The organism is Pseudomonas sp. ICBG1301 (genome assembly GCF_016918385.1).
Lineage (GTDB): Bacteria > Pseudomonadota > Gammaproteobacteria > Pseudomonadales > Pseudomonadaceae > Aquipseudomonas > Aquipseudomonas palleroniana.
This window is the reverse complement of sequence record NZ_JAEKGB010000007.1, coordinates 1-57671: the sequence shown is the minus strand read 5'-3', so window position 1 is coordinate 57671 and position 57671 is coordinate 1. Positions and strand designations below refer to the sequence as shown.

The following is a 57671-nucleotide window of genomic DNA, read 5'->3' as shown; positions in this document are numbered from 1 at the left end:
CCACGGCGAGCATGATCGGCCTGGCCAACATCTTCAGCCTGCCGGTTTCGACGACCCACGTATTGTCGTCGGGTGTAGCCGGGACCATGGTGGCCAACAAGAGTGGGCTGCAAGGTGGCACGGTGAAAACGATTCTGATGGCATGGGTGTTGACCCTGCCGGCGACCGTAGCCTTGTCGGCCGGGTTGTTCTGGCTGGCGTCCAAGACGCTGGGCAGCTGATAACCCAGCGGTGAAAAAGAAGGTGCGACCTCGCTGAGGATCGCGCCTTTTTTTATGCGCGTTCGATTGGCGACATATCTCTTTACCAAGTGAATATGTACACAAACCAACACACAAAAAAAAGGGCGACCGAAGTCGCCCAAAATGCCTTGCGTGCCCATGTAATCCAGAAAGACTTACGGTTCTTTACGCTTGTTAGCGTCTTTCCAGATAAAAATCCCAAACCCTACAAAGAACAACACCATGAGGCTTACAGTCAGCACTCCGGCGAACACCACATTATCGAAAAACATGACCGGCCTCCTGCTCGTGCCCTGTTGCGATAGGGCTAAGTTAAAGGAGAAGGCGCAATGGAAAATTGACGGGGATCAATGTCCCACGCAACTGGGCGTAAAGGAGGGCAATAACTGACCTGCATCAATGGATGCCGGCAGTTTCAACGCTTTTTCGGATTATTCTTCGGTTTTTTCTTAACTTTCGGCTTTTTCCCAAGCAACGGCATTGCCTGTTCGAATGCCTGACGCACTTCATTGAGGCGCTTGTCATTCAGGTCATGGATACGTTTGGCACGTTCGGCATTCAGGTCGATCAGCTTGGGGTCTTCACTCATGGCTTGGCTTACGTCGTGGCGGGAATCGCTCAATAATGCGGCCTCCCTCGCGCCACGGCAAATCAACGAGCGACAAATGGCAGGTCATCGCCCAAAATCGGCATTTCCCCCTGTCCCGGAGACGTATTCAAGTGGCACTGCACAAGGATCTTCCGCCATTGCTGGCCCTGCGCGCGTTCGAGGCGGTGGCGCGGCACTTGAGCTTTATCAAGGCGGCCAACGAGTTGTCGGTGACCCAGAGTGCCCTGAGTCATCAGGTACAAAAACTTGAACAGCATCTGGGCAAACCTCTGTTTATCCGTTGTACCCGTGCGATCGACCTGACTACCGATGGCGAGCATTACTACAACGAAATACGCCCTGCCCTGGATGCCATCGCTGCGGCGACCCGCGTACAGCGGGTCGCCCCGCGCCACACCGTGTTACGCATCGGCCTGCTGGCTTCTTTCGCCACCCTGTGGCTGGCCCCACGGCTGGCCGACTTTCTCACCCGCTACCCGCACATTCAGGTGGAATTGCTGCCGTCGATTCAACTGGCCAACGTCGCCGCCGCCGAGGTCGACCTGGCCATCCGCTATGGCAAGGGCGACTGGCCAGATGTGCAAGCCGTGCGCCTGATGGATGAGGCGATCTCACCCGTGTGCAGCCCCGCGTTCAAGGCCAGCCAACTGCATAAAGCACCGCTGTTGATGGCCACCTCGCATCGACCGTTCGAATGGACGGATTGGTCCGCGCACAATCAATTGGACCTGGCCGATCACCCGCGTGTCGTGTTGCATGACTACAACATCGTGGTCGAAGCCGCCGTGGCCGGCCAGGGCATCGCCATGGGCCGCCACCGCTTGATCGAGCGCAGGCTCCAGGACGGTAGCCTGGTCGAAGCCTTCGACTGGCCGCCCTATCGCAGCGAAATAGGCTACTGGCTGATCACCCCCCACGGTTCCACCCACGAAGCGGTCAAGTGCTTCAGCCAATGGTTGCAGGAAGCCTGCCGCCACGCATGAGCTTTTTCGATACGTCGAGTGAGATCTACGCGTTTGTCGCCCACTGCCACGCCCGACATGCTGAAGCCTCTTGAACCAGGAGGATTCACCATGAGCGACTCGATCCGCCAACACGTGCACGCCCTTGGCCTGACGCTACCGGCGGCCAGCCAACCAGCGGCCAACTACCTCAGCTACGTTATCAGCGGTAACCAACTGTGGATCTCCGGGCAGATTCCAATGCTCGAGGGCAAACCCGCCTACCTCGGCCGCCTCGGCGAATCCCTCAGCGCCGAAGAAGGCACCCAGGCTGCGCAGTTGGCGGCCTTGGGGCTGCTGGCACAACTGAGCAGTGCCCTCGACGATGATCTGTCGCGCCTGGCACGCACCCTGCGCGTCGGGGTCTTTATCGCCAGCAGCGGCGACTTCCAGCAGCAGAGCGCGGTCGCCAATGGCGCCTCGAACCTGTTGGTCAACGCCCTCGGCGACAAGGGCCGGCACGTGCGCACCGCCGTGGGCGTATCGAGCTTGCCGGCCGGCGTCGCCGTGGAGGTGGATGCGCTTTTCGAGTTGCAACCATGAGCCCGCTCGAAGTCCAACACCTGCGAGACGAAACACCGGGCTGCCGGTCGGGCATCGTGCACTTCAATCATGCCGGTGCCTCCTTGCCGAGCCAGGCGACCCTCGACGCGATCATCGACCAGTTGCAACGCGAAGCCCGCGACGGCCCCATGGAAGCCGGCGAGCATGGCACGCTGCTGGTGGAAAAAGCCCGCCAAGCGGCCGGGCAATTGCTTAATGCACCGGCCTCTTCAATAGCCTTTGCCAGCAGCGGCTCGACCGCATGGAGCATGGCATTTCAAGCCTTGGGCGCCTGGCAGCCTGGCGATCGCATTCTGGTCGGCCGGCAGGAATGGGGGGGCAACCTCGCCAGCATGGACCTGGCCGTGCAAGCGGGTGCGCGGGTGGAGGTTATCCCCTGTGATGAAAGCGGCGCAGTCTGCCCAATCGCCCTGGAGTCGATGATCGATGCAAACGTGAAGTTGATCGACCTGACCTGGCTTCCCGCCAATGGCGGTCTTATCAACCCGGCCCAGGCGATAGGCGCTGTGGCCAGGCGCCATGGCATCCCATACTTCATCGACGCGGGCCAGGCGGTCGGCCAGCTACCAGTGGACGTACAGGCGCTGCACTGCGACGTGCTCAAATCGGCGGGCCGCAAACACCTGCGCGGGCCACGCGGCACGGCGCTGCTCTATATTCGACCCGACTTCCTTCAACGTTTGAACCCAGCTCAACGCGACGTGTTTTCAGCCCCCTGGACCGCCAAAGGCTTCGACTTGCGCAACGACGCCCGACGCTTTGAAACCAGTGAGGCGTCCTATGCCTTGTTGGCAGGGTTGGGCAATGCGCTGCAAGAGGTCAACCGACTCGGCGTGGAGCGAACCTGGGAAAGAGTCTTACAGCTCAGCAAGCGAATTCGTGAAGAGTTGCGTGAGATCCCCGGCCTTTCCCTGCACGACTCAGGCACCACCCACTCAGGTCTGATCGCCTTCAACCTCGCCGGCTGGGACGCCTTCGAGCTCAAGCAATGCCTGGGACTCAAACGCATCAATATCGGCGCCAACGGCGTGGCCTATACGCCCTTGGACATGCAGGCTCGCGGCTTGAACAGCATTGCGCGAATCTCGGTCAGCCCGCTCAACAACGATCACGACATCGAGTTGCTGATAGCGGCACTGCGGGCCTTGAGCGATTAGACCTCGACGTCCACCCACAACCCCTGGCGCGGCGCATCTTCGATCAACGGGACGACCGGCACCGTGTTGTCGGCATTGAGCACATCACCTGGAATCGCCAAGTGTTGTTTAGGATCCTCGTCGGCTTCGCGCCGACGTTTTTGTTGCTCTTGCTGGCGGCGCTGTTCTTCGCGCAGCAGAAAGCCCGATTGCTCCGCATCACCCTTTTTCAGGTCGATCGTGCTCTCGTTGGAGCCTGCTTGTACGGGCACCACCGGCGGGATATCCGGCTTCTGGCGCGCCGGGTCGAGCTGCGACGTGACCGGCACAACGCTGACGGGCAGCATGGGTGGCAACATAGGCTTTATTCTCCTGATCAACAGGCTGTCGGCGGACCGCCGGGCGACTTGAACGGCCAGTCGCCAAGCTGTGACCCAGTCGACACTCGTGAGTGCCCGCCATCTGTCGATTCAACTGTTGAAGCGCCGCTCAAACAGAGTAGTTTTTGTCAGAATCCTTTGGCTGAGGGCCGTGTTCCGTTAAGATAGTCGGCTTTTTCACGGCGGGAGTCAGGCAGCATGGCGCAGCAGTATCAACCGGGGCAACGCTGGATTAGTGACAGCGAAGCAGAGCTGGGGTTAGGCACCGTTCTGGCACAGGACGGGCGCTTGTTGACCGTGCTCTATCCGGCCACTGGCGACACTCGTCAGTATGCGCTACGGAATGCGCCCCTCACTCGCGTGAGGTTCTCGCCGGGTGACACCATCACCCATTTCGAAGGCTGGAAAATGACCGTGCAGGAAGTCGACGATGCCGACGGCCTGTTGGTCTACCACGGCCTCAATGGGCAGAACGAGCAGGTCACCCTGCCGGAAACCCAACTCTCCAACTTTATCCAGTTCCGCCTGGCCAGCGACCGTCTGTTCGCCGGGCAGATCGACCCGTTGGCCTGGTTCTCGCTGCGTTACCACACCCTGGAACACACCAGCCGTCAATTGCAGTCCTCGCTGTGGGGCCTGGGTGGCGTGCGAGCGCAACCTATTGCTCACCAACTGCATATCGCCCGTGAAGTCGCTGACCGTATCGCGCCACGGGTATTACTCGCGGATGAAGTGGGCCTGGGCAAGACCATCGAAGCCGGCCTGGTGATCCATCGCCAGCTGTTGTCGGGCCGCGCCAACCGCGTGCTGATCCTGGTGCCGGAAAACCTGCAGCACCAGTGGCTGGTAGAGATGCGCCGCCGCTTCAACCTGCAAGTGGCGTTGTTCGACGAAGAACGTTTTATCGAAAGCGATGCCGCCAACCCGTTCGAAGACACCCAGCTTGCGCTGGTCGCACTGGAATGGCTGGTGGACGACGAAAAGGCCCAGGACGCGCTGTTCGCCGCCGGCTGGGACCTGCTGGTGGTCGACGAAGCCCACCACCTGGTGTGGCATGAAGACAAGGTCAGCCCGGAGTACGCGCTGGTCGAACAGTTGGCCGAGGTTATCCCCGGCGTGCTGCTGCTCACCGCCACCCCGGAACAACTGGGCCAGGACAGCCATTTCGCACGCCTGCGCCTGCTGGACCCGAACCGCTTCCACGACTTGCAAGCCTTCCGCGCAGAAAGCGACAACTATCGCCCGGTAGCCGAAGCCGTGCAGGAGCTGCTGGACAAGGGCCGCCTTTCCCCTACCGCGCACAAGACCATCCAGGGTTTCCTCGGCAACGAAGGCGAAGCCCTGCTCACCGCCGTCAACGATGGCGACACCGAAGCCAGTGCGCGCCTGGTGCGTGAGCTGCTCGACCGCCACGGCACCGGCCGCGTGCTGTTTCGCAACACCCGCGCCGCCGTACAAGGCTTCCCCGAGCGCAAGTTGCACGCCTACCCGCTGCCGAACCCGGACGAGTACCTGGAGCTGCCGCTGGGCGAACACGCCGAGCTGTACCCGGAAGTCAGCTTCCAGTCGCAGCCGGATATCGAGGAAGACAATCGCTGGTGGCGCTTCGACCCACGGGTCGAGTGGCTGATCGACCAGCTGAAAATGCTCAAGCGCACCAAGGTCCTGGTGATCTGCGCCCACGCCGAAACCGCCATGGACCTGGAAGACGCCCTGCGCGTGCGTTCCGGTATCCCGGCCACGGTATTCCACGAGGGCATGAACATCCTCGAACGTGACCGCGCCGCCGCTTACTTCGCCGATGAAGAGTTCGGCGCCCAGGTGCTGATCTGCTCGGAAATCGGCAGTGAAGGCCGCAACTTCCAGTTCTCCCACCACCTGGTGCTGTTCGACCTGCCGTCCCACCCCGACCTGCTGGAACAGCGGATCGGCCGTCTGGACCGGATCGGCCAAAAACACGTGATCGAACTGCACGTGCCGTACCTGGAAACCAGCCCGCAAGAGCGCCTGTTCCAGTGGTACCACGAAGCGCTGAACGCGTTCCTCAACACCTGCCCGACCGGCAACGCCTTGCAGCATCAGTTCGGCCCGCGCCTGCTGCCGCTGCTGGAAAACGCCGATGACGGCGAGTGGCAAGCGCTGATCGACGAGGCCCGCGCCGAGCGCGAGCGCCTGGAAGAAGAGTTGCACACCGGTCGCGACCGCCTGCTGGAGCTCAACTCCGGTGGCGCGGGTGAAGGCGAGGCGCTGGTGGAAGCTATCCTTGAGCAAGACGACCAGTTCGCCCTGCCGATCTACATGGAAACGCTGTTCGACGCGTTCGGCATCGACAGCGAAGACCATTCGGAAAACGCGCTGATCCTCAAGCCGAGCGAAAAAATGCTCGACGCCAGCTTCCCCCTGGGCGACGACGAAGGCGTGACCATCACCTACGACCGTAACCAGGCGCTGTCGCGCGAAGATATGCAGTTCATCACCTGGGAGCACCCGATGGTGCAAGGCGGCATGGACCTGGTGCTGTCCGGTTCCATGGGCAACACCGCCGTGGCGCTGATCAAGAACAAGGCGCTCAAGCCCGGCACCGTATTGCTGGAACTGCTCTATGTCAGCGAAGTGGTTGCGCCACGTGCGCTGCAACTGGGCCGTTACCTGCCGCCGGCCGCCCTGCGCTGCCTGCTGGACGCCAATGGCAACGACCTGTCGAGCCGGGTGTCCTTCGTGACCCTCAACGACCAGTTGGAAAGCGTGCCGCGGGCCAGCGCCAACAAGTTCATCCAGGCCCAGCGCGACCAGTTGACGCCACGCATCAACGCAGGTGAAGAGAAGATCACCCCGCAACATGCCGAGCGCGTGGCCGAGGCCAAGCGTCGCCTGGCGGCGGATACCGAAGAAGAACTGGCACGCCTGACCGCGTTGCAAGCCGTCAACCCGACGGTGCGTGACAGCGAACTGGTTGCCCTGCGCAACCAACGCGAACAAGGCCTGGCCATGCTCGACAAGGCGGCACTGCGGTTGGAAGCGATCCGGGTGCTGGTCGCCGGTTGATCGCGGCTTGAAGGAAAAAACAAGGCCCGCGCAATGCGTAATGCCAGTCAGTTAAATGGTGGGACGTAGAACACATCATCTGTAGTGAGCGGGCTTGTCCCGCGCTGGGTGGCGCAGCCGCCCCAAACCCAGGCGCCTCGGTCCTCCTGAAATACCGCGGCGTCTTTGTTGGGGCGGCTACGCCACCCAGCGCGGGGCAAGCCCGCTCACTACAGTTGTCCTCACGACCGATACTGCGACTAGATCACACATCGCCCGTCAAACCGCCACGGTATTTCAGAAGAACCGAGGTGTCGCGTTTGGGGCGGCTGCGCCACCCAGCGCGGGGCAAGCCCGCTCACTACAAGGCCGTTGCCGCCGAAGCCGGCACCTCCACCGCACTCAAGCCTTCCTTCATCCGCTTGGCATCCCGCACAAAACTGCGTGACGCCTGGAACAGAAACAGCATGGTCAAGAACAGCGCCACCGGGATCAGGTACATGGCGTCATGCAGCCCTACCGCTTTATAAGCTTCGGTCATTTGCTCAGCCCCCGCCGCGTACATGGCCGAATGGGCGAAATGGTCCGACAGGCCGCCCACCACGATCGGCCCCATGCCCCCTCCCAGCAGGTACAAGCCGGCAAAGAACAACGCCATCGCCGTCGCCCGCAGACGCGGCTCGACCACATCCTGGATCGCGGTGTACACGCAGGTATAGAAGTTATAGGCGAACAGCCAGCCGACACTGAACAGGGCTATAAACACACCGATCTCGATGCGCCCGGCATGCAAGGCCCAGGCGGTGGTCACCGTGGAAATGATCAGGCTGCACGCGGCAAACAACAGACGACCATTGGCGACCCGCTGATGGATCTTGTCGGCAATCCAGCCGCCCAAGGTCAAGCCCACCAGGCCGGTCAGGCCGACGATCACCCCGGTAGCCACGGCCGCCTCCTGCAATGGCATGAGGAAGTAGCGCTGCAGCATGGGCACCAGGAACGAGTTGCAGGCATAGGTGGCGAAGTTGAAACACAGCCCGGCCAGCACCAGCCACAGGAAAGTCGGCACCGCCAGCACGCGACGGATCGGGCGGTCGACGCGCGCCTGGGAGACCTTTACGGTTTCCGCCGCGCCGCGTTCAGGTTCCTTGATATAGAACATGAATATCGCCAGGATCAGCCCCGGCACGGCGGCTATGAAGAACGGTGCGCGCCAGCTGTCAAAAGCCTTGACCATCGCGCCAATGGTGAAAAACGCCAGCACCAGGCCCAATGGCAGGCCCAGCATGAAAATGCCCATGGCCCGTGCCCGGCGGTACGCTGGAAACAGATCGCCAATCAGCGAGTTGGCCGCCGGCGCGTAGCTGGCTTCGCCAATGCCGATCCCCATGCGTACCAGCAGGAAGCTCCAGAAACTGCCAACCATGCCATTGATCGCGGTGAGCCCGCTCCAGGCAAACAGGCCCCAGCCCATCAGTTTGCTGCGTGAACCGGTATCGGCCATACGCCCCAACGGCAAGCCGGCAATCGCATAGACGATAGTGAAGGCCGTGCCGATGATACCGAGCTGGAAGTCGCTCAGATGCCACTCCATGCGGATCGGCTCGATGATGATCGCGGGAATCGTACGGTCGAAGAAGTTGAACAGGTTGGCCAGGAACAGCAGGAACAGAATGCGCCAGGCATTCGCCGCTTGGGTCGAGTTCTGCATGGGTCCGTCTCTTTTATTGTTATAAGAGCTGCGATGTCCGGTGCATCCTGCTCAGGTACCTGCAACATAGTCAGGCTGGCGGTGGTTGTCTGTAATGATTCGTAAAGCTGATAGGGCATGATTTCGCCCGTCGCAATGGGACTTTGCCTACACAAAATATAAGTGCGCCCCCCTCTTCCCAACGGCTACGGCCCGGATAGAATGGCGAGCCTTCCGAAACACCCTACTTCTACTTTTCTTATCGATGACGCCCATGTCCGAAGCCAGTCCGTGTCTGAATTGCGGTGCCTGCTGTTCATACTTTCGTGTGTCTTTCTTCTGGGGTGAGTGCGCCTCCTCCGGCGGTACGGTACCCGATGACTTGGTGGTACAGATCAACCCCACCCGCGTGGCGATGATCGGTACAGACCAGAAACCCGCACGCTGCTGCAGCCTCGAGGGCGAAGTGGGCAAGGAGACCCGCTGCACGATTTACGAGCAGCGCTCAAGCCCGTGCCGTGAGTTCGACGCATCGTGGAGCCAGGGTGAACACAATGTCGACTGCGACGCCGCACGTGCCGCATTCGGCCTGGCTCCACTGGAAGCACCTGTCGCGCGGGAATTGCCGATCAGCGCTTAGCATCAAACGCTATGGGCACCATGCGAAAAAAGTTCAAAGCAAAGTGCCATTATCCATGATGAATCCCGCGAAGCTTCTATACTCGCCTTCATAGGTCATCGCCTCAGGCTGTGACGTGACTCTATGACGGGGCATGCTATGGAATGGCTTGGGATGCACTTTTTCACCGAGCTTCCAGAAAAAGGGCATTTATTACTCAATTGCAGTCATAACCCCTTTCTGGTGCTGCTGGCTTACCTGGTCGCTTGCGCGGCCGGGTTCGGCACGCTGGATATGGCCGAGCGAGTCGGCCATGTGGAAGACCCCACCGCCCGTAAACACTGGCGCTGGCTGGGTGCCGGGTGCCTGGCGGGCGGCATCTGGTCGACTCACTTCATCAGCATGCTGGCTTTCCAGGCCCCGATCGCTATTCATTACGAATTGATCCTCACGTTCGTTTCGCTGGTGATCGCCCTGATCGCTTCGCTGTTCGCCATGCAAACCCTCAGTCATCCGCACCTGCGGTTCCATCAATACCTCCTGGCGTCGGCCTGGATGGGGCTCGGCATCGCGCTGATGCATTATGTCGGCATGTCGGCCATGCGTTCCCAAGCCGTGATGTACTTCGAATCGGGCTTGCTCATTACGTCGGTGGCGATCGCCATCGGCGCCAGCCTCGCCGCGCTGTTACTGTCCAGCTACCTGCGCACCGGCACCGGGGTATTTCATCAGTTGCTCAAATACGCCGCCAGCCTGGTGCTGGGCGCCGGCATTCTGAGCATGCACTTCACCGGCATGGCCGCCATGCAGATGGTCGTGCCCACGGGGGCCGACCTGTCGTTAGCGCTGGACCACAACCCGATTCAACTGGGCCTGTCGGTGGCGGTGATTACGCTACTGGTGATCGGCAGCAGCATCAGCGCGGCCTTGGCCGACAAGAAACTGCAGCAAAAGGAGCGCGACCTGCGCCGAGTCAACGCACTGCTCAGTGAACTGGACCAGGCCCGTGCGTCGCTGCAACAGGTCGCACATTTCGACGCGCTGACCAGCCTGCTCAACCGCCGTGGGTTCAACCAGATCTTTGCGGAGAAAGTCGCGGAAAAAACCGCGAACAAAGGCATGATGGCGATGATCTTTCTCGATATCGACCACTTCAAGCGAATCAACGACAGCCTGGGACATGACGCCGGCGATCAGTTGCTCAGAGTACTGGCCGGGCATATCAAGAGCTCCGTGCGCAGCCATGAAGATGTGGTCGCGCGCTTTGGTGGCGATGAGTTCTGCATCCTGATCAGCATCCACCACCGCGATGAAGCGCGCCACATGGCCCAACGCATCATGCAGAGGATGAAAGATCCGATCGAGCTGGCCGGTCGACGCATGGTGATGACCACCAGCATCGGCATCAGTGTGTTTCCCGATGACGGCCTGACCTGCGAAGAGCTGCTGAAAACCGCCGACCTGGCGCTGTACCAATCCAAGGACAACGGGCGCAATAACCTGAGCTTCTTCAGCTCCAACCTGAAAACCCGCGCGTTCCTCGAACTGCAACTGGAAGAAGAGCTACGTACAGCGCTGCGTGCGCGCAACGAATTGGTACTGTTTTACCAGCCGATCTTCGACATGAAGCTCGGCAAGGTCACCCGCCTGGAAGCCCTGGTACGCTGGCAGCATCCGCAACATGGGCTGCTGGCGCCGGACCGTTTTATCGAAATCGCCGAAAGCAACGGGCTGATTGCCGAACTGGATCACTGGGTGCTGCGCCAAGCCTGTCACGACCTGAGCTTGTTGTCCGACCGCGGCTACTCCGGACTGACCATGGCCGTGAACTGCTCGGCCTTGAACCTGGCCCGAGATGAATTGGCCGATGAAATCGAAGCCGCCCTGCGCTTCGCCGGGGTTGCCGCCAACCGCCTGGAACTGGAGGTCACCGAGAACGCGCTGATGGGCAATATCAGCAGCACCCTGGCGCTGTTGCGGCAGATTCGGGCATTGGGTGTCTCCCTGGCCATCGATGACTTCGGCACCGGCTACTCATCCCTGGCCTACCTCAAGCGTCTGCCATTGAACACCTTGAAGATCGACCGCTCGTTTATCCAGGACATTCCCAAATCCACCGCCGATATCGAGATCGTCCAGGTGATTATCGGCATGGCTCATACCCTGCACCTGCAGGTGGTGACCGAAGGCGTGGAAACCCAGGCGCAATTCGAGCTGCTGCTCAAGCATGGCTGTGATTTCATTCAAGGCTACTTGCTCAGCCCGGCAGTGCCCGCCAGTGACATCATCGGTGTGATGCAGGGCATCCAGATGCGCAACCCGCTCAATCTGATCAACGGGGAAGGCCATAAGGAGGCCCCGCTGCCGAAGGAACCCACCCCGGAGCGTAATGGCTCCCCCTCTGTCGTAAGGCCAATTCGCTGACGCCGATTCTTTGGCATTTCGCCATCATTTGGTTAAAGAACGCCGACGAACGGCCGATTCATCAGAGTCCGGCCGGAATTCCCCTGTAAACACTTGGGTTAAACCCAGCCGCCCCGGACTCAGACGCACTGTAAAGTCGCGAACTTTCATTCAGTGATGGCTCCCCGATTTTTTTGGCCATCCGTCCAGGTACATGGCGCCCAATGACTTCCAAAAACAGCTCCGCCACCGTGGTCCCCGACGAGTTGCCGACAACGCCTGCGCAAAAAGCCGCCGGCTATAAACCATTGAACACTGCCCGCCCGCTGGCCACCCAGCAATACTTGTACTTCACCGAGACCAATACCGACCGCATCCTCGACAACCTCGACGGCCTGCGCGACATGGTGTTCCCGCGCCCGCCCCAGCTGGAAGGTGACGGTGCCTCGGGCCATGAGCAGGAATTCCCGTCGGTGTGCCTGATCGGCCTGGGCCGCTGCGGCTCCAATATTGCCCTGGACGTGGCAGAGCTGGTGTACAACGCGCGCAAGTTCTACCTGAATGAGTTCAGTACCGAGGATAAGCCTCAGTTCAAAAAGAGCCCTCTGGACAAGGGCTACAGCCCGACCCAATGGATTCGCAACAACCTGCGCCTGGGCGGCGGCAAAACCACCAAGCCGGTGTTCCTGGTGGAACCCTTGGTGATGCTGGGCGATCTGGACAAGGACATCGCCGGGCGCATCCGCTTCTCGCGCAAGGGTGAAAAAAGCGGCTTCCTGCGCGACTACAGCAAGATGAAAATCATGGACCTGTCGGAAGTCCATGCCGGTGGCGCCGGTAACGCGCCCATCCTGGGCCAGTACCTGGCCAAGATCATCCTCAACAAAGACACCCAGCGTTTCTCCAGCCCCGACTGGAAGATGATTCACTCGTACTTGATCGACTCCTGCGGCATCAAGGCCAACCAGTCGCGCCTGTATTTCTCGATCTTCAGCGCCGGCGGCGGTACCGGCTCAGGCATGGCTTCAGAGTTCGGCCTGGCCCAGCAGCACTCGTACATGAACAAGACGTTCGACACCAAGCCCGCCGACGAACACGACAGCAAGAGTGGCCATGCGTTTGTGTTCGAGCCGATCTTCACCAGTGGCATCTGCGTGCTGCCGAATATCTCCGACCACCGCAGCGAAATGTCCGAAGCCCTGCACATCAACGCCGGTCGGCTGTTGTGCAAGTATCTGTCAGAGGAGTGGGATTTCTCGTACAACTTCGCCAATGAAGACAGCAGCGAAGCCAGTGTGAAAGGTCGCATCCGCCCCTGGAACGCGATGATGCTGATCTCCAACGACATCATGCGTTACGCCGAAGAGAGCGACGACGGCAATATCCAGAACATTGATGTCAATGCCATGGAAAAACATGCCAACCAGTACATTTCCCAACAGATTTTCAACATTCTCACCGCCCAGGCGGTGACCACGGACTATGATCAGAATTACTTCCGGCGCGCCGGTATCGACATCGGCGAAACCATTCGCCTGGATGCCAACGACCTGTTCATGAGCCTGGCCGGCCCGGTGGCGATTGCCTATGCCGAATCCGTGGTACCGGAAACCCCGGCGCCGTCGAACGACAAGTTCAAGGTGTTCGACAAAGAGCCACAGCGCCTGAACATCGACGACCTGTTCTTCCGCTCCATTGACCTGCCGCACTTCAACAAGGTCACCCAGGCTATCGAAGGCATCAGCCTGCTGCCCATCGAGTCCAAGCGCTACAAGGCGTCGCTGGAGCAATACAAGAACTCCGGTTATGACGCGGCGGCGCTGCATGACCTGCACTTCTTCAAGAACTGCTCGTCGGTGGTCTCAATCGTCTCGCTGCCCAAGGATTACAAGCTGTCCTACATGGACCTGAACCGGCTCAAGACCCACCTCAACAGCCTGTTTCCCAACACCACGCTCAAGCGCTATGCATTGGTGATCGGCGCGTCAGCCAACCTGTCGCTGACCACACTGATCGCCAAGAGCCCGTGCCTGTCGGATGATTTCCTGACGTTGATCGTCGCGTTTATCAAGCGCTGCTTTGCGCGCAATCCGTACCGCTTCGATGACACGCTGGACAACTCGATCCTGGACTTCATCATTCATGAAGACTTCGACGAAGACCGCATCGACGAACTGCTCAACGAGTTCGAGAACCCGGCGAAGATCCTCGATACCAACTGGTATGCGATCAAGCCGATGTATGAGAAGAAGTACCGCGAGTTGATCAACGACAAGGAGAAGTTCGTCTCGATCAACGACATTCGCCTGTCACGCGACTGCGTGAAGAAGGCGATCAAGTACCTGCGTGAGATTTACCGCCACCGGATTGGCAAGACCAAGGTTATTTCGCTGAACAACCATACCGGCAAGACGGGGTAGGCTTTTATGGGGAGGGGAGCTTGCTCCCTTACCCATACGATTTGCTCATCTTCTGAAACAATTCATCAGGCACTCAGCCACCGACAAAACTGTTCCCGTGACGTTTACGTCACCCTCACCTGTGACCTTTCTCTACGGCAAGATGCCATCACCGTGTCAGCGGTTACCCGGATACACACTCCACCCGCGAAAAAACATGCACCTTTTTTGTGCGCAACTTTCTTAAGCCGCCCTTTCCTGGATCAGAATCCATGGCGAAACCACGACCGCCCACAGGCTCGGATCACGTGTAACCAAGTCCAATGCCCGCGTCGCAGACACCTCGCCCAGACTCCCCGCAGCCAGCCACGCGGCGACTTTTTCGCGGTTATCCTCAGCCATCGCCTCGGCGGCCTCGATCAAATCCAGGCCGGCATCGACCCACAATAGGGCACCCTTGGCAAAGAACGGTTCAAGCTCCTTCCAGGAAATTTCGGCGGTTTCACCGAGCAGCTTGGCATAGAGGGTGCTAGGTTCTTGCGTCATGGGAATCCACCTGAAGAAAAAATCGGCGCAATCATAACGTCGTCCCTTTCGCATCACAAAGCCAGGCGGAAAAACCCAGTTGCAAATGAGGCATCGATAGAAAGTGTCAGGAAAGCCAAGGATTGCCCGGAACTCTGGCATAACCGCGCCGCAATTCTGTCTTTTTCTTTCATTTAAGCGACACGCTCGAGTTTTGCCCCCAGCAGCCAGCTTTTCAAGCGATCAACCGGCGCTCTACACTGTACCGGTACAGTTGCCAGGCCGCTGCCGGGGGATATTCGAGATATCCGATCCGGTTCTGCTGCCCACAAGGCCGCTAGAACTATAAAAAATACAACAGCAAGAGTGGAGCACTATGAATAAGGCTACTAAGCAGATTTCCAAACTGTTTGCCGCTATGGTCCTGGCTGGGGTTGCCGGCCATTCGTTCGCAGCCGATACCATCAAGATCGGTATCGCAGGTCCTAAAACCGGTCCTGTCACGCAATACGGCGACATGCAATTCATCGGTGCCAAACAGGCAATCGCCGACATCAACGCCAAGGGCGGTGTAGACGGCAAGATGCTTGAAGCCAAGGAATACGACGACGCTTGCGATCCTAAACAAGCAGTTGCCGTAGCCAACAAAGTGGTCAACGACGGCGTCAAGTTCGTGGTGGGTCACCTCTGCTCCAGCTCCACTCAGCCAGCCTCGGACATCTACGAAGATGAAGGCGTGATCATGATCACTCCGGCGGCCACCAGCCCTGAAATCACTGCCCGTGGCTACAAGCTGGTCTTCCGCACCATCGGCCTGGACAGCGCCCAGGGCCCGGCGGCCGGCAACTACATCGCCGATCACGTCAAGCCGAAAGTCGTTGCCGTGCTGCACGACAAACAGCAATACGGTGAAGGCATCGCCACCGCCGTTAAACAGACCCTTGAGAAGAAAGGCGTAAAAGTCGCGGTCTTCGAGGGCCTGAACGCCGGTGACAAGGACTTCTCCTCGATCATCCAGAAACTCAAGCAAGCCAACGTCGACTTCGTTTACTACGGCGGCTACCACCCTGAGCTGGGCTTGATCCTGCGCCAGTCCAAGGAAAAAGGCCTGAACGCCAAGTTTATGGGTCCGGAAGGCGTCGGCAACGACTCCATCTCGCAAATCGCCCAGGACGCTTCCGAAGGCCTGCTGGTGACCCTGCCGAAATCCTTCGACGCTGACCCGGCCAACAAAGCCATCGTTGATGAGTTCACCAAGAACAAGCAGGACCCAAGCGGTCCGTTCGTGTTCCCATCCTACTCGGCCGTTGAAGTGATCGCCGGCGGCATCGCCGCTGCGAAAAGCGAAGACACCGCCAAAGTCGCTGCCGCCATCCACGCAGGCACCTTCAAGACCCCCACCGGCGACCTGAGCTTCGACGCCAAGGGCGACCTGAAGGACTTCAAGTTCGTTGTCTACGAATGGCACTTCGGTAAACCAAAAACCGAAGTTTCCCCTCAGTAAGCCAGGCGTTACTGGTCAACAAGCCCACTGTGCAAGCAGTGGGCTTTGTTTTACGAGGTTTATGGGCCTGACACCCGCGATCCGGGCGCTGGCTCACCTGAAAATCTTAAAACCGTCACCAGCGGTTCGCTGGCAAACGCTTTGTGCGAATGTGCTCACAGAACACAGCACGGGGCCGGAACATGACTCCACCAGTGAAATGCGTATCGGGTTTTTAGGAGCGCTGTAATGCCTGAGATCTATCATTTTTTCCAACAGCTGGTTAATGGCCTGACCATTGGCAGCACCTATGCCTTGATAGCCATTGGCTACACAATGGTTTACGGCATCATTGGAATGATTAACTTCGCCCATGGCGAGGTGTACATGATTGGTTCCTACGTGGCCTTTATCGCCCTTGCCGGGTTGGCCATGATGGGTATCCACTCCCTGCCGCTGTTGATGACCGCCGCGTTTATCGCGTCAATCGTTGTAACCAGTGCCTATGGCTACAGTATCGAGCGGGTTGCCTACCGTCCCTTGCGTGGCAGCAACCGTCTGATCCCGTTGATTTCCGCCATCGGCATGTCGATTTTCCTGCAGAACACCGTATTGCTGTCCCAGGATTCCAAGGACAAATCCATCCCCAACCTGATCCCGGGGAGCTTCTCCTTCGGCCCAGGCGGTGCGGAAGAAGTACTGATTTCCTACATGCAGATCCTGGTCTTCGTCGTCACCCTGGTGGCCATGCTGGGCCTGACCCTGTTCATCTCCCGCTCTCGTCTGGGACGCGCCTGCCGCGCCTGCGCCGAAGACATCAAGATGGCCAACCTGCTGGGCATCAACACCAACAACATCATCGCCCTGACCTTCGTGATCGGCGCCGCACTGGCGGCTGTCGCGGCGGTACTGCTGAGCATGCAGTACGGCGTGATCAACCCCAACGCCGGGTTCCTGGTGGGGCTAAAAGCCTTTACCGCGGCGGTATTGGGCGGCATCGGCAGTATCCCGGGCGCCATGCTCGGTGGGCTGGTGCTGGGTGTGGCTGAAGCCTTTGGCGCCGACATCTTCGGTGACCAGTACAAGGACGTCGTGGCGTTCGGCCTGTTGGTTCTGGTGCTGTTGTTCCGTCCGACCGGCATTTTGGGCCGTCCGGAGGTTGAGAAAGTATGAGCAGATATCTTAAATCGGCGTTTTTCAGCGCCTTGCTGGTGTGGGCCGTGGCCTTCCCGGTACTCGGCCTCAAACTGAGCATTGTCGGCATCAACCTGGAAGTGCATGGCACCGGTCCCGTGACACTGAGCATCATCGCCCTGTGCTCGGTGCTGATGTTCCTGCGCGTGCTGTTCACCCAGCAGGTCGGTGCGCTGTTCAAGGGTAACCGTGGCCCACTGGTATCGCCCAAGGTCAGCCAATTCCTGACCCTGCCGCGCACCCAGCGCTACATCATCATCGGTTTGATCATCGCCGCGTTGATCTGGCCGTTCTTCGGCTCGCGCGGCGCGGTCGACATCGCCACCCTGATCCTGATCTACGTGTTGCTGGGCCTGGGCCTGAACATCGTGGTGGGCCTGGCCGGCTTGCTCGACCTGGGTTATGTGGGCTTCTACGCCGTGGGTGCCTACACCTATGCGCTGCTCTCGCACTACCTGGGCTGGAGTTTCTGGATCTGCCTGCCATTGGCGGGTATGGCGGCGGCGACGTTCGGTTTCCTGCTGGGCTTCCCGGTGTTGCGTTTGCGCGGTGACTACCTGGCCATCGTGACCCTCGGCTTCGGTGAAATCATCCGGTTGTTCCTGCGTAACCTCACCGACATCACCGGCGGCCCGAACGGTATCAGCAACATCCCCAAGCCGACGTTCTTCGGCCTGTCGTTCGATCGCACCGCCGCCGAAGGCCTGCAGACCTTCCACGAGTACTTCGGGATCGACTACAACCCGGTGAGCAAAGTGGTGTTCCTGTACCTGGTCGCACTGTTGCTGGCGCTGGCGGCCCTGTTCGTGATCAACCGTCTGCTGCGCATGCCGATCGGCCGCGCCTGGGAAGCCTTGCGCGAAGATGAAATCGCCTGCCGGGCCCTGGGCCTGAACCCGACCATCATCAAGCTCTCCGCATTCACCCTGGGCGCCGCATTCGCCGGTTTTGCCGGCAGCTTCTTTGCCGCGCGCCAAGGGCTGGTGACACCGGAATCGTTCACCTTCATCGAGTCGGCGATCATCCTCGCCATCGTGGTGTTGGGCGGCATGGGCTCGCAGCTGGGCGTGATCCTGGCCGCGATCGTGATGATCCTGTTGCCGGAAATGATGCGTGAGTTCAGTGAATACCGCATGTTGATGTTCGGCGCCCTGATGGTGCTGATGATGATCTGGCGTCCTCAAGGCCTGCTGCCCATGCAACGTCCACATATGGAGCTGCGCAAATGAGCCGCGAGATCCTGAAAGTCGAAAATTTGAGCATGCGCTTTGGTGGCTTGCTCGCGGTCAACGGCGTGGCCCTGACCGTCAAAGAGAAACAAGTGGTCGCGCTGATCGGCCCGAACGGCGCCGGCAAGACAACGGTGTTCAACTGCCTCACCGGTTTCTACAAGCCCAGCGGCGGCAGCATCCTGTTGGATGGCCAGCCGATCCAGGGCCTGGCCGGTCACGAGATCGCCCGCAAGGGCGTGGTGCGCACCTTCCAGAACGTACGCTTGTTCAAGGACATGACGGCGGTCGAGAACCTGCTCATCGCCCAGCATCGCCACCTGAACACCAACTTCCTGGCGGGCCTGTTCAAGACCCCGGCGTTCCGCAAGAGCGAGCGCGAGGCCATGGAGTACGCCGCGTACTGGCTGGACAAGGTCAACCTCACCGAGTTCGCCAACCGCCCTGCCGGCACATTGGCCTATGGGCAGCAACGCCGCCTGGAGATCGCCCGCTGCATGATGACCCGCCCGCGGATCCTCATGCTCGACGAACCGGCCGCCGGCCTGAACCCCAAGGAGACCGAAGACCTCAAGGCGCTGATCAGCGTGTTGCGTGAGGAAAACAACGCCACGGTGTTGTTGATCGAACACGACATGAAACTGGTGATGAGCATTTCCGACCACATTGTGGTGATCAACCAGGGCACGCCACTGGCCAACGGAACGCCGGAACAGATCCGTGACAATCCTGAAGTGATCAAAGCCTATTTGGGGGAAGCGTAAAATGCTGCAATTCGAAAACGTTTCCACTTTTTACGGCAAGATCCAGGCCCTGCACAGCGTCAACGTGGAAGTGCGCCAGGGTGAAATCGTCACGCTGATCGGGGCCAACGGTGCCGGCAAGTCGACCCTGCTGATGACCTTGTGTGGTTCACCCCAGGCCCACAGCGGCAGCATCCGCTATATGGGTGAAGAACTGGTGGGCCAGTCGTCGTCACACATCATGCGCAAGAGCATTGCGGTGGTGCCGGAAGGCCGCCGCGTGTTCTCCCGCCTGACCGTGGAGGAGAACCTGGCCATGGGCGGATTCTTCACCGACAAGGGCGACTACCAGGAGCAGATGGACAAGGTGCTGCACCTGTTTCCAAGGCTCAAGGAACGCTTCAACCAGCGCGGCGGCACCATGTCCGGCGGCGAGCAGCAGATGCTCGCCATCGGCCGGGCGCTGATGAGCAAACCCAAGCTGTTGCTGCTGGACGAACCGTCCCTGGGCCTGGCTCCGATCATCATCCAGCAGATTTTCGACATCATCGAACAACTGCGCAAGGACGGTGTGACGGTGTTCCTGGTGGAACAGAACGCCAACCAGGCGCTGAAAATCGCCGACCGTGCCTATGTGCTGGAAAACGGCCGGGTGGTGATGCAGGGTACGGGCGAGCAGTTGCTGACCGACCCGAAAGTGCGTGAGGCGTACCTGGGCGGTTAAGAAACGCCTCTGAATGTGGGAGGGGACTTGCTCCCGATTGCAGTGTGTCAGCCAAGAAGTACTTAGCTGAACCACCGCTATCGGGAGCAAGCCCCCTCCCACTTTTTTTGCCCTGCCTGAAATTATTTCCGGCTGGCGTGTAACGAAATTCATCGTGCTACCTCTAGTGGGGTAAGCGGGCAATCAAGCCCGCCACAATCATCCACTGCTGGAGATACACCATGACCACTAAAACCCGTTCGCTGTCCGCCGCTACCCTCGTCCTGGCCCTGGGTTCAGCCCTGAGCCTGTCCACCCTGGCCACCACCGCCCATGCCGCCGACGACATGCAGAAATGCTTCGGTGTCGCCGAAGCCGGCAAGAACGATTGCGCCGCCGGTGCCGGCACTACCTGCGCCGGGACCTCCAAAGTCAAGGATCAGGCCAATGCCTGGAAACTGGTGCCTGCCGGCACCTGCGCTAAAACCCCAAGCTCCACCTCGCCGACCGGTTTCGGCCAGGAAGCTGCCTTCACCGCCAAATCCTGAAACCCGGCACAACCTGAGTCAGGATCATGACGCTCTCACACCCACACACGGTCTTGTCCGCTCAGGTGCCCGGCCTCCCCCACAGGGCCGGGCTGGGGCTGAAGAACGAGCATTTCATCGAAGTGCTCGAGACCTCGCCCGACATCGGTTTTTTTGAAGTACATGCCGAAAACTATATGGTGGCCGGCGGCCCGTTTCATCACTACCTGGGCTTGATCCGCGAGCAGTACCCACTGTCATTGCATGGCGTGGGCCTGTCCATCGGTGGCGAAAGCCCGCTGAACCGTGAGCACCTGGCACGGTTGGCTGCGCTGATCGAACGCTATCAACCCCAGTCCTTTTCCGAACACCTGGCCTGGTCCAGCCATGGCCCGGTGTTTCTGAATGACTTGCTGCCCCTGGCCTATGACACCGCGACCCTGGACCGGGTGTGCGAACACGTCGATCAGGTACAGAACGCCCTCAAGCGCCCCATGCTGTTGGAGAACCCGTCGACCTATCTACAGTTCCGGCGCTCGACCCTGGACGAGGCGGACTTCATCAGCGAAATCATCCGACGCACGGGCTGCGGCCTGTTACTGGACGTCAACAACGTCTACGTATCGTGCATCAACCACCAACGCGACCCGCTGGCCTACCTCAACGCACTGCCATTGCATGCGGTGGGTGAGATCCATCTGGCCGGTTTTGCCGAAGACACCGACAGCCTGGGCGATCGCCTGCTGATAGATGATCACGGCGCGCCCATCGACAACGCGGTATGGCAGTTGTACGAGCAGGTGCTGACGCGGACCGGCCCGGTTGCCACGCTGATCGAGCGGGATAACCAGGTACCGGCCTTGCGCGTGCTGCAAGCCGAAGCGCAACAGGCCGACTGGCATCTTTCGCAGGTCACCCCATGAGCCAGCACAATGCGTTTACCCAGGCCCTGCTCTCACCTGACCTGGCCTGCCCCGATGGCCTGTTCAGCAGCAACGGCGCCGACCCGGCGAGCCGCTTTGTGGTCTACCGCAACAACGTCCATAGCTCGTTGATCAATGCACTGGTAGCGGCTTACCCGGTGACCTTGCAATTGGTGGGCGAGGCGTTCTTCCGTGCCATGGCGGGCCTCTTCGTACAGGCGTGCCCGCCCACCAGCCCGCTGATCAGCGAATACGGCAGTGCATTTGCGGCGTTCATCGAGGACTTCGAGCCGGCAGCTAGCGTGCCTTATCTGGCCGATGTTGCGCGGCTGGAACGGCTGCGGGTTCGTGCCTATCACGCCGCCGATGCCACGCCGATGGATCGACAAGCCATTTTGCTCGCACTGCAAGCTGAAACCGAATTGGGCAGCCTGCGCCTGCAACTGCATCCATCCCTCGCCACGCTGGATGCTGCCTACGCCATCGTCGGCATCTGGTCGGCGCATCAGTGCGAAGAGGCCATTGCCGACTTCAACCCCTGGCACGCTCAAAGTGCGTTGGTTTTACGCCAAGGACTGTCAGTCAAAGTCTTCGCGATCGACCCAGGCACGGCTGCGTTCATCGACCACCTGAACCAGGGCGTGGCGCTTGAAACGGCGGTGGAACACGCCCTCCAGGTGTCGGCCGAATTCGACCCGCTCCCCTGCCTGAACCTGCTGATCAACCACGACGTCATCACTCACTTGCACACCAAACAAAAGGTTTCACCATGAACACATCCTCCTCTTGCCTGATTAAACGGCTCATCGCGATATTCGAGAAGATCCCCTACAGCGTGATCGCCTTTCTCGCACGCTTCTCCATCGCCGCCGTGTTCTGGAAGTCCGGACAGACCAAGGTCGAAGGCTTTGCCATCGACCTGATCAGCGGCACCTTCCAACTGGGCGAGCCGCGTCTTGCCGCGTCCACCCTGCCGCTGTTTCGCAGCGAATACCACGTCCCCTTGCTGTCGCCGGAAGTGGCCGCACACATGGCTGCGTTTGCCGAGCACTTTTTCCCGATCCTGATTCTGGTGGGCGTTGCCACGCGCTTCTCGGCGTTGGCGCTGATTGGCATGACACTGGTCATTCAACTGTTCGTCTACCCGGAGGCGTACCCGACGCACGGCACCTGGATCGCGATATTGCTGCTGCTGGTCGCCCAAGGCCCAGGTCGCCTGTCCATCGACCACTGGATCGCCCGCCGCTACCGCTGAATTCGGTCGAGGGCTTCGCCGCTGCGCTTGAACCACTCCACCAGGTAATCGGCCAGCACCTGGGTACGACGCGGCAGCCCACCCTGGTAAGGATGAACCAGGTACATGGGCATACTCCGTGTGGAATAGTCACGCAGTAGCCAACGTAAACGGCCGTCAGCCAATTCAGCGGGTAACACGTAGGACGGCAGCCGCGCGATGCCCGCCCCCACCAGGGCAGCCTTTTTCAGCAGGTTGTAGTGGTTGGAGGCAAAGGTGCCGCTGACCCGCACCCGCAACAGCTCATGCTGCTGGTGATACAACCATTCCTCACGCCCGCTGTAGTGGCTGTTGAGCAGGCAGGTATGCGCCGCCAGATCCGCCGGGGTCAGTGGCTCACCGTGCTGTTCCAGATAGGCTGGGCTCGCGCAGGTCATCTCGTGCCAGGCCAGCAATGGCTTGGCAACCAGGCGTTCATTCTCGATGGCGCCCATCCGTACCCCCAGATCAAAGCCGTCCCGGGCCAGGTCCCGGTAGCTGTTGTTCAGCTCCAGCTCGATCTGCACCTGCGGATATTGCTGGGAAAACTCCAGCAGCAAGCCATCAAAGAAGGTTTCACCCAACGACACCGGAACCGTCATACGTACCGGCCCGGCGAGATCGTCCTTGAGCCTCGCCAATGCCTGACGGGCGCGTTCCACTTGCACCACCAGCGCCTGAGCCTGAGGCAACAATGCCGCGCCGGCCGCGGTGAGGCTGAGCTTGCGGGTGGTGCGATGCAGCAACACCACGCAAAACTGCGCTTCCAACTGGCTGATACGCTTGGACAACTGCCCCTTGCTGCACCCCAGTTGCTCGGCCGCCACCGTAAAGCTGCCGGCTTCGATCAGCACGGCAAAAGCTGCCAGGTCATCCATCTCGCTCATGGATTGTTTCCATTTGAAAACCAAAGGTTGCCTATTAGCGCGTTTATCCACTCGAAAAGCCATCTTAGACTGGATGCGAACCCTACATTCAAGGAAACCTGCACGATGAAAATCCTATTGATTGGTGCCAGCGGCACGGTCGGCTCGGCGGTCAAGGCGGAACTGGCGCAGCGTCACGAAGTGATCAGCATCGGTCGCAGCAGCGGCGACTTCCAGGTGGATATCAGCGACAGTGCGTCGATCCGCAAGCTGTTCAAGCAGACCGGCAGATTCGATGCGTTGGTCTGTACCGCAGGCAGTGTGAACTTTGTAGCGCTGGGTGAGATGAGCGAAACCGACTTTGAACTGGGCCTGCGTGACAAACTGATGGGCCAGGTCAACCTGCTGCTGATCGGCCGTGAATACGCCAACGACGGTGCCTCGTTCACGTTCACCAGCGGCATCCTCAACCGCGACCCGATCCGCACCGGGGCCTCGGCGGCGCTGGTCAACGGCGCACTGGATGCCTTCGTCAAGGCCGCCGCGATCGAGTTGCCACGCGGTTTGCGCATCAACTCCGTCAGCCCCACCGTCCTGCTGGAAGCCATGGGCAGCTATGCGCCTTACTTCCGTGGTTACAAACCGGCTCCCGGCGCAGATGTGGCACTGGCCTACGCAAAAAGCGTCGAGGGACTGCAGACGGGGCAGACGTTTATCGTCGGCTGATTTTCAAGTCTGTAAGAATCGCCTGAAGCTGGGCGCTGGACTTGTGATGCAGCGCCAGCCTGCGTAACGTGACGGCACTTGTCTGGAGACCCGATAATGCGCGCCGCCCGTACCCTCGTTCTGTTTGCCTTGCTTCCCTTGTTCGCCGCTTGCCAGATGTTCGAAAGCGAACCGGCCAAGCCGTCTACCGCCGGCCTGACCCGTATGCAGGGGGCGTTGACGGCAGTGGGCGGCAAGCTGTTGTTCCAGCCGTGCAACGATCAACGCAACTATGTGGTCAACGACACCGGTGGCACCAGCGTCCTGCAGGAAGCCGCTTCACTGGCCGGCCAGCAAGGCGAACTGTTTGCCGACTTGCGTGGCAAGTTCTCCGGGGTTGCCAGCGGCACCCAGGGTTCGGTGGAACTGCAACAACTCTATCGCGTCGAGCGTTCTACCTCGGCCTGCAACGATCCGGACTTCAAGCGCACGATCCTGCGCGCCAGTGGCCATAAACCCGCCTGGACGATGAACGTCACCGCCAAGGGCATGGTGCTTGAACGCGAAGGCCAGCCGCCTTTGGCCGTGCCTTACGTCGAAGAACAGATCGGTGATGGCCGCTTCAACCTGATGACCGAAGCCAACAACCAGCACGTCGAACTGTGGGTAGCCCCGCAGCGTTGCGTCGACAGCGCCAGCGGCAGCCTGCAGCACATGACCGCCGAACTGCGGGTCAACGGCCAGGTACAGCGTGGTTGCGCGGCGTTTGGTGGCTCACGGGACGACTGATTCGGCCCTGCGCTGTTTTAACCTGACGGAAACCTGCCATTGGGGCTTATAATCGCCGGTTTGCAAAACAGCCGGCCTCCTTGCCCGCCGCCTACCGGACCCTGTCATGTTACGAATCACCGAACTCAAGCTGCCCATCGACCATCCCGAAGAAGACCTGCGGCCAGCCATCGTGCAACGCCTGGGCATCGCCAGTGATGACCTGCTCGATTTCACCCTGTTCAAGCGCAGCTACGACGCCCGTAAAAAATCGTCGGAGCTGTGCTTCATCTACACCATCGACCTGAACGTGAAAGGCGAAGCCGCCCTGCTGCTCAAGTTCGCCGACGACCGCAACGTCAACCCGGCGCCGGATGTCAGCTACAAGGTGGTCGGCCAGGCGCCGCAAGACCTGAGTGAACGACCGATCGTGGTGGGCTTTGGCCCTTGCGGCATCTTCGCGGGCCTGCTGTTGGCGCAAATGGGCTTCAAGCCGATCATCCTCGAACGTGGCAAGGAAGTTCGCCAGCGCACCAAGGACACCTGGGGCCTGTGGCGCAAAAGCGTGCTCAACCCGGAATCCAACGTGCAGTTCGGTGAAGGCGGCGCCGGCACCTTTTCCGACGGCAAACTGTATAGCCAGATCAAGGACCCGAAATTCCACGGCCGTAAAGTGCTGCACGAGTTCGTCAAGGCCGGCGCGCCGGAAGAAATCCTTTACGTCAGCAAGCCGCACATCGGGACCTTCCGCCTGACCGGCGTGGTGGAAAACATGCGCCAGCAGATCATCGCCCTGGGCGGTGAAGTCCGCTTCGAACAACGCGTGACCGACGTGCTGATCGAAGAGGGTCAGTTGAACGGTGTGGTGATCGATGGCGGCGAGCAGATCCTGTCCAAGCACGTGATCCTCGCCCTCGGCCATAGTGCCCGCGATACCTTCCGCATGCTCCACGAACGTGGCGTTTACATGGAGGCCAAGCCGTTCTCCGTCGGGTTCCGTATCGAACACCCGCAATCGCTGATCGATGCCGCGCGCCTGGGCAAGTACGCCGGGCACCCGAAACTCGGCGCCGCCGACTACAAGCTGGTGCACCATGCCAAGAACGGCCGCTCGGTCTACAGCTTCTGCATGTGCCCGGGCGGCACGGTGGTCGCCGCGACGTCCGAGCCACACCGCGTGGTCACCAACGGCATGAGCCAGTACTCGCGCAACGAACGCAACGCCAACTCCGGCATCGTGGTGGGCATCACGCCTGAAGTGGACTACCCAGGTGGCCCGCTGGCCGGGATCGAGTTGCAGGAGCGCCTGGAGTCCCACGCGTATATTCTCGGCGGCAGCAACTATGAGGCGCCGGCGCAGCTGGTGGGCGACTTCATCGCCGGCAAACCCTCCACGGCCCTGGGCAGCGTCGAGCCGTCCTATAAGCCCGGCGTATCGCTGGGCGACCTGGCCTTGGCGTTGCCGGACTTCGCCATCGAGGCGATCCGCGAAGCCTTGCCCGCCTTCGAGAAGCAGATCAAAGGCTATTCGCTGCACGATGCGGTGCTGACGGGTATTGAGACCCGCACCTCATCGCCGTTGCGGATTACCCGTAACGAGTCGATGCAGAGCTTGAACGTGAAGGGCCTGTATCCAGCCGGCGAAGGCGCCGGTTACGCCGGAGGGATTCTGTCGGCGGGTGTTGACGGGATTCGGATTGCCGAGGCGTTGGCGCGGGATATGTTGGCCAGCCAAGGCTGAAGTTGCGAGTTTTTAGCTGAAAGCTGCAAGTTAAGCCGGTGTTCTTTCTTGCAGCTTTTCAGCCCTTCTCAGATGTTGGCGCGCAGGATGCTATCCGGCAATGGCTCGCCGCGTTCGACACTGGCCGCAACGGCCGCCATCAAACCCTTCAATTCATAGCCCTGAGCCTCAAGCCAAGCCTGATCGTAATAGGTAGTGGCATAGCGCTCACCCCCATCGCACAAGATCGCCACGATCGACCCCGACTCGCCTGCCGCTTTCATCTGCTGCGCCGCCATCAGGGCGCCAATCAGGTTGGTCCCGCTGGAGCCGCCGACCCGCCGCCCCAAACGTTCGGCCAGATAATGCATGGCCGCCAGCGACAGGGCATCCGGTACCTTGACCATCGCATCAATCACCTTGGGCAAAAACGACGCCTCGACCCGTGGCCGACCAATCCCTTCGATCCGAGAGCCACAGTCCAGGCGCAAACTGGCATCGCCGCTTTGATAAAAGTCGAAAAATACCGAGCGTTCGGCATCTGCACACAGCACGCGGGTGCAATGCTGGCGATAACGCACATAGCGCCCCAGAGTTGCGGTGGTGCCGCCGGTGCCGGGGCTGGAAATCAACCAGCTCGGCTCGGGGTGATGCTCGAAGCGCATCTGCTGGAAGATCGATTCGGCGATGTTGTTATTCGCCCGCCAGTCCGTGGCCCGCTCGGCGTAGGTGAATTGGTCCATGAAGTGGCCACCGCTTTCCTTCGCCAGGCGTTCGGATTCGGCGTAGATCTGCGTCGGGTCCTGTACCAGATGGCTCTTGCCACCATAGAAGGCGATCTGGGCAATCTTTTCCTGGGACGTGGTCGCCGGCATGACCGCAATGAACGGCAGGCCGAGCAGACGGGCGAAGTAGGCTTCCGAGATCGCCGTCGAACCGCTGGAGGCTTCAATCACCGGCGCACCCGGCTTGAGCCAGCCATTACACAGCGCATACAGGAACAGCGAACGGGCCAGCCGGTGTTTCAAGCTGCCCGTGGGGTGGCTGGACTCATCCTTGAAGTACAACTCGATACCCGGCAGCCCCGGCAATGGCAAAGGGATCAGGTGCGTGTCGGCGCTACGCTGGAAGTCCGCTTCAATGATGCGAATGGCTTCACGGGCCCAGGTACGGTGGTCACTCATAAGATGGGTCTCTAAGGATTTCAGCCCGAATCTTAAGGGGTTTCCTACACTGCACACAGATACAGTGACGACTCAATTAGACACACAATTGCTAGGCTTTGGCGGCCTGCCGATCCTGAGCGCCGCTTATAACAAATAAGAATATAACTTTTGTTTTAACAACTAACGGTACGGGTTAGGGTACCCATCTATTGAACCTTGAATGGGAGAGCATCCCTTGCCTCTGCGTAGCACTTTCACCCGTTTCTTCCAGCTGGAAGCCGCCAGCGGCCTGTTGTTGATCGCCGCCGCCGCCCTGGCGCTGATCATTAACAACTCACCGTTGTCGCACCTGTATAACGCTTTTCTTGACGTACCAGTGGTGGCACAGGTCGGCGCGCTGAAAATCGCCAAACCCGCCCTGCTGTGGATCAACGATGGCCTGATGGCTCTGTTCTTCCTGCTGATCGGCCTGGAAGTGAAGCGAGAACTCCTCGACGGTCACCTGTCCAAGCCATCGCAAGTGGTATTGCCCGGTGCCGCCGCCATCGGCGGCATGGTCGTACCGGCGCTGATCTATTGGGCGATCAACAAGGATTACCCCGCCGCGATGTCCGGCTGGGCGATCCCCATGGCCACCGATATCGCCTTTGCCCTGGGCGTCCTGGCGCTGCTGGGCAAGCGCGTGCCGGTGTCGCTGAAACTATTCCTGATGACCTTGGCCATCATTGATGACCTGGGCGCCATCATCGTCATCGCGCTGTTCTACTCCGCCGATCTGTCCGGTGCCTCCCTGGCAGGTGCGGGCGCTTGCCTGATTGCCTTGATCGCCATGAACCGCCTGGGTGTGATCAAGCTTGGGCCCTACCTGATCATCGGCCTGATCCTGTGGGTCTGTGTGCTCAAGAGTGGCGTGCATGCCACGCTGGCCGGTGTGACCCTGGCATTCTGCATCCCGATGCGCACCAAGAATGCCGAACCCTCGCCCCTGCTTACCCTGGAGCATGCACTGCATCCGTGGGTGGCCTACGGCATCCTGCCATTGTTCGCGTTTGCCAATGCCGGCGTGTCCCTGGCGGGCGTCAGCCTGGACAGCTTCACCCATCACGTGCCCATGGGTATCGCCGCAGGCTTGCTGATCGGCAAGACCATCGGCGTATTCGGCCTCACCTGGCTAGCCATCAAGACCGGCCTCGCCGCCCTGCCCAGTGGCGCCAACTGGGGCCAGGTGTTCGGTGTAGCGATCCTGTGCGGCATCGGCTTCACCATGAGCCTGTTCGTCGGTTCCCTGGCCTTTGTGCCGGGCGCCAGCGAATTCGCGGGTGAAGACCGAATGGGGATCCTGACCGGGTCGATCCTGGCGGCGTGTATCGGCTATGCGGTAACGGCCATGACAAGTCGCAAGAAAGCCTGAGCCCTTTGCGGGAGCCGGTAATCGGCTCCTCCTTTCCCTTCTACTTATTCAGCTCATTCCTCGTCACTTCGCAGATCTAACCTACATCCCCCCTCCTCGGCTTGCCATAACGTCGCGCTTCCGACTTTTGCGTCGGACCTCGTTATGCACAAAGCCAGGAGGGCGCAATGAAAAACAAGGATGTAATGGTCTGGCGATGCTACGGGACTGGAACCGGTGGCTATCGGCTACTGGAACCCATGAATGAGGCGGAACTGGCAGCCCGTGAAGCGGCACAGCAACAAGACCTTAGCGTGATGATCAACCGACAGGTCACGCTGGAGGCACTTCTTGAAGTTAAACCACCGCCCACGCCGCCGCCCAATCCAGGCTGCGTATTTACCAAGTCCTGCCATTTGCCGGACGCCATCATCGACTATCAAGATCCAACCGGTCATGTGCCACTGGATCGCCTCAGCGATTATGGCGAATTCGCACTCTTGGGAGGGCGCGAATCAGACGACTCAGGCCTGCTGCCCCTTGGCAAGATAAGTGGTAGCCCACTGCCTGCGGGGCTTGGGGCGCTGGCGTTGGGTGGTACTGCGACAGCAGACAGCCTGGCGGCAATCGCCACGGCGAGCGCCGGCACCCTAGGTACAGCATTTCTGGCAGGCGTCATCGCCTTGGTCTGGCCTTCCAGCCTCGGTGACAGCGCGCTCTACACCGAGGAGCAACTGCGCGCCATGACGAGGGCGCGAACACGGCTTCGCTTGCACATCGAGCAACAAGACGACGGTGCACTCAAGGCGTATGCCTTCTACACCGGGAAGCATCGCGACTGGGAGATGGTCGATGTGGTGCAGTTTCAGATGCGTGAAACGCAATACGTGGCCGACTTGGGAGACAGCGTCGAGTTGATCTGGACACCCGCCATTGACCCCGCGAACACGCTTGGCATACCGCAACTGGAGGCAGCGCCATCCACACCACACATATGGGTGTACCCCGCGAACGAAAAAGCCGCGAACATCATTGTCGACCCGATTTATCCACCGGATTACAAAGATTTTATTCTGGTGTTCCCAGTAGGCTCGGGCGTTAAACCGCTTTATATCGTCGTAAGCTGGAAGTATGAAGACGCGCCCTATCACAGCAAGAAGGGAAACTCGGTTAAGAGCAAAAGGCCGGAAAACGGATTAGATTCACTAAATAATTCGATAGAGGTTAATCCTCCTAATTCTCGTAGACGCATAGCTATTGATCCACATACCAAAGAGTTCGTGGTAATTGACCGCACTGCCGAAGGTGCATATCACGCCCACGTAAGACCGTGGGGTGAGCTGAGGCAAGATATGAAAAATGCCCTGATCAAGTCGGGGAAAACTAACCGAAAAGGTAAAATTTTGGGAGACAGCAAATGACCATGCGATACCACGACCCGTCCTTGGACCGCGATGAAGCCGTACGCTTTTTAGCTACCCCAGATCCAAACAAAGTGACAGAAGCACTGATCTCAATTGGGTTGAATGAAATGGACTCAACATGGGCTCAAGAAACCTGCCTTCAATTTGTCACCAACCCTGACGATGACATCGCATCAGCCGCCATCATCGCAATCGGCCACATTGCACGTAGGTTCGGTGAAGTAGAAATAACCAAAATTTCTGCATCATTCGAACAGGCAAAGCGTAGATCCCCTTCTCTATCTGGCGTAGTTGACGACGCACTTGGCGACATCGAGATGTATACATAGCCATTAACCGGCTACCCGACTGAGGGTGTTCACAGTGGCACCGGATAAATGAAAATGCGTTATCACGATCCAGACTTGAGCCATGACGAAGCCATAAGGGACCTCGCCACCGGCGACACTGAAAAAGCAACGACGGCGCTGATTTCCATCGGGCTTAACGAAACAGATGGTACCTGGGCTCAAGACACGTGCCTGACGTATGTTAAGCGTGACGACTCAATGATTGCATCGGCGGCGATTGTTGCAATTGGGCACATCGCACGTCGATTCGGAGCGCTGGACATGACCAAGGTCTCTCCAGCATTGCAGCAGGCAGAGCGCAAAGATCCCTCCCTTAGAGGAGTCATAGGAAGTGCACTCGACGACATCGAGATGTTCACCTAGGCCCAAGCCGCTACGCTGCCGGGTATTGCTTAACAGTGGCGCTGCGCAACCACAGCGCTATCTACCCATACCCTTGCTCCAATCCCCTAAAGACTTCCCCCCTGCCGCCGATTATCTGTTGTGGCGATCTCGCTGTCCCTCCTAGGGACACCCGCTCCACCTTGTTCTCCAACGCGTCTCCAGCCCGAGCGACAATCCCATGTTCCTGAGAAATATAAGAATCGCAGCCAGGGCCTTCATCGGCTTCGCTGCTATTGCGTCACTGAGTGTGTTTCTCGGTCTGTTCGCCCTCAAGCAGATCGGCGAAGTGCAGTCCCAGGCTGCCGACATACAGAATAACTGGCTGCAGCGGGTCCGGCTGCTGGCCCTGGCCAATGCTTCGCTCGACCGTTTTCGCCTGGGGGAAATGGCGCACATCCTGTCCTCTAGCGATGCAGACATGCAGACCTACGAAGAAAAATCCGCCGGCCGCCTGAAAGCGGTCAAAGAGCAGTTGGCGCAATACGCAGCCCTCCTGAACACCGCCGAGGAAAAATCTCGTCTCGATGTGTTCAACCAGAGCCTGGACGCGTATGCGCAGAACCACACCGAGATGCTCAAGCGCTCACGTTCAGGCGACAAGGCCGGCGCCCGCGACTTTCTCAACAGCATTCGAGAAAGCTACGAGCACATGACCAAGAACTTTGACCAACTGATCGACCTCGCCAACAAAGGCGCGGAACAAGCCGGCCTGACCTCCGTGGATGCTTATCAACACGCCATGAAAGGCATCGCGCTCGTCATCCTGCTGGTGAGTGGTGGCACCGTACTGGTTGCCTGGCTGCTGACCCGAAGCATTACCCGCCCCATCAATGAAGCGGTGCAGGTCGCCGAAACCATCGCCAAGGGCGACCTGACCCAGCCCATCAACCCGACGGGCAATGACGAGGCCACTCGCCTGCTCAGGGCGCAGGAGACCATGCGTAACAATCTGGTGCAGACTTTGCGGCAGATTACCGGCTCATCCAGCCAACTCGCCGCAGCCGCCGAAGAACTGAATGCCGTGACCGCCGAAGGCAGCCGCGACTTGCAGCAGCAACATGGCGAAATCGAACAAGCCGCCACTGCCGTCACCGAGATGACTACCGCGATTGAGGACGTCGCCAGGAACGCGGCTTCAACCTCCGACCTCTCCCAAGAGTCGCGCAGCATTGCCTTGAAAGGCCAGCAGCGCATGGTCGAAGCCCTGGATGCCATCCAGGCCCTGACCCGTGGCGTTGAAGTCAGCTCCGAGCAAGTGGGCAGCCTGGCCGAACAGGCCAAGGATATCGGCAAGGTGCTGGATGTCATCCGCACCATCGCCGAACAAACCAACCTGCTGGCGTTGAACGCGGCCATCGAAGCCGCCCGTGCCGGTGAAGCCGGTCGCGGTTTTGCCGTGGTTGCCGACGAAGTTCGCGCCCTGGCCCATCGCACCGCTCAATCGACCCAGGAAATCGAGCAGATGATCGGCAGTATCCAGTCCAACACTGCCAGCACCGTCAAGACCATGCTCGACAGCAGCAGCATGACCCAGCAAACCCTGTCACTGGCCGAGCTGGCACAACAGGCACTGGCGGATATCCTGATGGCCAATAATGAGATCAACGACCGAAACCTGGTCATCACCACCGCTGCGGCCGAGCAAGCCGACGTTGCGCGGGCGGTTGATCGCAACTTGCTGAATATCCAGCAGTTGTCGATTCAATCCGCGGAGGGCTCGACCCAAACCACCAGTGCTTCCCAGTCCCTCGCCAGCCTGGCGCATGAATTGAATACGATGGTGAAGCACTTTCAGGTCTGAAATCGGGACGCAGAAAACCAAAAAGCCGCCTCGGTCTAAACCGAGGCGGCTCACTTTTCAGACTCACAAACGTTGGCCACCACTCGTCACCGAACCTTGCACGCCCCCTTGAGCGACGGTAGGATTTCGCCCATGTCATCGCGTCCTATGAGTATGCGGAGTCCAGCTTAAAATCTGCTTCGCAATAAAAAACCGCCCTACTAAGGCGGTTTTTTATTGCCTGCTTTTTCGTCATTTACGAAAAGCCTCACGCTTGAACGTTTCTCATAAAAAGTCTCGCACCAAGATACAAAAACCCCAACCGGTCACCCGGTTGGGGTTTTGTGTTTCTACAACCGATGCTTACTGAGAAACGCGGCTTTGACCGTTAACGCTCATGATGCGCACGCGTTGGCCGATGCGGAAGATTTCATTCGGGTCAACGGCCTGGACGTAGGCGCGCATGCTGCCGTCGTCTTCGCGAACGGTGATTTCGACGCCTTGGGTGCGGGTCAGGCCTTCTTCGGCGGCGGAACCCAGCAAGCCGCCGGCAACGGCACCGATAACACCGGTGACGATACTGCCACGGCCACCGCCGATAGCACTGCCGCCGACGCCACCCACCACTGCACCGGCCACGCTGCCGATTGGGGTCTTGGTGCCTTCGATTTTCACTGGACGCAGGGATTCGATGGTACCCATGCGAACGGTCTGTACACGACGCGCGTCATCACGGGAGTACGAGTCGCCGGTCAGACTCGAGGCGCAGCCACCCAACAGCAACGACAGGGTGGTAAAGCAGGCAACTAGTAAAACGGACTTACGCATAGCATCAACTCCAAAGGACAGGGTTTCATTAAACGCTGCGACTCGACGCCTGTCACGGCAAGCCGGGCAGAAAATTGCTTTCATTCAGCCTGAGTACAGACTGCCAGCACCATAGAAACCGACGAATGGTAGCATTTACGCTGTTCCAAGAGAGCGTTATGGACGCGTTCATCCGTGTTGCGGCACGCTCGAAAACACCTGAAGCCTCGTGATTCGAGGCTTCGGCGTGGAGGATCGAGCGTCAGGAAGAAAAAGCTCAGGGAGCCAGGCGCTCGCGCACCCAGTCGGTGCCTTGCAGGCGATAGTTCAGGCGGTCATGCAGGCGGCTGGCGCGGCCCTGCCAGAACTCGATGCGTTCCGGCAAAAGCCGGTAACCACCCCAATGCTCCGGGCAATCGGGCTGGGTATCGCTGAAGCGTTGCTCGGTGGCCTTGAGCAAGTCCTGCAGTTCTTCGCGGTCACGAATGACCTTGCTCTGCGGGGACGCCCATGCCCCCAGGCGGCTGCCCAATGGGCGAACCTGGTAATAGGCATCGGACTCCTCCGGCGTGACCTTCACCACCCGCCCTTCGATACGCACCTGGCGCTCCAGGGTCGGCCAGAAGAACGTCATGGCCGCAAAGGGCCGCGCCGCAAGTTGTTCACCCTTGGCGCTCTGATAATTGGTGAAGAAAGTAAAGCCCTGCGCATCCAGGCCCTTGAGCAGCAGGATGCGACAGTGCGGGCGACCTTCCTGGTCAACCGTAGCCAAGGTCATGGCATTGGCCTCCACCGGTGGCTGCTCGGTTTTCACCGCATCGCCAAACCATTGGTGGAACAGGGCAAACGGCTCGTGCGGAGCCTGGGCCTCACTCAAACCGTCCCGTGTGTAGTCACGGCGCATATCGGCCAGTGCCTGGGTCATGCGGCTTTATCCTTCTGGTTCAGCGAATCAGTTTTTTGCCTGGTCGTTCGAAGCCGGTGCCGCGGCTTTGGCTGCAGGCTTTTTGGCTGCAGGCTTGGCCGCAGCTTTCTTGGCAGCAGGTTTGGCGGCCGCTTTCTTGGTCGAAGCCTTTTTCGCCGGCGCTGCTTTTTTAGCGGCCGGGGCCACGGGTGCCGGAACGTCCTGCACAGCGATCATTTCAGCCTTCGGCGGGTTAGCCGAGTTGTACTTGCTCAGCAAGGCCAGCATGGTGGTGCGCTGGGTGAACATGATTTCCATGCGACGGTTCAGGGCGCGGCCCTGGTTGCTGTCGTTGGCGGCACGCGGCATCAGGTCACCCATGCCACGCAGCATCAGGCGGTCTTGCTTCAAGCCGCTGAGGCTGAAAATCGAGGCGATGGATTGTGCGCGTTCCTTGGTCAGGGCCTGGCTTTGCGGTTCGGCACCGTTGGCGTCGACGTGACCCAGTACCAGCACGGCGGTCTTCGGGTCGCCCTCTACGGCCTTGGCAACACGGGTGAATGGGCCCAGGGTCACCGGCAGCAGCATCGCCGGGCGTTTCGGGTTATAGGACCCGTCCACCGGCGCAATGATCACCAACACGTTGTCACGGCGCTCAAGTTGCAGGTTGCTGTCTTTGATCGCGGTGCGCAGGCGCGGCTCGTAGTCGTCGAGCCAGGCTTGGGTGATTTTCGGGTCAGGCATCGGCACGTTGGTCACATCGACCTTGGCCAGTGGTTTTGGCTTGCTTTCGAACGGCCACCACCAGTGAGCTTCGTCGGTCTTGGCAACGGCAGGTGCTGCAGCCGGGGTTGCTGCCGGAGTGGCGGCCTTGAGGTCGGCCTTCAGGTCGGCCTTGGCGTCCGCAGCTTTTTCGTCGGCGCTTTTGGAAAAGAACGGCCACCAGCTGGAACCGGTCTCGGCCTTGGCTACCGGGGCAGGCGCTGGAGCGTCGGCTGCAGCGGCCACAGGTGCGGCAGGCTTGGCGCCGGCGGCAGGCTTGGCATCCGGTTTGGCGTCGGTTTGGCTCACTGCGTCCTTGGTAGCAGCCTTGTCAGATCCAAATGACCACCAATGCCCACCTTCGGCATCATTCTGTGGAGTTTGTGCGCAACCAGTAATAGTGAGGCACAGCGCCAGTGCCAAGGACTTGTTCGATAACATGAGATATCCACAAAATGAGAAAAAACCGGAGGGTCTGGATGACCCGTTAAACAGACACTTAATGAACATTTAAGTTACGTCATTTCGTTCAGCGTCTTCTTATACGTGCCTTTGTAACAAAAAATTGTGAAACAGCAAGCGGTTTACAGACAACCGGCCAATATTCCGACCAACTTCTGCGCACGCGGGTCCATAAGTACATAGGGCCCCAACGTATTAGTCACAAAACCGAACGCTACATCATGTTCCGGATCGGCAAAACCCACCGAGCCTCCCGCCCCAGGGTGCCCAAACGCACGCGGGCCAAGGCCGAAGCTCGCGTTGGGCAACTGCGGTTGATCCAACATGCAACCCAGGCCGAAACGGGTTTGGGTCAATAAGGTTTTATCCGGCCCGATACTGTGTTCACGGGTCAATTGTTCGAGCATGTCGCTTTCCAGCAAACTACCGTCCAACAAACCGCTATAAAACCCTGCCAGGCTTCGTGCATTACCGTGACCATTTGCCGCTGGCTGCTGCATGCGTCGCCATTCAGGCTTATTAGTGCTGGTGAGAATAGAGGGTGGATTGGCGAATGCACGCGTTGTCAGTGCCGCAGGTTCGCGCATCATTACTTGCAACAACCTTTGTGCCGCTTCATCGCCCATGTTGCCTTTGCTGCGCGCTATATGGGCGACACGATAAAACTCTGCGTCCGCCAACCCCACATGGAAGTCCAGGCCCAACGGTCGTGCAACCCGCGCCACGATGGATTCCCCAGGCCCACGCCCATCGGCGCGGCGCAGCAGTTCGCCTACCAGCCAGCCGTAGGTGATAGCTTCATAGCCATGCCCTTGGCCGGGCGTCCACCACGGGGCCTCGGCTGCCAGGGTGTCGACCATCAACTGCCAGTCATACAGGGCTTCGGCAGGCAGCATTTCGCGGATCGCCGGCAACCCGGCCTGGTGACTGAGCAACTGGCGAAGGGTAATCATCTCCTTGCCCGCCGCGGCAAACTCGGGCCAGTAATCGGCCACGGGGGCATCCAGCTTCAGCTTGCCCTCGGCCACCAGTTGCAACGCCGTGACGGCGGTGAAGGTCTTGGTGCAGGAGAACAGGTTGACGATGGTGTCGCTGTGCCAGGCCTCGGCCCCGTCCTTGTCGGCAGTGCCGGCCCACAGGTCGACGACGGTTTCGCCACCGATCTGGATGCACAGCCCCGCACCTCGTTCCTGCGGGTCATCGAACAACGCGGCAAACGCTTCGCGTACCGCTTCGAACTGGAGTTCGTAATGACCCTGAATCTGCACCTGCGCGCCCTCGAAAAACACCGTAAAAAGTGGCCGACATTGTTCCAGCCATTGTGGCTTTTGTGAACCCGTCAACGCTCAATCAGTGACCATTTCCAGAGTGCCCGCCGGCATGCCCGGCGCCCTGTCCCGCACCTTTGCCGTCGTGCCCCGACTTGCCGCCTTCACTTTCACGCACTGCGCTGTCCGCCTTGGCTTTCAGCGCCTCCTTGCCCAGTTGGTCGACGGCCGCCAGGTTACTTTTACGCACACTTTCGACAAAACCCTGGTACGGCACGTCAGTGATGCCGACGAGGCCGAAGTGGCCGTTCTCCCCGTCCAGCAGTCGGCCGGTCACCGGTTGATCCAGGTACTGGAACCAGTGCACACCGACAATCGATGGTTCAGCCATGGCCTGCTTGAGGAAGGTGCCGTACGCCGAGCCGCGGTCTTCTTCCTTGGCCAGTTGCGTTACGCCACCCCAGAACGGCCCCCGGTCCGCCGAGCCGAAATTGAACTCCGTGATCAACACCGGCTTATCCAGAGCGCGCAAGGCGGCGAAGTCATAACCGTCCTGAGGCTTGAGCGTGTACATGTTGAAACTCAGCACATCGCAATACTGGGCGCAGGACGCCACGGCTTCCGGGGTGCTCACGGCGTAACGCCCGCCCAGCAGCAACTGGTTGGGCGCGTGCCATTTCAGCGAGTCGGAAATGGTCTTGAAGTAGGCGTCGGCGAAGGTCTTCTGGAAATATTTGAAGTCAGCTTCGATTTCCGGGTGTTCAGGGCTCGGCAGCGGCGGCTCGAAACCGGGATCTTCCATCAGCTCCCAGCCGGACAGGTGGATGCCCCAGGCTTTCGAAAGCCCCTCTTCGTTGCGGTACTTGTCGCGCAATTGCTTGAGGAACGCACGCTTGGCCGGTACGTCGGTGGTCATGCGCAACGTGCCGTAGGCCAGGGCGTAACGCGCCTTCGGGTCATCCCCCGGGCCGGCCCAGGCCAGTTCGTTGTCGGCGAAATAACCGATCAACCACGGGTCATCACGATGATCGCGGGCGGCAATGGCCACGGCACGCTCGGTGGCCATGGCGAAACGCGGGTCGAACGGATCGGGCATGCCGCCCCACCAGTCGGTGCCAGTGCTGATGCTGGCATAATCACCGACGATCGACAGCGGCAAGGTGTAAGGCACGCGGTCGGCGCTGGCCAGGTCCGGGTCGCTCCAGTTGCCCACGGTGTTGAAACCCCAGGCTTGCAGGCGATCCAGGGTGTGGGTCACCCAACGCTTCTGGTCGAAACCTTGGGTATCGTAGGTCCGTTGCAGGTTGGCGCCGTAGAAATCGTACCAACGCCCGGCCGCGAAGCCGCGCCCCTCGCCCGAGCCGTTGCCGGTGCGGTTATCGGCGCTGCCGTAGTACTTGTCGAAGGGCTCGCCGGCCTTGGGCAACGCGGCGAACATCCATTCACGGCCAGCCACGTAGGTCTGGCTGTTATCCGGTGCGACGGTGTTGACGCCCAAGGAGTAGAACGGGTGACCTTCCGGCGTCACCAGGTACCAGCGCCCGTCGCGCTTCTCGGTGCGGAAAAAGCCGCTGGCCTCGAATGCCGGGCCTTTGTTCCAGCCGCCGTAGCGGTCCAGGGACGCTTTGTCACGCTCCGCCAGCCAGCCCTTGAGTTGCTGCTGCTCCTTGGCGGCCGCGGCCTTGAGTTGCTCGTCGCTGCCGACCTTTTCCGGCCAGCGCGCACGCGTGGACTGGCCATAGGCATCCACCAGGTCACTGTAGGCCGCCTTCAATACCGGCTCGCTGTCCTGCACACCAAAACGTTCCAGCAGGATACTTTGGGCCGCATTGGGCTTGATCATCGACAGTGTCACCGATGCCACCTGGCTGCGGTCGACGTCACCGGCGCTGGCGGCGAGCAGCACACGCTGGCCGTCCACGGTGATCGGCATCGGCGGGCCGGCCTTCATGCCCTGGCTCAGCGGCGAATTGGCCTGCAACGGGATCAACAGGGTCTGGGCCGGGCCGGCCGGCAGATCGATACGGCTGACCAGGGTCTTGCCATCGGTACTCTGCACTTTGACGTAGAGCGTCAATGCCCAGTCCATGGCGCTTTGGATGCGCAGGCTCATGGCACTGCTCTGGGACCAGTCCCAGACGCCGGACTGCGGGCTGAGCACCAGGCTCGGTTCAGCGGCGGGGTTGAAGGTGATGCGGCGCAACACCTCGCCTTCGGGGGTTTGCTCGGCGTTGTATTGCGGCAGGCTGGCGTCCTGGGTCGCCACCTTGACCACGTCGGCAGGCCGGACGAAGTTGAACAGCGTTTGTTGCCCGGCAGGCGCGGCCATCAAGGGCGCAGCGAACAGCAGGGCAAAAAGGGCAGGCAGCGTGCGAATCATACGAACAAGGCTCTCCAATCGGCCGGTGAATGGCCTGATGACTTAAATCGACAGCGACGACATAGACCACGAAATGGGCGAATTCGCCCACAGTGGCTTAAGAAATTTCGCGCCTGAATGGTGGCAAGGCATTCAGAATGGCCTTGCCGTAGCGCTGGGTGACCAGGCGACGGTCAAGCAAGGTGATGGTGCCCCGGTCCTGCTCCGTGCGCAGCAAGCGCCCGCAGGCCTGCACCAGTTTGAGGGAGGCATCCGGCACCGAGATTTCCATGAACGGGTTGCCGCCCCGGGCTTCGATCCATTCTGCCAGGGCCGCTTCAACCGGGTCATCCGGCACCGAGAACGGGATCTTGGCGATGACCACGTGTTCGCAATAGGCGCCGGGCAAGTCCACGCCTTCGGCGAAACTGGCCAGGCCGAACAGCACGCTGGAATCGCCGCCATCGACCCGGGCCTTGTGTTTGTTCAGGGTTTCCTGCTTGGACAGGTTGCCCTGGATAAACACCTGCTTGCGCCAGTCACGATCCAGGCCGTCGAACACATCCTGCATCTGTTTACGCGAGGAGAACAGCACCAGGGTGCCACGTGAACCCTCTACCAGTTCCGGCAGGTCACGGATGATCGCTGCCGTATGCCCTGCCGCATCCCGTGGGTCGGCCTTGAGGTCCGGCACCCGCAGCACACCCGCATCGGCGTGATGGAACGGGCTCGGCACCACTGCGGTGACGGCTTTTTTCGGCAGGCCGGCGCGCATGCGGAAGCGGTCGAAGGTGCCAAGGGCGGTCAGCGTGGCCGAGGTCACCAGGCAGCCGTAGGCCACGTTCCACAGGTTGCGGCGCAGCATTTCGGCGGCAAGGATGGGGCTTGCGTTGACCTCGATATCGAACAACGCACCGCTTTCCGACAAGGTGAGCCAACGGGCCATGGGCGGGTTGTCTTCCGGGTCTTCGACGGTAAAGGCGGTCCATAACTCCCAGTTGCCCTGGGAACGGGACAACAGGCTGCCAAACAGGGGGTACCACTCTTCGGCCTGGTTGCTGGCGATCCCGATGTTGACCTCGCCATCCATCCCCTCCTTGAGCAAATCGGTCAGGCGGGTGAACAGGTCAGTCAAGCGTGAAAAGCCCTTTTTCAGTTCGATGCCCATTTCGCGCATATGCTCGGGGATCAACCCGCCGACAAAGCGATGGCGTGGGCGCTCGCGGCCCTCCACGTCTTCGCCGGGCTTGAAGTCGGCGACCTGTTCGCAGGCGCTGAACATGAATTGCTGCTGGGTCTTGATCTCCCGCGCCAGCTCCGGCACCTGTTCGATCAACTTGCCCAGGTCGCCAGGCAACGGGTGCTGGGCCAGCAGCTTGGTGAGGTTCTTGGCGGTGGTTTCCAGCCAGTCGGCGGTGGAACGCAGACGCGTGTAATGGGCGAAGTGGCCGATGGCCTTGTCCGGCAGGTGGTGGCCCTCGTCGAAGACGTAGAGCGTGTCGCGCGGGTCCGGCAGCACGGCGCCGCCGCCCAGGGCCAGGTCGGCCAGGACCATGTCGTGGTTGGTGACGATCACATCGACCTTGCCCATGCCTTCGCGGGCCTTGTAGAAGGCGCACTGGCCGAAGTTGGGGCAATGACGGTTGGTGCACTGGCTGTGGTCGGTAGTCAGGCGTGCCCAGTCGGCGTCTTCCAGGGCGGTGGGCCAGCTGTCGCGGTCGCCGTCCCATTTGTTGCCGGCCAGTTTCTCGATCATGCTGGTAAACAGCTTCTGGCTGGCTTCATCGACTTCGATCTTGAAGCCTTCTTCTTCGAACAGTTGCGCAGTGGCGGTTTGGGCATGGCCTTCCTGCAACAACACGTCGAGCTTGGACAGGCACATGTAGCGGCCACGCCCTTTGGCCAGGGCGAAGCTGAAGTTCAAGCCGCTGTTGCGCATCAGGTCGGGCAGGTCTTTGTAGACGATCTGTTCTTGCAGGGCGACGGTCGCGGTGGCGATCACCAGGCGCTTGCCGGCGGCCTTGGCGGTGGGGATCGCAGCCAGGCTGTAGGCGACGGTCTTGCCGGTACCGGTTCCGGCCTCGACGGCCACGACCGCAGGCTCACCTTCGCGGCGGCCTTCGTCGTCGGTGTCGATATCCCCGAGGACCTTGGCCACTTCGGCGATCATCAGGCGCTGCCCGTACCGCGGTTTCAAGCTCTTGGCTTCGAGAAAACGCGAATAGGCGCCCTGGATCGTGGTTTTGAGTTCAGTGCTGATCATGAATAGTCGGGCGCAAAAAACGCTGGATAAATTTTCAGTGGTTCGGATCGGCCGCTATCATAACCCGCTAATTAATCCCGCGCAGAACGGAGTACCACAATGACCGTGTTTAGCCTCGCTTATACCCTGCATGTATTGGCCGCCCTGATCTGGGTCGGCGGTATGTTTTTCGCCTGGATGATCCTGCGTCCCGCCGCCATGGCGGCACTTGAGGGCCCCGCCCGGCTCAAGTTGTGGGCAAATGTGTTTCAACGTTTTTTTGTGTGGGTCTGGGTCGCGGTGCTGGTTTTGCCGATCAGCGGTATCGGCCTGCTGCAACTGCGCTTCAACGGCTTTGAGACGGCGCCGCGCTATGTGCAGGTGATGATGGGGTTGTACCTGGTGATGACGGCACTGTTTATCCGTATCCAGGCACTGAAGCTACCGTCATTGCGCGCGGCGGTGGCCGCTGAGGACTGGCCGGCGGGCGCAGCGGTGTTGGGGCAGATCCGCAGGCTGGTGGGCATCAACCTGATCGTCGGGTTGGTGGTAGTGGCGATCGCTTCGGCCCGGCCGCTCCTGTAGTGAGCGGGCTTGCCCGCGCTGGGCGGCGAAGCCGCCCTAAAACCAGACACCTCGGTCTCTCTGAAACACCGCGGCGTTCTTATTGGGGCGGCTTCGCCCCCCAGCGCGGGGCAAGCCCGCTCACTACAGGCGTTGGATGGTGACGGTACCTGCGGGCCCGGCCGGCCCCGGCTGGCCTTCCAGCCCTGGCCGGCCCTTGTCGCCACCCTCGGCGCGGTACACCAGGCAGCCTTTGGCTTGCCCACCTTTGCCGGGTTTGCCTGCCGTACCGGCCGCGCCACCCGCCCCGCCATCCACCCAGACCTTGATCTGTTGCGCCGGGTAGCTTTGCGGCAGCTCCACTCGCACCTGCGCACCCGCCGCACCCGGCAGGCCATCGCCACCGTTATCACCGTTGGCCCCGCGCCCGGCCGAACCCCAAGTACAACCCGGGTCCACGCCGTTGGCGCCATCCAGGCCGGCATAGCCCTGGGCTCCGGCGCCACCCCGCGCATCCACCGACAACTCGTCGGCGGTCAAGGCATCGATGCGCAAGGTCAGGTCACGCCCCGCCTTGGCAGGGCGCTCATGGGTGCCGGGGGCGCCGCGCGAAGTGATCTGGCTGCCATGCTCCAGTTGCGCGTGGCGTACCTGCAATTGCAACCCTGTATTGCCCGGGGCGATGGCGATACGGGCCTCACGCCCCAAGTGCAGTTCATCTACCGAAACCTGGCTGATAGAGGCCGGAATCAATAGCGTGCCGTAGTCCGCCACACTCAAGCGCTCCAGCTGCAAAACGCTGGTGCTGCTGGGCAGACGCATCAAGGAATTGGTTTCGACGCTGACGCTCTGGGCCAGAGCAATGGGGCTGGCCAACAAGGCCAACAGGAAAACCTTACGCATGAATGGCCTTCTTATTTTGTGCATGGACGGACGCACAGTAACGACTTCTACAGGCGATATGCCAGTGAAGGATAAAAAAAGCCGTGATTTCGACGAAGATCGCCAGCCAGGCCCCTGTGGTTGACACAGGGGCCTGGGCTGTCAGCGGTTGATCTGGATTTCCACGCGGCGGTTCAAAGCGCGGCCTTCAGCGGTTTTGTTGTCGGCCACCGGATGGCTTTCACCCGCACCGCTCACCGAGACGAAATTGCTGCGCGGCACGCCCTGGCTGATCAAGTACTCGACGACCGAATGCGCGCGTTTTTCCGAGAGTTTCTGGTTGTAGGCGTCTTTGCCGACACTGTCGGTATGCCCGCTGACGCGCAGTTGCGCACCAGGCGCTTCTTTTTTCAGGCGAGTGGCAATGACGTCCAGCTTGGTTTTGTCCGCGGCGGTCAGCTTGGCCGAATCGAACTGGAAGTGCACATCACGGATCACGATGGTTTCTTCCTTGACGACGACCACCTCCTCCACCACCGCCGGCTGCACGACAGGCGGGCAACCATTGGCATCGACCTGTACGCCTTTAGGTGTGCCCGGGCACTTGTCGCGGCTGTCCGGCACCCCATCGCCATCTTCGTCGCCATCGCCGTGCACCCAGCAATAGGCACCCGCCATACCGCCGACCAGCAGTGCACCATAGCCTGCGTAGGCCGAGCTTTCAGTTGCACCGATAGCCGCACCGGTCACGCCACCGACGGCGGCACAAGTGGGCCAATCGGTTTTTTGCAAACCTGCGCAACCTGTCAATACTCCGGTTAGCAGAACCAAGGGTAGAGCTGTCCGCATGATGCTCATCTGATTTCTCCTGAGGGGATCGGCGGGGGCCGATGGGTGGAGTAAAGACCGCTCTTTTCATCTGCGCCAGTACGCCACACCCCCGTATTCATTGAGGATCGACGCAGTTGCTCGGGTTTTCGCGCCCACCCGCTCTAGGCCCGCACGCTCAGCCGCGCTAGTCTCTACAGTCCTGATGTGAGGATCTGTGATGACCGCCGGTATTTCTTCTCGTACACCCCAGCAAGCCTTGGCTGCCCTGCTTGACCTGCATGCTCCGAAACGCCTGCTGCTATTGGGGGCCAGCCAGTTACCGGCGCTGGACGCCTTCAAGCAGGCGCATCCCGATACCCAGGTGTTTTGCGCCGCTCCAGGGCCATTGCCGCCAGAGCTGGCCACGCAGCGGTTTGACCTGGCCCTGGTGGTCGACTGCCTGGAGCACCTGTCAAAACCGCAGGGCCTGACCCTGCTCGGAGGCATTCGCAACCTCAATGCCAGCCGTATTGTGGTGCTGGTGGATCTGAGCGTCTGCGGCTGGAAAGAAACCGACTTCTTCTCCCTGGCCCTGCAGGCCGGCGAGCGGTTCCAGCGCGACGAGCAGGTGCTGACGCTGTTCACCTATGATCTGCTTGACTATAAACAGGTGCCGGACTGGCTCAACGCCCGCTTCTGGGCCAACCCGGAAAACTTCGGAAAGTATTGGTGGTAACCCTATGAGCACATCCATTTGCCCTTGCGGCAGCGGCAACCTGCTGGATGCCTGCTGCGGCCACTATCACGCAGGCCATCCGGCGCCTTGCGCCACCGCGCTGATGCGCTCGCGCTACAGCGCCTATGTGCTGGGCCTGGTGGATTACCTGGTGGCCACCACCCTGCCCGCGCAACAGGCCGGCCTGGACCGCGCGGCCATCGCCGCCTGGAGTGCCCAGAGCACCTGGCTGGGCCTCGAAGTGGAAAACTCCGAGGTGTTTGGCGGCCAACCGGAACACGCCTTCGTGACCTTTACAGCACGCTGGCATGACAGCACCGGCGAACACAGCCACCGTGAGCAATCTTCTTTCGTACAGAACGAGGGACGCTGGTACTTCATCGATCCGACAGTTGAGGTGAAGGCCGGGCGTAATGATGTATGTTTGTGCGGCAGCGGACAGAAGTTCAAGAAGTGTTGCGCAAGCTACCTTTAATCACCTGACAGGGATAACGCCATGCTTCGGATTTACAGCTTGATGCTGGCGTTGACCCTGGGGCTCACCGGCTGTGCTTCGTGGTTCGAGGACGACGCACCACCGCCCCATGTGGCCTTGGTAAAAGTCGAGGTGGTGCGCGCCAAGTTGCTGGAACAGAAGTTCAAACTGTACTTTCGCGTGGACAACCGTGATGACGCCGACCTGACGGTGCGCGGCCTGGTCTACAAGGTCACCCTGGGCAACTTCGTGCTGACCGAAGGCGAATCCAACGAATGGCTGACCGTACCGCCACGCAGCCACAGTTTTTTCCGGGTGACGGTGCGCACCAACCTCTGGCCGCAGGTTCGTGATGTGGTGCAGATGTTGAAAAACCCTACCAAACCCGTGCCCTATCGGCTGGAGGGCGAGTTGAAAACCGGATTATTCATCGGTAATGACGTGCAGGTGGCCCACAATGGCGAGATAATACCCGGCGATTTTATTCCGGAGCGACATCGATGACCCAGCAACCCCATGTCCATGGTCCTGACTGCAACCACGATCACGATCACCATGATCACGACCACGGCCATGTCCACGGCCCGAACTGCGGCCACGCCCACCAGGAGCCGGTACGCAACGCCTTGAAGGACGTGGGTCGCAACGACCCTTGCCCATGCGGCAGCGCGAAGAAATTCAAGAAGTGCCACGGCGCGTAAGCGATTTCCCCTGGCGCCGGCCACACTGAAGATCCAAATGTGGGAGGGGGCTTGCCCCCGATTGCGGAGTGTCAGTCACTGTATCGGCTGACAGACCTGCCGCTATCGGGAGCAAGCCCCCTCCCACAGGTTTGTTCGCACGCCGAATTTCAGGATTTGCGCTGAAATAGCAGCTCCACTTCCAATCCTCTACCCTCGCGGTTTTTCAAGCTCAACCGCCCCTCATGCGCCCGAGCAATCGTGTGCGCAATGCTCAGTCCCAACCCATAGCCACCGGTTTGGGCATTGCGTGAGCCTTCCACGCGATAGAACGGCTCCATCACCTGTGCCAGCTGCTCCTCGGGAATTCCCGGCCCACGGTCGCGAATGATGATCTTCAAGCTGTCCGCCTGGTCCTCGACCCGTACCACCACCTCTTGGCCATAGCGCACGGCGTTTTCCAGCAGGTTCTGCACACAGCGTTTCAGGCTGCGGGCATAACCGGGCAGTGGCTGTTTCGCACGGCCTTCAAGGGTCACGCTTTCCCCCACATCCTGCAGGTCCGCCTGCAAGCTTTGCAGCAACGCATTGATGTCGATGTTCTGCCGCGCCTCGTTGATTTCGCCGCTGCTGACGAAATCCAGGGTACTGGCCACCATGTGCTCCATTTCTTCCAAGTCAGCGCGAAAACGCTCGCGGGTGCGGGTGTCGTCGAGCATTTCCGTGCGCAGGCGCAGACGTGTGATCGGCGAACGCAAGTCGTGGGAAATGGCCGCGAGAAAGCGCGTACGTTCGGCGATATTGGCAATCAGGCGTTGCTGCATGGCGTTGAAGGCCTGGGCCGCCCGACGCACTTCCGTCGGGCCATCCAGCGATAACGGCGGCCGCTGGATGTCGCGGCCCAGCGCTTCGGCGGCCTTGGCCAATGCATTGAGCGGGCGGATCGCCAGGCGTACCGCCACCAGGGCGATCACGACCAGCACCACTACCCGCAGCAAATAGATACGCATCACGTAGTCGAACAGCAGGTCCAGGGGCGATGTGCTCGTCCAGCCTTGTTCCTCGCTGGCGTCCACTTGCAACCAGCGCCCATCGGGCAGGCGCAGGTCGATCAGAAACTGCCCCACCACCGGCCGGGAACCGAGCAGCGTGGAAAGCCCCGCCGTTTGCCCGTCACCATCGACCAGCGACAGGCGCAGCAGGTTCAGGGTTGGGGCATAGCCGGTTTTTTCCGACAGGACTTTCTTGATCAAGCGTTCGGTGGGCAAGTCGCTGTCGGTCAGGGTGCTGACCATATCGCTGGCATGCTCGCTGAGCGTGAGATGAAAGTGCGGGCTGTCGAACAACTGGACCAGTTGATCGGCCTGCGGCGGGTCTCTGTGCACCAGCCGCACCACATCCGCCAGCCGCGTCGCGATCAGCCGCGCCGGAATTTCCAGCACCTGGCCATGGCGTCGGTCGTACCAGATGCTACTGGTCAGGGCCTGGGCCGCGAGCATGCCGCTGACCAGAATCAGCACCAGCCGTCCGAACAACGAGCGCGGCAGCAGCCTCACGACTCCAATACCACATCTTCGGCGGTGAGCATGTAACCCTCGTTGCGCACGGTCTTGATCAACCCCGCCGGCAATTGCGAGCGCAGGCGGCTGACGCACACATCGATAGAACGGTCGAATGGCGTACTGTCCTTGTCGAACACATGGTTGAGCAGGAAGTCGCGGCTCAATGGACGATTGGGGTGCTGCAACAGTAGACGCAACACGCGGTAGTCCGAATTGCCCAGGCTCACCACCACGCCCTGCGGCGACAACAATTGCCGCGCCCGCGTGTCGAGCTGCCAGCCGGCGAAACGAATGCTCGGCGCCTCATCCAGGCGCGCACGATCCGGGAAGCTCTGCACCCGACGCAACACCACCTTGATCCGCACCAACAACTCACGGGGGTCGAACGGCTTGGGCAGATAGTCATCGGCACCGATTTCCAGGCCGACGATGCGGTCGATCAACGAGCCCTTGGCGGTGAGCATGACCACCGGCGTGTTGGAACTCACCCGCAATTCGCGGCACAGGCTCAGGCCGTCTTCACCGGGCAGCATCAGGTCGAGCACGATCAAGTCGATGACACTCAACGCCAGGCGGCGGCGCATTTCCTTGCCATCGGCGGCCGTGGACACCTGGAAACCGGCGTCGCTGAGGTACTCGCAAAGCAGCTGGCGGATCTGCGGGTCGTCATCAACGATTAGTAGATGGTCTTGCTTGGCCATGGGCAGTCAATCCGAAAATACTCAAAGCGCAGGAAATAGCCGAAAGTTCAGGCGGCCGCATACGCAAATGTAATGGAATGTTGTGGGCGGCAATAATCGCGCATCAGCGATACAAAGCCACGGTCCCGCATCGGGAAGCGGTCTTTAGACTACCGAATCTAAATGAGATTAATTGTAATTTAGTTCGGGCCGCTCTGAATGACTTTGCCTACCCCCCAGCGTCACCCTTTGCACTCTACCCTTGCACCGATGTTCGGCCTGCTGGCAGCCGGCAGTGTCACGCCGACGGCGTGGGCCGATGCAACCGCCGCAACACCCCAGGATTCGGTAGTGAACCTGCCGCAAATCAAGGTCGACGGCGAAGCCTCCTCGACCTTCAAGGTGGACCGGGTCACCTCCGCCAAGATCAGCCAGCCACTGCTGGACGCGCCGCAAAGCGTGACCATCGTGCCGCAGCAGGTGCTCAAGGAGCAGAACGCGCAAACCCTGCAGGAAGTGCTGCGCAACGTGCCGGGCATTACGTTCATGTCCGGTGAAGGCAACCTGGGCTGGGGCGATCTGTTTTCAATCCGGGGGTTTTCCTCGGAGCAGAGCCTGACCGTCGACGGCGTGCGCGATGCGGGCATGTCGACCCGCACCGACACCTTCAACCTGCAACAGGCCGAAGTGTTCAAGGGCACCGGCTCCATCGAGTCCGGGGTTTCCGCCGTGGGCGGCAGCGTCAACCTGGTCAGTAAAGAAGCGCACTTGGGCGACGCCAATAAAGTCTCGGCCGGAATCGGCACCGACAGCTACCGTCGCCTCACCGCCGACCTCAATAAGCAGCTGACCGATACCAGCGCGGTACGCATCAACCTGATGAAACACTACAACCAGGTCGCCGAACGCGACGACGTGGACTACGACCGCTGGGGGATCGCAACGTCCTTCGGTTTCGGCCTGGGCACCGACACGCGCTTTTTCGTCGACACCTTCTACCAGAAAGACACCAACACTCCCGACGGTGGCGTGCCGATCCAGCGTGGCACCGACGGCCACCGCATGCCCGGGGTGAAACGCTCCAACTGGTACGGTGACTCCAGCCTGTATACCCAAGAGAACGAAACCACCTCGCTGACCGCCCGCTTCGAACACGACTTGGACTGGCACGACGCCAACCTGCGCAACCAGACACGCTGGGAGCGCAGCGACAACTTCGCAGTACTCTCCCCGGCGCGCTTCTTCGCCGCCGATGCCAACGCTAAAAAAACCTGCACCGGCACTCGCTGTGCAACCTTGGGCTATACCGGCGCAGGCCCGATCAGCCAGGTAACGGGCAGCACGGTCAATGCTTACACCGACTACTTGAACAACAGCAACACCGGCTACGGCATCCTGCGCGGCAGCGACTTCGGTTTGTCCAAGCGCTACACCATCCTGGATAACCAGACCGACTTCAGCTTCACGTTCAACACCGGCAGCCTGCAACACGCCGTGGTATCGGGCCTGGAGTTCTATCACGAGACCTACGGCGGCCTGAAACGCAACGCGGAGGTGCCGGCCGGCGACCTGTTCTTCGACATGAACAACCCCAGCCATAGCTTTGCCAGCAGCTACGTCACCAAGGGCGAAGGCGACCCACGTTCGGTGATCGACAACGCCGGTGCCTACCTGGGCAACACCGTCACCCTCAATGAACAGTGGCAAGTCCTGGGTTCGCTGCGCTACGACCGTTGGCGCGCCCAGACCCGCCAACGCGGCCAGGCCACGATCAGCAGCACCGACGGTGCCGTCAGCGGCCGGGTCGGGGCGGTTTACAAGCCGGTGCCTAACGCCAGCATCTACGTGTCCTACAGCGAGGCCGCGCAACCTTCGGCGCTGGGAGCCTCCACCAACAACCAGATCTACGGCGCTGCCAGCACCCGCAACTACAGCCCGGCGAAGTCGAAAACCTATGAAATAGGCACCAAGTGGGACATTGCCCACGACATGCTCAATGTCACGGCAGCGATTTTTCGCACCGAACTGGACAACGCCTGGGAATACCAGGACGGCGAATCGGCGCCGGTGCGCGCCCTGCCCGCCAAGCGCGTGGACGGCATAGAACTAGGCCTGCAAGGCAATATCACTCCGCGCTGGACTGCGTATGCCGGCTTCTCGGCGCTCAAGAGCACCCAGACCAAAGGCATCAACAAAGGCGCCGAAGCCAAGAACGTCCCCGACCTGACCGCCAACCTGTGGACCACCTACGCCGTCACCGACGCCCTGAGCCTGAGCTTCGGCGAGCAATACGTGGGCCGGCGCCGCTACAGCGACAACCAGTACGTCGGCGGTTTGAACAACAACAGCAGCTACGCCAATGGCCCGTCCGGGGTGTATGCGATCTACACCCGCGACCACGAGAAAGCGCCCGGTTACTGGCTGAGTAACCTGGCGGCGCAATACAAGGTGAACAAGGACACCACGGTCAACCTCAACCTCAACAACCTGTTCAACACATTCTATTACAGCCAGGTCGGCGCCTCCCTCGACGGCTTCCAGCTCTACGGCATCCCGGGCGCCGGGCGCACCCTAACCGCCAGTGTTGATTATGAATTCTGATTTTCCCCTTCCAGGAGCCCTTGCCATGTTGCAGCCCCGCCACCTGTTCAAACTCGGCGTGTTGTGCGCCGCGCTGCTCTTCGGCCACGCCGAAACCGCCGCCGCCCATGAAGTCACTGACGTGCTCGGCCGCAAGGTCGAGGTGAAGGATGACGTCCGGCGCGTGGTGCTCGGCGAAGGCCGGCTGATTTCAGCCTTTGCCTTGCTCGACCAGGACGCGCCATTCCAGCGCATCGTGGGCTGGCAGAATGACCTGCGCCTGCTCGACCAGCACACCTACAACGCCTATGTAGCGAAGTTTCCATCAGTTAAAAACATCCCGTTGATCGGGCAAGCCTCAGAGCAGAGCGTCAGCGCCGAGGAAATTCTTTCACTCAAACCCGACCTGGCGGTGTTCAGCATCTCCGGGCACGGCCCCACCGAGCACAGCCCGGTGGCGGATGTGCTGGCCAAGGCCGGTATCCCGGTGGTGTTCGTCGACTTTCGCCTCAACCCGGTCCAAGGCACGCACACCAGCATGACCGCCCTGGGCCAAGCCCTTGGCCGTGAGCCCCAGGCGCAAGCGTTCCTGAATTTTTATGATCAGCACCTCAAGGCCATCACCGATGCCGTCGCCACCCTGCCCGCCGGCCCACGCCCCAGCGTCTTCCTCGAGTTGCTGGCCGGCGTGTGGCAGGCACCAGGGCATACCACCGGCAAGAGCGGTATAGGCGAGCTGATCAGCTTGGTCGGCGGACGCAATATCGCCGCCGGCGTGGTGCCGGGCGCACTGGGCGATATCAGTGTGGAATATGCCCTCAAGGCGGACCCGGATGTGTATATCGCCACCGGCAACCGCCAGCCTGGCCTGATCCTGGGCGCGGGCGTAAGCCACGACGAAGCACGCGCGGGGCTCGAACGCGTATTGGCGCGCCCGGAATTCGCCAACCTGCGGGCCATCCGCGAGGGCAATGCCCACGGCCTGTGGCATGACTTCTACAACTCGCCGTACAACCTGCTGGCCATTGAAGCCCTGGCCAAATGGATTCATCCAGCGTTGTTCGCCAAGCTCGACCCGCAAGCGACCATGGACCAGATCAACCAGCAGTTCCTGAAGATGCCACTGCAAGGCGCCTACTGGATCGACGCAAAAACCTCGGTAGAAACCCAGTAACCATTGTGGGAGGGGGCTTGCTCCCGATGGCGGTGTGTCAGCCAAAGACTCGTTCACTGACACACTGCCATCGGGAGCAAGCCCCCTCCCACCGTTGGATTTTCATCGTGTTCAATAGTGTGTGAGCCCCATGACCACTCAAACCCTTGACCTCGCCAGCGCCACCCACGGCTATCGCCGTCTGCTGGCACGGCGCGCCTGGCTATTGGCGCTGCTCGGTACGGCGCTGGCCTGCGCGATTCTGGTGGACCTGGCGAGCGGTCCGTCGGGTATGGGCCTGCCGGCCCTGCTGGATGGCATCCTGCACCCGTCCCACCTGAGCGCCACCGACCAAGTGATTATCTGGAACGTGCGCCTGCCCTACGCACTGATGGCGGTACTGGTCGGTTGCGCGTTGTCCCTGGCCGGAGCCGAGATGCAGGCCATCCTGAACAACCCGCTGGCCAGCCCGTTTACGCTAGGCGTGTCCTCAGCGGCAGCGCTGGGAGCATCGTTGGTCATCGTGTTTCCGGTGACCACGGTGTGGGTGTCGGCCAATACGGCGATTTCCATCTCGGCCTTTATCTTCGCCGCCGCCTCGGTTTTTCTGCTGCAGGCCATGTCACGCCTGCGCGGGGCCGGTGTTGAAAGCCTGGTGTTGTTCGGCATCGCGCTGGTGTTCAGTTGTAACGCCGTGGTGGCCTTGCTGCAGCTGGTCGCCACCGAAGACGTGCTGCAACAACTGGTGTTCTGGACCCTGGGCAGCGTGACGCGGGCCAACTGGGACAAACTCGGCATCCTGGCGCTGGTGGTGGCGGCGGTGTTGCCGTTCTCCTTCGCCGCGGCTGCACGCCTGACCCTGCTGCGCATGGGCGAAGACCGCGCACAAAGCTTTGGCGTGGACGTGAAACGCCTGCGGTTTTTCTCGTTGCTGCGCATCAGCCTGCTGTCAGCCACCGCCGTGGCGTTTGTCGGCACCATCGGCTTTATCGGCCTGGTCGGCCCGCATATCGCAAGGATTCTGGTCGGCGAAGACCAGCGCTTCCTGCTGCCCGCCAGCGCCTTGACCGGCGCCTTGTTGCTGTCGCTGTCGTCGATCGCCAGCAAATGGCTCATGCCCGGCGTGATCGTACCGGTGGGCATCGTCACCGCCCTGGTGGGTGTGCCGATTTTCGTGGTGTTGGTGTTCAAGCGCGGGAGGCAGTTATGAGTGAAGGTTTAACCGTACAGCACGCCAATGTCAGCTACGGACGTCGGCAGATTGTGCATGACCTCAGTTTGCCCACCTTGCCCCACGGCAGCCTGACCGCCTTGATCGGCCCCAACGGCGCGGGCAAATCGACATTGCTGCGGGCCGTGGCCGGGCTGGAAAAGATGCACGGTGTCGTACGCCTGGGCGACCTCGACCTGTCGGCCATGTCCGTGGGCGAGCGCGCCCGCCGGGTGACCTATATGCCGCAAAACCTGCCGCCGGGCCTGAGCCTCAGCGTGATGGAAAGTGTGATTGCAGCCCTGCGCGTGGCGCGTGTGGACGGCATTCCCCTGTCCAGCGAAGCCTGCCTGCGCGAGGCTTTCGAGGCGCTACGGCGCATCGGTATCGCGCATTTGGCCGATCAGTGGTTGAGCACGTTGTCCGGCGGCCAGCGCCAATTGGTCAGCCTGGCCCAGCTCATCGCCCGCCGCCCCCAGGTCATGTTGCTCGACGAACCCACCAGCGCCCTCGACCTCAACTACCAATTGAAAGTCATGGACTGCGTGCGTGGGCTGGTGCGCGAACACCAGTTGATCGCGGTGGTGGTGCTGCACGACATCAACCTTGCCGCACGCTTCGCCGACCATATCGCCGTGCTCCGCCAGGGTCGGTTATACGCCAGCGGCGCAGCGGATCAGGTGTTGGACCCACTGATGTTCGCCGAGGTGTATGGCGTGCAGGCGCGCATCGAGCGCTGTTCGCAGCAGTCGTTGCAAGTGTTGGTGGACAGCGCAGTGTGAAAACTCTCTAAGGATATGCGCAAATGTTTCATTGAGTTTTCGTACACCGAACGTTACCTATACCTACAGGCATTCGCTCAAGCATCACCACCTTTTGGAGAGCTTCATGATCGACCTGTATTACTGGACTACCCCCAACGGCCACAAAGTCTCGTTGTTCCTGGAAGAAGCCGGCCTGCCCTACACGGTGCACCCGATCAACATCGGCCAGGGCGAGCAGTTCAAGCCGGACTTCTTGAAGATCGCTCCCAACAACCGCATCCCCGCCATCGTCGATCACACCCCGACCGACGGTGGCGCGCCGCTTTCGCTGTTTGAATCAGGCGCCATCCTGCTGTACCTCGCGGAAAAAACCGGCCAGTTCATTCCCCGTGATCTACGCGGCCGTCAGGAAACCTTGCAGTGGCTGTTCTGGCAAATGGGCGGACTCGGGCCGATGGCAGGGCAAAATCACCATTTCAGCCAGTTCGCAGCCGAGAAGATTCCCTATGCGATCAAGCGTTATGTCGATGAAACCGCCCGCCTCTATGGCGTGCTGGACCGGCGCCTGGCCGACCGAGCCTTTGTGGCGGGCGAGGACTACAGCATCGCCGACATGGCAATCTACCCGTGGATCGCTTCCTACCAGCGGCAGAGTCAGCGCCTGGAAGACTTCCCCCACGTGCAGCGCTGGTTCAACACCATCAAGGCGCGGCCGGCGACCGTTCGGGCCTATGAACTGGTGCAAAAGGTCAACCCGCCCCAGTCCTGATTTAAAGCCCTATACAGCCTGAATATGGAAGGGAGCTTGCCCCCGATGGTGGGCCAGTCACAGATTTATTAACTGGCAGTCCGCTATCGGGGGCAAGCCCCCTCCCACATTAGTTTTGCGCTCCCGCTTGCGTCGTTTCGCCGCGCTCACTAACGTAGCGCCTTTACTGACGCTACCCCCCGCAGGAGCTTTGCCATGGCCTCGCCAGCCTTCTCACATTTTCTTCCCCGGTTCGGCGTTGCCGCGGCAGTGGCCAGTGCATTAAGCCTGGCCGGTTGCCAACTCCAGAGCACCCAGGACACGCTGCCGCCAGTCGCCGGTGTGCAGCCGATCAAGGGGCTCGCGCAGAATGTGTCGGTACGCCGCAATGCCCAAGGCATGCCGCTGATCGAGAGCAACACCTTTCATGACGCGCTGTTCAGCCTGGGCTACGTGCACGCCGGCGACCGCATCACGCAGATGGTCACGTTGCGCCTGCTGGCCCAGGGCCGACTGGCGGAAATGTCCGGCCCTGAAGTGCTGGATGTCGACCGCTTCATGCGTGCGGTCAACCTGAAAAAAAGCGCCGGTGAGCTGTACAACGCCTCATCGCCGCGCCTGAAGCGCTTCTTCGAAGTGTATGCCCGCGGCGTCAACGCCTACCTGTTCCGCTACCGCGACAAGCTGCCGCCGGACCTGGCCCAGACGGGTTACAAGCCCGAGTACTGGAAGCCGGAGGACTCGGCGCTGTTGTTCTGCCTGCTGAATTTCAGCGAGTCGAGCAACCTGCAGGAAGAACTGTCGTCCCTGGTGCTGGCGCAAAAAGTCGGCGTCGACAAACTCGCCTGGCTCATTCCAAGCGCGCCGGATGAGGCGATCCCGACGGCAGAAGCCGAGAAACTCAAGGGGCTGAACCTCAGCCAGATCACCGGCCTCGCCGGCCTGGATGCGGTCAGCCAGCAGTTGGGTAGCCTGAATGCACTGGGCGTCACCACCTCCAATAATTGGGCGATTGGCCCCCAGCGCAGCCGCAGCGGTAAAAGTCTGCTGGCCGGCGACCTGGCGGCCCAGCCGCAAGCTCCCTCGGCGTGGAGCTACGTGCAGATCCGTGCGCCGAAATACCAGGCCGTCGGCGCCTCGATTGCCGGCCTGCCGACGCTGCTGTCCGGCTTCAACGGCAAAGTCGCATGGAGCATGAGCGCGGTGAAAGGCGACACCCAGGACCTGTTCCTGGAAAAGGTCAAACGCCAAGGCAGCGCGTTGTACTACGAGAGCAACGGCAAATGGCTGCCGGCAGGCGTGCGCAACGAAACCTTCTTCGCCAAGGGTCAGCGGCCGATTCGCGAAGTGGTGTATGAAACGCGTCACGGTGCCCTGCTCAACAGCAGCCAGGCGCTGACCAGCGGTTTCGGGCTGGCCCTGCAAACCGCCGATCTCAAGGACGACAAGAGCCTGGACGCGTTCTTCGACCTGTCCCGCGCACAGAACGCCGGCAAGGCCTCGGACGCCACCCGTGAAATCCGCGCCATTGCGCTGAACATGATCTTCGCCGACGCCAGCAACATCGGCTGGCAAGTGACCGGCCGCTTCCCCAACCGTCGCGAAGGCGAAGGCTTGCTGCCTTCACCGGGCTGGGATGCGCGTTTTGACTGGGACGGCTACGCCGATGCGATGCTGCACCCCTATGACCAGGACCCGCCTCAAGGCTGGATCGGCACGGCCAACCAGCGCACCGCGCCGCGCGGCTACGGCATGCAATTGTCCAATTCGTGGGATGCACCGGAACGCAGCGAGCGCCTGGCACAACTGGCCAACGCCGGCAAGCATGACAGCCGCAGCATGATCGCCATGCAGTACGACCAGACCACCACCTTTGCCGCCAAGCTCAAGACCCTATTCCAGGCACCGGGCATGGCCCAGCCGCTGAAGCAGGCCATTGACGCGCTACCCGCCGCCGAGCGGGCCAAGGCACGCGAAGCGCTGGATCGCCTGATGGCCTTCGATGGGCGCCTCACGTCCAGCTCCGCCGACGCGGCGATCTATGAACTGTTCCTGCAGGAAAGCGCCAAGCAGATCTTCCTCGACAAGCTCGGCCCGGAAAACAGCGCCACCTGGAAAGCCTTCGTCAGCAACGCCGGCCTGTCTTACTCCGCCACGGCCGACCACTTGCTGGGCCGCGAAGACAGCCCGTTCTGGGATGACACGCGCACGGCGCAAAAAGAAGATAAACCGGCCATTCTCGCCCGCAGCCTCGCCGCTGCGATCAGCGCCGGCGACAGCCTGCTGGGTGGCGATCACAAAGCCTGGCAATGGGGCAAGTTGCACAGCACCACCTGGAAAAACACCCAAGGCCAAGTGATTCGCGGCCCGCTGGCCAGTGGTGGCGACCACAACACCTTGAACCCGGCGCCGTACAGCTGGGGGCAGGACTTCAACACCACCCAGGTGCCGGCGCTGCGCATGATCGTCGACTTCGGCCAGGCGGAACCGATGATGGGTCAAGGCGGCATCGGCCAGTCCGGCAACCCGGCCAGCCCGAACTATGCCAATGGCATCGACGCGTCGCTCAAGGCGCAATACCTGAGCTTCCCGATGCAACCGCAGAACTTTGACAAGGCCTATGGCAAGACCCGCCTGACCCTCACCCCCGCCAAATAGGTAGTGAGCGGGCTCGCCCCGGTACAAACCGGGGACATCGTTTACATTTCTAACCGGGGACATGGTTTACAGGCTAATACGCATGATCAGGAGGTAACTGATCATGCCCTGGAACCAAGAGTCCCCTATGAACCAACGAATCAA

At 60.6% G+C, this 57671-nt stretch carries 53 protein-coding genes and 1 pseudogene (1 of these 54 running past the window's edge); 37 read left to right on the top strand and 17 right to left on the bottom strand.

All coding sequences use genetic code 11. The features are described from left to right. On the top strand, nt 1-221 hold the end of the coding sequence (locus JBE38_RS17945) for an inorganic phosphate transporter (protein WP_205344790.1). Its footprint begins 1255 nt before the window's first position; only the last 221 of its 1476 coding nucleotides appear in the window; its start codon lies off the left edge, out of view; its stop codon occupies nt 219-221. Between the two features lie 176 nt (nt 222-397). Here JBE38_RS17945 and ccoM read toward each other — a convergent pair whose 3' ends face one another. Next, complete coding sequence (gene ccoM / locus JBE38_RS27875) at nt 398-514, bottom strand: cytochrome c oxidase subunit CcoM (protein ID WP_017137226.1); 117 nt, start codon at nt 512-514, stop codon at nt 398-400. Nucleotides 515-657: 143 nt separating this feature from the next. Then, complete coding sequence (locus JBE38_RS17940; RefSeq protein WP_143038184.1) at nt 658-864, bottom strand: hypothetical protein; 207 nt, start codon at nt 862-864, stop codon at nt 658-660. A 98-nt stretch (nt 865-962) separates the two neighbouring features. Here JBE38_RS17940 and JBE38_RS17935 point away from each other — a divergent pair, with 98 nt between their 5' ends. From JBE38_RS17935 to JBE38_RS17925, 3 genes are all read left to right on the top strand, one after another. After that, nucleotides 963-1835, top strand: coding sequence for a LysR substrate-binding domain-containing protein (locus JBE38_RS17935; protein ID WP_205344789.1), 873 nt, complete (start codon nt 963-965; stop codon nt 1833-1835). Nucleotides 1836-1925: 90 nt separating this feature from the next. Further along, nucleotides 1926-2396: a RidA family protein gene (locus JBE38_RS17930; RefSeq protein WP_205344788.1), complete on the top strand. Its 471-nt coding sequence runs from the start codon at nt 1926-1928 to the stop codon at nt 2394-2396. Beyond that, nucleotides 2393-3574 (top strand): aminotransferase class V-fold PLP-dependent enzyme, encoded by a 1182-nt coding sequence (locus JBE38_RS17925; RefSeq protein WP_205344787.1) that lies wholly within the window; start codon nt 2393-2395, stop codon nt 3572-3574. The genes JBE38_RS17930 and JBE38_RS17925 overlap by 4 nt, the downstream gene beginning before the upstream one ends. On the opposite strand, the gene JBE38_RS17920 is transcribed toward JBE38_RS17925, so the two are convergent. Then, nucleotides 3571-3912, bottom strand: a complete 342-nt coding sequence (locus tag JBE38_RS17920; protein WP_205344786.1) for an aspartate-semialdehyde dehydrogenase — start codon at nt 3910-3912, stop codon at nt 3571-3573. The genes JBE38_RS17925 and JBE38_RS17920 overlap by 4 nt on opposite strands. Nucleotides 3913-4131: 219 nt before the next feature. On the opposite strand from JBE38_RS17920, the gene rapA reads away from it, so the two are divergent. Then, entirely contained in the window at nt 4132-6978 is a 2847-nt protein-coding gene (gene rapA / locus JBE38_RS17915) for an RNA polymerase-associated protein RapA (protein WP_205344785.1), read from the top strand. A gap of 340 nt (nt 6979-7318) precedes the next feature. Here the strand turns inward: rapA and JBE38_RS17910 are convergent, their stop codons facing one another. After that, nucleotides 7319-8668: a spinster family MFS transporter gene (locus JBE38_RS17910; protein WP_205344784.1), complete on the bottom strand. Its 1350-nt coding sequence runs from the start codon at nt 8666-8668 to the stop codon at nt 7319-7321. A 253-nt stretch (nt 8669-8921) separates the two neighbouring features. On the opposite strand from JBE38_RS17910, the gene JBE38_RS17905 reads away from it, so the two are divergent. The 3 genes from JBE38_RS17905 (at nt 8922) to JBE38_RS17895 (ending at nt 14089) form a co-directional block, all read left to right on the top strand. Further along, complete coding sequence (locus JBE38_RS17905) at nt 8922-9287, top strand: YkgJ family cysteine cluster protein (RefSeq protein WP_060753795.1); 366 nt, start codon at nt 8922-8924, stop codon at nt 9285-9287. Nucleotides 9288-9425: 138 nt separating this feature from the next. Next, complete coding sequence (locus tag JBE38_RS17900; RefSeq protein ID WP_090366327.1) at nt 9426-11690, top strand: putative bifunctional diguanylate cyclase/phosphodiesterase; 2265 nt, start codon at nt 9426-9428, stop codon at nt 11688-11690. A gap of 203 nt (nt 11691-11893) precedes the next feature. Next, nucleotides 11894-14089 (top strand): hypothetical protein, encoded by a 2196-nt coding sequence (locus tag JBE38_RS17895; RefSeq protein ID WP_205344783.1) that lies wholly within the window; start codon nt 11894-11896, stop codon nt 14087-14089. Nucleotides 14090-14311: 222 nt separating this feature from the next. On the opposite strand, the gene JBE38_RS17890 is transcribed toward JBE38_RS17895, so the two are convergent. Beyond that, nucleotides 14312-14614 carry a DUF2288 domain-containing protein gene (locus JBE38_RS17890; protein WP_060753798.1) on the bottom strand — a complete coding sequence of 101 codons (303 nt, stop codon included), beginning with the start codon at nt 14612-14614 and terminating at the stop codon, nt 14312-14314. 355 nt (nt 14615-14969) lie between these two features. On the opposite strand from JBE38_RS17890, the gene JBE38_RS17885 reads away from it, so the two are divergent. The 9 genes from JBE38_RS17885 to JBE38_RS17845 all read left to right on the top strand — a co-directional run bounded on the left by JBE38_RS17885 (nt 14970) and on the right by JBE38_RS17845 (nt 22650). After that, a complete protein-coding gene (locus JBE38_RS17885) occupies nt 14970-16097 on the top strand; it encodes a branched-chain amino acid ABC transporter substrate-binding protein (protein ID WP_060753799.1) in 1128 nt (375 codons plus the stop codon). A gap of 228 nt (nt 16098-16325) precedes the next feature. Continuing rightward, the gene (gene livH, locus JBE38_RS17880) at nt 16326-17249 is read left to right on the top strand and encodes a high-affinity branched-chain amino acid ABC transporter permease LivH (RefSeq protein WP_060753800.1); all 924 of its coding nucleotides are present in this window, start codon (nt 16326-16328) and stop codon (nt 17247-17249) included. After that, on the top strand, nt 17246-18499 hold the full coding sequence (locus tag JBE38_RS17875; protein ID WP_090366330.1) for a high-affinity branched-chain amino acid ABC transporter permease LivM: 1254 nt from the start codon (nt 17246-17248) through the stop codon (nt 18497-18499). The genes livH and JBE38_RS17875 overlap by 4 nt, the downstream gene beginning before the upstream one ends. Next, the gene (gene livG / locus JBE38_RS17870) at nt 18496-19263 is read left to right on the top strand and encodes a high-affinity branched-chain amino acid ABC transporter ATP-binding protein LivG (RefSeq protein WP_060753802.1); all 768 of its coding nucleotides are present in this window, start codon (nt 18496-18498) and stop codon (nt 19261-19263) included. The genes JBE38_RS17875 and livG overlap by 4 nt, the downstream gene beginning before the upstream one ends. Nucleotide 19264: 1 nt before the next feature. Further along, nucleotides 19265-19966, top strand: coding sequence for an ABC transporter ATP-binding protein (locus tag JBE38_RS17865; protein ID WP_161549746.1), 702 nt, complete (start codon nt 19265-19267; stop codon nt 19964-19966). A 221-nt stretch (nt 19967-20187) separates the two neighbouring features. Further along, nucleotides 20188-20493 (top strand): BufA1 family periplasmic bufferin-type metallophore, encoded by a 306-nt coding sequence (locus JBE38_RS17860; protein ID WP_090366333.1) that lies wholly within the window; start codon nt 20188-20190, stop codon nt 20491-20493. 23 nt (nt 20494-20516) lie between these two features. Further along, complete coding sequence (bufB, locus tag JBE38_RS17855) at nt 20517-21395, top strand: MNIO family bufferin maturase (protein ID WP_090366335.1); 879 nt, start codon at nt 20517-20519, stop codon at nt 21393-21395. Beyond that, nucleotides 21392-22168: an HvfC/BufC N-terminal domain-containing protein gene (locus JBE38_RS17850; RefSeq protein WP_205344782.1), complete on the top strand. Its 777-nt coding sequence runs from the start codon at nt 21392-21394 to the stop codon at nt 22166-22168. Before bufB ends, JBE38_RS17850 begins: the two co-directional genes overlap by 4 nt. Further along, on the top strand, nt 22165-22650 hold the full coding sequence (locus tag JBE38_RS17845) for a DoxX family protein (protein ID WP_205344781.1): 486 nt from the start codon (nt 22165-22167) through the stop codon (nt 22648-22650). Before JBE38_RS17850 ends, JBE38_RS17845 begins: the two co-directional genes overlap by 4 nt. Here JBE38_RS17845 and JBE38_RS17840 read toward each other — a convergent pair. Next, on the bottom strand, nt 22641-23555 hold the full coding sequence (locus tag JBE38_RS17840) for a LysR family transcriptional regulator (RefSeq protein WP_161549748.1): 915 nt from the start codon (nt 23553-23555) through the stop codon (nt 22641-22643). The two genes, JBE38_RS17845 and JBE38_RS17840, sit on opposite strands and share 10 nt — an antisense overlap. A 105-nt stretch (nt 23556-23660) precedes the next feature. On the opposite strand from JBE38_RS17840, the gene JBE38_RS17835 reads away from it, so the two are divergent. The 3 genes from JBE38_RS17835 (at nt 23661) to JBE38_RS17825 (ending at nt 26748) form a co-directional block, all read left to right on the top strand. Further along, nucleotides 23661-24260: a short chain dehydrogenase gene (locus tag JBE38_RS17835; protein WP_205344780.1), complete on the top strand. Its 600-nt coding sequence runs from the start codon at nt 23661-23663 to the stop codon at nt 24258-24260. Nucleotides 24261-24356: 96 nt separating this feature from the next. Continuing rightward, a complete protein-coding gene (locus JBE38_RS17830) occupies nt 24357-25028 on the top strand; it encodes a COG3650 family protein (protein WP_090366341.1) in 672 nt (223 codons plus the stop codon). 106 nt (nt 25029-25134) lie between these two features. Continuing rightward, nucleotides 25135-26748: an NAD(P)/FAD-dependent oxidoreductase gene (locus JBE38_RS17825; protein WP_205344779.1), complete on the top strand. Its 1614-nt coding sequence runs from the start codon at nt 25135-25137 to the stop codon at nt 26746-26748. 68 nt (nt 26749-26816) lie between these two features. On the opposite strand, the gene JBE38_RS17820 is transcribed toward JBE38_RS17825, so the two are convergent. Beyond that, nucleotides 26817-27911 carry a PLP-dependent cysteine synthase family protein gene (locus JBE38_RS17820; protein ID WP_205344778.1) on the bottom strand — a complete coding sequence of 365 codons (1095 nt, stop codon included), beginning with the start codon at nt 27909-27911 and terminating at the stop codon, nt 26817-26819. A gap of 217 nt (nt 27912-28128) precedes the next feature. Between JBE38_RS17820 and nhaA the strand changes: the two genes are divergently transcribed. The 6 genes and pseudogenes from nhaA to JBE38_RS28065 all read left to right on the top strand — a co-directional run bounded on the left by nhaA (nt 28129) and on the right by JBE38_RS28065 (nt 33242). After that, entirely contained in the window at nt 28129-29304 is a 1176-nt protein-coding gene (nhaA, locus tag JBE38_RS17815; RefSeq protein ID WP_205344777.1) for a Na+/H+ antiporter NhaA, read from the top strand. Nucleotides 29305-29471: 167 nt separating this feature from the next. After that, a complete protein-coding gene (locus tag JBE38_RS17810) occupies nt 29472-30704 on the top strand; it encodes an S-type pyocin domain-containing protein (protein WP_205344776.1) in 1233 nt (410 codons plus the stop codon). Further along, nucleotides 30701-31036, top strand: coding sequence for a hypothetical protein (locus tag JBE38_RS17805; protein ID WP_090366347.1), 336 nt, complete (start codon nt 30701-30703; stop codon nt 31034-31036). Before JBE38_RS17810 ends, JBE38_RS17805 begins: the two co-directional genes overlap by 4 nt. A gap of 48 nt (nt 31037-31084) precedes the next feature. After that, a complete protein-coding gene (locus tag JBE38_RS17800) occupies nt 31085-31420 on the top strand; it encodes a hypothetical protein (protein ID WP_205344775.1) in 336 nt (111 codons plus the stop codon). A 199-nt stretch (nt 31421-31619) separates the two neighbouring features. Continuing rightward, nucleotides 31620-32384 (top strand): annotated as a pseudogene (locus tag JBE38_RS28070) (MCP four helix bundle domain-containing protein); the annotation flags it as partial. After that, a complete protein-coding gene (locus tag JBE38_RS28065) occupies nt 32379-33242 on the top strand; it encodes a methyl-accepting chemotaxis protein (RefSeq protein ID WP_372241694.1) in 864 nt (287 codons plus the stop codon). The pseudogene JBE38_RS28070 and the gene JBE38_RS28065, both read left to right, overlap by 6 nt. Before the next feature lie 342 nt (nt 33243-33584). On the opposite strand, the gene JBE38_RS17790 is transcribed toward JBE38_RS28065, so the two are convergent. The 6 genes from JBE38_RS17790 to dinG all read right to left on the bottom strand — a co-directional run bounded on the left by JBE38_RS17790 (nt 33585) and on the right by dinG (nt 42046). Then, nucleotides 33585-34049, bottom strand: a complete 465-nt coding sequence (locus JBE38_RS17790; RefSeq protein ID WP_060753814.1) for a glycine zipper 2TM domain-containing protein — start codon at nt 34047-34049, stop codon at nt 33585-33587. A gap of 256 nt (nt 34050-34305) precedes the next feature. After that, entirely contained in the window at nt 34306-34953 is a 648-nt protein-coding gene (gene pdxH / locus JBE38_RS17785; RefSeq protein WP_205344774.1) for a pyridoxamine 5'-phosphate oxidase, read from the bottom strand. A gap of 27 nt (nt 34954-34980) precedes the next feature. Beyond that, complete coding sequence (locus tag JBE38_RS17780; protein ID WP_205344773.1) at nt 34981-36135, bottom strand: OmpA family protein; 1155 nt, start codon at nt 36133-36135, stop codon at nt 34981-34983. 143 nt (nt 36136-36278) lie between these two features. Beyond that, the gene (locus JBE38_RS17775) at nt 36279-37424 is read right to left on the bottom strand and encodes a serine hydrolase (protein WP_205344772.1); all 1146 of its coding nucleotides are present in this window, start codon (nt 37422-37424) and stop codon (nt 36279-36281) included. An 82-nt stretch (nt 37425-37506) separates the two neighbouring features. Next, nucleotides 37507-39804, bottom strand: coding sequence for a beta-galactosidase (locus JBE38_RS17770; RefSeq protein ID WP_090366354.1), 2298 nt, complete (start codon nt 39802-39804; stop codon nt 37507-37509). A gap of 97 nt (nt 39805-39901) precedes the next feature. After that, nucleotides 39902-42046: an ATP-dependent DNA helicase DinG gene (gene dinG, locus JBE38_RS17765; RefSeq protein ID WP_060753818.1), complete on the bottom strand. Its 2145-nt coding sequence runs from the start codon at nt 42044-42046 to the stop codon at nt 39902-39904. Between the two features lie 99 nt (nt 42047-42145). On the opposite strand from dinG, the gene JBE38_RS17760 reads away from it, so the two are divergent. After that, the gene (locus tag JBE38_RS17760; protein ID WP_060753819.1) at nt 42146-42610 is read left to right on the top strand and encodes a CopD family protein; all 465 of its coding nucleotides are present in this window, start codon (nt 42146-42148) and stop codon (nt 42608-42610) included. A 123-nt stretch (nt 42611-42733) separates the two neighbouring features. Here JBE38_RS17760 and JBE38_RS17755 read toward each other — a convergent pair whose 3' ends face one another. Further along, nucleotides 42734-43492 (bottom strand): collagen-like protein, encoded by a 759-nt coding sequence (locus JBE38_RS17755; RefSeq protein WP_198762059.1) that lies wholly within the window; start codon nt 43490-43492, stop codon nt 42734-42736. Nucleotides 43493-43633: 141 nt separating this feature from the next. Next, nucleotides 43634-44329, bottom strand: a complete 696-nt coding sequence (locus tag JBE38_RS17750; protein ID WP_060753821.1) for an OmpA family protein — start codon at nt 44327-44329, stop codon at nt 43634-43636. 190 nt (nt 44330-44519) lie between these two features. Between JBE38_RS17750 and JBE38_RS17745 the strand changes: the two genes are divergently transcribed. From JBE38_RS17745 to JBE38_RS17730, 4 genes are read left to right on the top strand one after another with little or no spacing between them, the layout of a single operon-like run. Next, nucleotides 44520-45017: a DUF6231 family protein gene (locus JBE38_RS17745; RefSeq protein ID WP_205344771.1), complete on the top strand. Its 498-nt coding sequence runs from the start codon at nt 44520-44522 to the stop codon at nt 45015-45017. Between the two features lie 4 nt (nt 45018-45021). After that, a complete protein-coding gene (locus JBE38_RS17740; protein ID WP_126871061.1) occupies nt 45022-45492 on the top strand; it encodes a YchJ family protein in 471 nt (156 codons plus the stop codon). 21 nt (nt 45493-45513) lie between these two features. Next, on the top strand, nt 45514-45996 hold the full coding sequence (locus JBE38_RS17735; protein WP_060753824.1) for an LEA type 2 family protein: 483 nt from the start codon (nt 45514-45516) through the stop codon (nt 45994-45996). After that, nucleotides 45993-46193, top strand: coding sequence for an SEC-C metal-binding domain-containing protein (locus JBE38_RS17730; RefSeq protein ID WP_026136698.1), 201 nt, complete (start codon nt 45993-45995; stop codon nt 46191-46193). Before JBE38_RS17735 ends, JBE38_RS17730 begins: the two co-directional genes overlap by 4 nt. 149 nt (nt 46194-46342) lie before the next feature. Here JBE38_RS17730 and JBE38_RS17725 read toward each other — a convergent pair whose 3' ends face one another. Then, nucleotides 46343-47728 carry an ATP-binding protein gene (locus tag JBE38_RS17725; protein ID WP_205344770.1) on the bottom strand — a complete coding sequence of 462 codons (1386 nt, stop codon included), beginning with the start codon at nt 47726-47728 and terminating at the stop codon, nt 46343-46345. Next, complete coding sequence (locus JBE38_RS17720) at nt 47725-48435, bottom strand: response regulator (RefSeq protein WP_060753826.1); 711 nt, start codon at nt 48433-48435, stop codon at nt 47725-47727. Before JBE38_RS17720 ends, JBE38_RS17725 begins: the two co-directional genes overlap by 4 nt. A gap of 198 nt (nt 48436-48633) precedes the next feature. Here JBE38_RS17720 and JBE38_RS17715 point away from each other — a divergent pair, with 198 nt between their 5' ends. The 6 genes from JBE38_RS17715 (at nt 48634) to JBE38_RS17690 (ending at nt 57527) form a co-directional block, all read left to right on the top strand. Further along, on the top strand, nt 48634-51015 hold the full coding sequence (locus JBE38_RS17715; RefSeq protein WP_205344769.1) for a TonB-dependent receptor: 2382 nt from the start codon (nt 48634-48636) through the stop codon (nt 51013-51015). 25 nt (nt 51016-51040) lie between these two features. Next, nucleotides 51041-52168, top strand: a complete 1128-nt coding sequence (locus JBE38_RS17710) for an ABC transporter substrate-binding protein (RefSeq protein WP_205344768.1) — start codon at nt 51041-51043, stop codon at nt 52166-52168. A gap of 130 nt (nt 52169-52298) precedes the next feature. After that, on the top strand, nt 52299-53357 hold the full coding sequence (locus JBE38_RS17705; protein ID WP_205344767.1) for a FecCD family ABC transporter permease: 1059 nt from the start codon (nt 52299-52301) through the stop codon (nt 53355-53357). Next, a complete protein-coding gene (locus tag JBE38_RS17700) occupies nt 53354-54139 on the top strand; it encodes an ABC transporter ATP-binding protein (RefSeq protein ID WP_090366366.1) in 786 nt (261 codons plus the stop codon). The genes JBE38_RS17705 and JBE38_RS17700 overlap by 4 nt, the downstream gene beginning before the upstream one ends. A gap of 106 nt (nt 54140-54245) precedes the next feature. Next, the gene (locus JBE38_RS17695) at nt 54246-54890 is read left to right on the top strand and encodes a glutathione binding-like protein (RefSeq protein ID WP_090366367.1); all 645 of its coding nucleotides are present in this window, start codon (nt 54246-54248) and stop codon (nt 54888-54890) included. Nucleotides 54891-55085: 195 nt separating this feature from the next. Continuing rightward, nucleotides 55086-57527 (top strand): penicillin acylase family protein, encoded by a 2442-nt coding sequence (locus tag JBE38_RS17690; protein WP_205344766.1) that lies wholly within the window; start codon nt 55086-55088, stop codon nt 57525-57527. Nucleotides 57528-57671 lie beyond the last annotated feature (144 nt).

Bases quoted from the DNA above. Each gene is read 5' to 3' on its own strand.
- JBE38_RS17810 (WP_205344776.1), top strand. From the start codon at position 29,472: ATGAAAAACAAGGATGTAATGGTCTGGCGATGCTACGGGACTGGAACC.
- JBE38_RS17910 (WP_205344784.1), bottom strand. From the start codon at position 8,668: ATGCAGAACTCGACCCAAGCGGCGAATGCCTGGCGCATTCTGTTCCTG.
- JBE38_RS17805 (WP_090366347.1), top strand. From the start codon at position 30,701: ATGACCATGCGATACCACGACCCGTCCTTGGACCGCGATGAAGCCGTA.
- JBE38_RS17820 (WP_205344778.1), bottom strand. From the start codon at position 27,911: ATGAGTGACCACCGTACCTGGGCCCGTGAAGCCATTCGCATCATTGAA.
- JBE38_RS17690 (WP_205344766.1), top strand. From the start codon at position 55,086: ATGGCCTCGCCAGCCTTCTCACATTTTCTTCCCCGGTTCGGCGTTGCC.
- JBE38_RS17790 (WP_060753814.1), bottom strand. From the start codon at position 34,049: ATGCGTAAGTCCGTTTTACTAGTTGCCTGCTTTACCACCCTGTCGTTG.
- JBE38_RS17885 (WP_060753799.1), top strand. From the start codon at position 14,970: ATGAATAAGGCTACTAAGCAGATTTCCAAACTGTTTGCCGCTATGGTC.
- JBE38_RS17750 (WP_060753821.1), bottom strand. From the start codon at position 44,329: ATGAGCATCATGCGGACAGCTCTACCCTTGGTTCTGCTAACCGGAGTA.
- JBE38_RS17840 (WP_161549748.1), bottom strand. From the start codon at position 23,555: ATGAGCGAGATGGATGACCTGGCAGCTTTTGCCGTGCTGATCGAAGCC.
- JBE38_RS17930 (WP_205344788.1), top strand. From the start codon at position 1,926: ATGAGCGACTCGATCCGCCAACACGTGCACGCCCTTGGCCTGACGCTA.
- JBE38_RS17860 (WP_090366333.1), top strand. From the start codon at position 20,188: ATGACCACTAAAACCCGTTCGCTGTCCGCCGCTACCCTCGTCCTGGCC.
- JBE38_RS17890 (WP_060753798.1), bottom strand. From the start codon at position 14,614: ATGACGCAAGAACCTAGCACCCTCTATGCCAAGCTGCTCGGTGAAACC.
- JBE38_RS17760 (WP_060753819.1), top strand. From the start codon at position 42,146: ATGACCGTGTTTAGCCTCGCTTATACCCTGCATGTATTGGCCGCCCTG.
- JBE38_RS17835 (WP_205344780.1), top strand. From the start codon at position 23,661: ATGAAAATCCTATTGATTGGTGCCAGCGGCACGGTCGGCTCGGCGGTC.
- dinG (WP_060753818.1), bottom strand. From the start codon at position 42,046: ATGATCAGCACTGAACTCAAAACCACGATCCAGGGCGCCTATTCGCGT.
- JBE38_RS17695 (WP_090366367.1), top strand. From the start codon at position 54,246: ATGATCGACCTGTATTACTGGACTACCCCCAACGGCCACAAAGTCTCG.
- JBE38_RS17755 (WP_198762059.1), bottom strand. From the start codon at position 43,492: ATGCGTAAGGTTTTCCTGTTGGCCTTGTTGGCCAGCCCCATTGCTCTG.
- JBE38_RS17745 (WP_205344771.1), top strand. From the start codon at position 44,520: ATGACCGCCGGTATTTCTTCTCGTACACCCCAGCAAGCCTTGGCTGCC.
- livG (WP_060753802.1), top strand. From the start codon at position 18,496: ATGAGCCGCGAGATCCTGAAAGTCGAAAATTTGAGCATGCGCTTTGGT.
- JBE38_RS17900 (WP_090366327.1), top strand. From the start codon at position 9,426: ATGGAATGGCTTGGGATGCACTTTTTCACCGAGCTTCCAGAAAAAGGG.
- JBE38_RS17780 (WP_205344773.1), bottom strand. From the start codon at position 36,135: ATGTTATCGAACAAGTCCTTGGCACTGGCGCTGTGCCTCACTATTACT.
- JBE38_RS17800 (WP_205344775.1), top strand. From the start codon at position 31,085: ATGAAAATGCGTTATCACGATCCAGACTTGAGCCATGACGAAGCCATA.
- JBE38_RS17770 (WP_090366354.1), bottom strand. From the start codon at position 39,804: ATGATTCGCACGCTGCCTGCCCTTTTTGCCCTGCTGTTCGCTGCGCCC.
- livH (WP_060753800.1), top strand. From the start codon at position 16,326: ATGCCTGAGATCTATCATTTTTTCCAACAGCTGGTTAATGGCCTGACC.
- JBE38_RS17735 (WP_060753824.1), top strand. From the start codon at position 45,514: ATGCTTCGGATTTACAGCTTGATGCTGGCGTTGACCCTGGGGCTCACC.
- ccoM (WP_017137226.1), bottom strand. From the start codon at position 514: ATGTTTTTCGATAATGTGGTGTTCGCCGGAGTGCTGACTGTAAGCCTC.
- JBE38_RS17715 (WP_205344769.1), top strand. From the start codon at position 48,634: ATGACTTTGCCTACCCCCCAGCGTCACCCTTTGCACTCTACCCTTGCA.
- JBE38_RS17865 (WP_161549746.1), top strand. From the start codon at position 19,265: ATGCTGCAATTCGAAAACGTTTCCACTTTTTACGGCAAGATCCAGGCC.
- JBE38_RS17905 (WP_060753795.1), top strand. From the start codon at position 8,922: ATGTCCGAAGCCAGTCCGTGTCTGAATTGCGGTGCCTGCTGTTCATAC.
- JBE38_RS17720 (WP_060753826.1), bottom strand. From the start codon at position 48,435: ATGGCCAAGCAAGACCATCTACTAATCGTTGATGACGACCCGCAGATC.
- JBE38_RS17920 (WP_205344786.1), bottom strand. From the start codon at position 3,912: ATGTTGCCACCCATGCTGCCCGTCAGCGTTGTGCCGGTCACGTCGCAG.
- JBE38_RS17710 (WP_205344768.1), top strand. From the start codon at position 51,041: ATGTTGCAGCCCCGCCACCTGTTCAAACTCGGCGTGTTGTGCGCCGCG.
- JBE38_RS28065 (WP_372241694.1), top strand. From the start codon at position 32,379: ATGCGTAACAATCTGGTGCAGACTTTGCGGCAGATTACCGGCTCATCC.
- pdxH (WP_205344774.1), bottom strand. From the start codon at position 34,953: ATGACCCAGGCACTGGCCGATATGCGCCGTGACTACACACGGGACGGT.
- JBE38_RS17875 (WP_090366330.1), top strand. From the start codon at position 17,246: ATGAGCAGATATCTTAAATCGGCGTTTTTCAGCGCCTTGCTGGTGTGG.
- JBE38_RS17825 (WP_205344779.1), top strand. From the start codon at position 25,135: ATGTTACGAATCACCGAACTCAAGCTGCCCATCGACCATCCCGAAGAA.
- JBE38_RS17850 (WP_205344782.1), top strand. From the start codon at position 21,392: ATGAGCCAGCACAATGCGTTTACCCAGGCCCTGCTCTCACCTGACCTG.
- JBE38_RS17925 (WP_205344787.1), top strand. From the start codon at position 2,393: ATGAGCCCGCTCGAAGTCCAACACCTGCGAGACGAAACACCGGGCTGC.
- rapA (WP_205344785.1), top strand. From the start codon at position 4,132: ATGGCGCAGCAGTATCAACCGGGGCAACGCTGGATTAGTGACAGCGAA.
- JBE38_RS17700 (WP_090366366.1), top strand. From the start codon at position 53,354: ATGAGTGAAGGTTTAACCGTACAGCACGCCAATGTCAGCTACGGACGT.
- JBE38_RS17895 (WP_205344783.1), top strand. From the start codon at position 11,894: ATGACTTCCAAAAACAGCTCCGCCACCGTGGTCCCCGACGAGTTGCCG.
- JBE38_RS17705 (WP_205344767.1), top strand. From the start codon at position 52,299: ATGACCACTCAAACCCTTGACCTCGCCAGCGCCACCCACGGCTATCGC.
- JBE38_RS17830 (WP_090366341.1), top strand. From the start codon at position 24,357: ATGCGCGCCGCCCGTACCCTCGTTCTGTTTGCCTTGCTTCCCTTGTTC.
- JBE38_RS17730 (WP_026136698.1), top strand. From the start codon at position 45,993: ATGACCCAGCAACCCCATGTCCATGGTCCTGACTGCAACCACGATCAC.
- JBE38_RS17845 (WP_205344781.1), top strand. From the start codon at position 22,165: ATGAACACATCCTCCTCTTGCCTGATTAAACGGCTCATCGCGATATTC.
- JBE38_RS17740 (WP_126871061.1), top strand. From the start codon at position 45,022: ATGAGCACATCCATTTGCCCTTGCGGCAGCGGCAACCTGCTGGATGCC.